Source organism: Streptomyces sp. SID5469, assembly GCF_009862865.1.
Classification (GTDB): domain Bacteria; phylum Actinomycetota; class Actinomycetes; order Streptomycetales; family Streptomycetaceae; genus Streptomyces; species Streptomyces avermitilis.
In genome coordinates, this window is the sequence record NZ_WWIN01000001.1 from 2973657 (window position 1) to 3031327 (window position 57671).

The following is a 57671-nucleotide window of genomic DNA, read 5'->3' on the forward strand; positions in this document are numbered from 1 at the left end:
CGGGCCTGTGCGGCGGCATCCCGCTTCGTGGAGGTCAGGAACGCCTTGAGTTCCTTGGAGACCACATTCGTCACGATGCGACGGGCCGCCGAGGTGCCGAGGACCTCCTTGGTCTGCCCCTCGAACTGCGGTTCGGCGAGACGCACCGTGACCACGACCGTCAGCCCCTCCAGGGCGTCGTCCTTGACGACGTCGTCCTCGGCGACGCGCAGCAGCTTCTTGGCACGCAGGACTTCATTGACCGTCTTGGTGACAGCCTGCTCGAAGCCGGCGACATGGGTGCCGCCCTTCGGGGTGGCGATGATGTTCACGAACGACTTCAGGGTCGTGTCGTAGCCGGTGCCCCAGCGCATCGCGACGTCCACGCCGAGCTCACGGGTGACCTCGGTGGGCGTCATCTGACCGTGGTCGTCGAGGACCGGGACCGTCTCCTTGAAGGTGCCCTGCCCGGAGAAACGGAGGACGTCGCACACTGGCTTGTCAGTGGCCAGGTACTCGCAGAACTCGCTGATGCCGCCGTCGAAGCGGAACGACTCCTCGCCCTTGCTGCCGCCCTCCCCGAGCCCGTACTCGTCCCTGACGACGATGGTCAGACCCGGCACCAGGAACGCCGTCTGGCGGGCACGCTGGTGGAGGTTCTCCAGGGAAAGCTTGGCGTCCTTGAGGAAGATCTGGCGGTCGGCCCAGTAGCGCACGCGCGTACCGGTCCGCGTCCGGGGGATCTTCTTGGCCTTGCGCAGGCCGGCGGTCGCGTCGAACTTCGCATCCGGGCCGACCGTCGCGAAGGCGCCCGGGACACCCCGCCGGAAGCTGATGGCGTGCGTGTGCCCACTGCGGTCGACCTCGACGTCCAGGCGCGCGGAGAGCGCGTTCACCACGGAGGCGCCCACGCCGTGCAGACCTCCGGAGGCCGCGTACGAGCCGCCGCCGAACTTGCCGCCCGCGTGCAGCTTGGTCATCACGACCTCGACGCCGGAGAGGCCGGTCTTGGGTTCCACGTCGACCGGGATGCCGCGGCCGTTGTCCCGCACCTCCACCGAGCCGTCGTCGTGCAGGATCACGTCGATGTGGTCGCAGTAACCCCCGAGAGCCTCGTCGACGGAGTTGTCGATGATCTCCCAGAGGCAGTGCATCAGCCCGCGACTGTCGGTCGACCCGATGTACATACCGGGGCGCTTGCGCACGGCCTCGAGCCCCTCAAGGACGAGCAGGTGCCGCGCGGTGTAGTTGGAACCGTCCCGGTCTGCTCCGGTCAGCAGCGCTGTGGACGGCACGGACGTATCGGCGGTCACGCGGTTCGCTCCTCGCTGAATTTCAGGTGGGGCCCTTTTGGGTAAGGGCCGGGCTTCGGTCGCCGCTCCGAGGGTACCGAGGCCTGGTAGAGCCGTTGTAACGCCACCCTCGTCTGAACTCACACTAGTCCAGCGTCGTACGAGCGTTCGATCCCTCGATGGAGTGAAGTACATATCACGTTCCCTTCCGGGCATGAACCATTTAGGCTCCGGGCACGTCCTCAACAACAACCGGCAACCCAGCCGGGAGGACCAACACCTGACAAACAGCGCGAACCCGTAAGACACACAGACACGCAATACGGCACATTCGCCGCCAACCGGCAGCAATCAGCCGGCCCGGAAAGAAATTTTCAGGGAGAAGCCGCGAGCGGGAACGTTTTCGGCCTGGTTGGATGTTGACCCTGGTACGACAGCTCGTCGAGCTAGAGAAGAGGCGACGTGACTACTGTTCTGACCCCCGCGAGCCCGCTGACGGCCGCTGACCGCTGCGACCGTTGCGGCGCCCAGGCATATCTGCGCGTCGTCCTCCTGAGCGGCGGAGAACTGCTCTTTTGCGCCCACCACGGTCGCAAGTTCGAGCCGGAACTCAAGAAGATCGCCGCTGAGATACAGGACGAGACGGAGCGGCTCACGACCCCTCCGGCAAGCGCCAACGACGAAGAGCGTTGACACTTCGCATCAACGACGAGCGAGTGCCGGCCTCGTAGCCGGTGAGCGGGCGACCACCCCCTGGACACAGGGAGTGGCCGCCCGCACTCGTACACGGAACCGGTTCGCCCGTGGCTGCGCCCGGCGGCCCGGCCCGCGTCCGCACGCCCTGTAGGCACCAGGAGGGCCACCGGCGCCTCGTACCCGCGCAGGCGGCATACGACATGACACCCGCACCCGCAGCCCCCTCAGCGGCTTCCCACAGCGAGTCAGCGACTCCTGCCGAACGCCCTGGCGACGTCTGAGACCCGCGTGTAGACGCCCGGGCTTCCGGGCCTCCCACAGCCACTCCCCCACGACACCAGTCCGATCAGACGCCCCTGGGCGACCAGTGGCCCGCCACTGTCCCCCTGACAGGCGTCACGGCCACCTGCGAGCTCTCCGGCGCACAGCATGGAGCCGGCCAGATACTTTCCGTCCCCATCGCCGGGATACGCCTCCTCACAGGCCTCGTCCGGCAGCACCTGCACGCGCGCGGCGCGCAGGCTGTGGGCATAGTCGCCGCTCCCGGTGGCGTCGCCCCAGCCGTAGACCACGGCGGCCGTCCCAGGCGCGTAGGCCGGGTCGGCCGAGGAGGCCATGGGGATGACGGAGCTCTCCGGAAGCGGCGAGGCCAGGGTGAGTACGGCGAAGTCGCCGGCGTTCGTGGAACTGTCGTAATCCGGGTTGACCCAGGTGGCGCGCACCGGGATCTCCTTGCCCTGGGTCGACAGCAGGTCGGTCCGGTCGGCGATGATCCTCAGATCGCGAATCCGGCTCGGCGGCGCCCCCAGGACGGCCGCGCTCAGACAGTGGGCCGCGGTGAGCACAGTGGACCGGGCGATCACCACGCCCCCGCAGAACTGCCCCGCCCGCGTACCTCCGAACCGGTCACGGCTGGACAGTGCGACCGTCCACGGACTCTGGGCGGTCTCGACCGGATAGCCGCCGATGACAATGCTGTCGGCCGTCGCGGGCGCGGGGGACGCCAGCGGTATCACGGCCGCTGCGGCCCCAAGGGCCAGCGCTCGGGCGAAGGGACGACGCATACGCGCTCCTCACTCAGGGGTGGTCATGGAATACCCAGAGTGATCCAGCTCATCACGTCGCGCATACGCAGCAGCCGACGGCCTCCACATGCTCGGTGGACGGCGCGCACATGCTGAGGGCCCGGCTCCCCACGGAAGCCGGGCCCTCAGGTGCGTACAGCCGAGACCTAGTCGAGGTAGTCGCGCAGCACCTGCGAACGCGACGGGTGACGCAGCTTCGACATCGTCTTGGACTCGATCTGGCGGATGCGCTCACGCGTCACGCCGTACACCTTGCCGATCTCGTCGAGAGTCTTCGGCTGACCGTCGGTGAGACCGAAGCGCATCGAGACGACGCCCGCCTCGCGCTCCGACAGGGTGTCGAGGACAGAGTGCAGCTGCTCCTGGAGGAGCGTGAAGCTGACCGCGTCGGCCGGGACGACGGCCTCGGAGTCCTCGATGAGGTCACCGAACTCGCTGTCACCGTCCTCACCCAGCGGGGTGTGCAGCGAGATGGGCTCACGGCCGTACTTCTGGACCTCGATGACCTTCTCAGGGGTCATGTCGAGCTCCTTGGCCAGCTCCTCCGGGGTGGGCTCACGGCCCAGGTCCTGGAGCATCTGACGCTGCACGCGCGCGAGCTTGTTGATGACCTCGACCATGTGCACCGGGATACGGATGGTGCGGGCCTGGTCGGCCATGGCGCGGGTGATCGCCTGACGGATCCACCAGGTGGCGTACGTGGAGAACTTGTAGCCCTTGGTGTAGTCGAACTTCTCCACCGCGCGGATCAGACCGAGGTTGCCCTCCTGGATGAGGTCCAGGAAGAGCATGCCGCGGCCGGTGTAGCGCTTGGCCAGGGAGACCACCAGACGGAGGTTGGCCTCCAGGAGGTGGTTCTTGGCGCGGCGGCCGTCCTCGGCGATGATCTCCAGCTCGCGCTTGAGCTTGGGGGCAAGCTTGTCGGCGTTGGCCAGCTTGTCCTCGGCGAAGAGGCCCGCCTCGATGCGCTTGGCGAGCTCGACCTCCTGCTCGGCGTTGAGCAGGGGGACCTTGCCGATCTGCTTGAGGTAGTCCTTGACCGGGTCGGCGGTGGCACCGGCCGCGGCGACCTGCTGCGCGGGCGCGTCGTCCTCGTCCTCGTCGGAGAGTACGAAGCCGGCGTTCTCGGTGCCCTCGGGCTCCTCGCCGGCCTTGCCGGGTGCAGCGGTCTCCTCGACCGCCTCGTCGTCGAGCAGCTCGACGTCGTCCTTCTTGCCGGTGGTCTTCTTGGCCGCCGTCTTCTTGGCGACGGTCTTCTTCGCGACCGCCTTCTTGGCGGTCGTCTTCTTGGCAGCTGCCTTCTTGGCGGACGCGTCCTCAGCCGGATCGTCGCCGACGGGCACAGCCGGGGCGGCGGTGGCGGTCGCCTTCTTGGCAGTCACCGTCTTCGCCGCGACGGTCTTGGTGGCGGTGCGCTTGGCCGGACTCTTCGCTGCGACGCTCTTTCGGGTGCGCTTGGGCTCCGCGGCACTGACCATCAGCGTCACACCCTCTTCCTCGAGGATCTGGTTGAGGCTGCGCAGTACGTTCTTCCACTGAGTGGCCGGAATCTGGTCAGCTTCGAAGGCCCGACGCACGTCATCGCCGGCGATCTGCCCCTCAGCCTTTCCCCGCTCGATGAGCGCCATGACAGAGACGGACTCGGCGATCTCCGGCGGGAGCGTACGGGATGTGCTGGCCGACACGAACAACCTCTCGGAACGTTGGAAAACGGCTTCCGGCCCCGTCCGTAACGGACAGGAACCGACGACCGCCGACTTGGGGATGGGCCGACGGCGCGGGTGGGGCCGGGAAGATGCACAGCGCCGTAAACGGCGTCCGTATTCCCTCCTCGGCTGTCACCTCTTAGGTCATCGCGCAGTGCCGAGGAGCGTTACGCCCAATCCGCGTGGCCCGAGTCACACCCCGTAACCACTCAAAAACGACTAGATGCGGTCATAGGTGGTCAACGATGGCCGCTGCGGCCGCACGATCCGAGGGTCGGTGGACTTCCGGGCCGCCGAATCAGCGGTTGGCCGCCGGGTCGCTCGCCGTCGGACCTCAGCGGCTCCCGGGCTCCGTACGCCGCCGAGCCATGCCGATTCCCGGACTCCGCATGCCGTCGAACCGCGCCGGTCCCGGAAGACGTGCCGTCGAACCCCGTCGGTCCCAGGAGGGTCCGACGGAGCCCGGCGACACGTGCACGGGGTCCGGTGACAGACGGTTCGCCGTGCGGGCGCTGTCGGGCCCACCGGCCGGGCGAGAGCGGGCGAGGGCGGTCGGCCCCCGACCGCGCCGCCCACGGCGCACCGTCAGTGCTCGCGCGGCGCGGGCACCACACGCTCCACCTCAGGGTGGACGGTGAGCAATTGGCGCATGGCCGCCTCGGCAGCCGCGCCGTCGCCCGCGCCCAGGGCGTCGACGATCCGGGCGTGGTGCGCCAGCGCGGCCTCGTTGGGGCGGTCGCAGCCGGTGACCGGGCCGCCGGAGACCTGCAGGGCGGCCGACACGATCCCGGAGAGGTGCTCCAGCATGCGGTTGCCGGCGACCTGGATGAGCAGGGAGTGGAATTCCGCGTCGGCGCGCGAGAAGGTCAGGGCGTCACCCTGTGCCATGGCGTGGCCCATGATCTCGACCATGTCGGCGAGCCGCTGCTGGACCTCCTCGCGCCCGTGGCCGGCGGCGAGGCGCGCGGCGAGCGGCTCCATCGTCCATCGCAGCTCGCTCAGCTCGCGGCGCTGGTCGTCGCGCTGCGGCCCGAACGCCCGCCACTCGATGATGTCCGGATCCAGCAGGTTCCAGTCGCTGACGGGGCGTACGCGCGTGCCGACGTTCGGGCGGGCACTCACCAGGCCCTTCGCCTCCAGCACACGGAGCGACTCGCGGACGACGGTGCGGGACACCTCGAAGCGCTGACCGATCTCCTCGGGCACGAGCGGGCGGTCCGCGCCCAGGTCGCCGGAGACGATCATCTGCCCCAGCTGCTGTACGAGTTGGCCGTGCAGTCCGCGTCCGCGGCTGCCCGCGGCACGCCGGCCGACGCGGCCCAGTTCCGGATCGGCGCTCTCCCACGCGGGAATGCCGACGCGGTCGGCGGCAGAGGCCTCGGCGTAGGGGTAGCGGTCGAGTTCGCCCGGTCCGGTCAGGCCGGAGTCGGCGGAGCGGGCGGCGGTCATCATGGTGTGCGCAAGGGTACTCACGGATCCTTTGTCGGCGTCGCTTCCAACGCCCTTGAGGTCTTTGGTGAAAAGCACACGAAAGGGTGATCGCTCACCCCGTCGCAATTGACGCCTTATCGGAAAGAAATGGGCGTTCTCCGGGAAGTTGCGCTCACGACAGGACCGGAAGCCCTCGGACGGTCGTCATCGGACCCTGCTACGCAGGGTCGTGAGCAGATATGCGCAGAGCAGAGCGGTCAGCGACAACATCAGTGCACTGCCCACGGGTTGGGCGACCACCCGGGCCGCGGCGGCCAGATACCGCTCGCCGCCGAACGGCCACTGCACCAGCATCAGCTCTCGCAGCCGCGTGGCGAACCCGGCCGCCGTCCGAACAGACGGGCCTTCGAGCGCCCTTTGTACGAGGGGTACGACGACGACGGGTACCGCCAGCACCGCGGCGAGCCCGGCGGTCGTGGAGCGGAAGATGCCCGCGGCCAGTACACCGGCCCAGGCGCAGCCCACCAGGAGTCCGAGCCAACCGGCGCCCAGGGAAAGCCAGTCGGTGGGAACTTGGGTGAGCTCCCGTCCGTAGACGAGGTAGAGCACTTCGAGATCGCACCCCACGGCAAGGAAGGCCAGCAGCAGCGCGGTCGCCCCGGAGACGAGGAGTTTCGCGGTGAGCAGCCCCAGGCGGCGGGGGACGGTGCCGCGATCCGTGGCCAGGGCGGGGTGGCGGAACTCGTCGCCGAAGGCGACCGCCCCGAGCAACCCCGCGCCGAGCGCCGCGGGGGGCAGGGGGAAGTCCTGCGGCCACGCGGCCAGGAGGCGGTGCTGCGGCGTGTGACCGATTCTGGCGAGGATCACGGCGATCAGGGCGGAGGCGATCAGCACGGCAGCCGCGGTGACGTAGCCGGTGCCGACTCCGGCAGCGCGGCGCAGCTCGTAGCGCAACGGACGCAGCGGACTGGGCGCCTGGCGGACACTGATGGGGGGCGGCAGCGGGGACAGGTCTTCCGACTCCAGCGAACCGGCCGGGCGGGGCGGGGGAGCGGTCGGCTGCGTGTCGGGGGCGGCCCCCATGTCACCGGTTTCGTCGGCCAGTTGGTGTACGAGGATGCCGTGCCGGAAGGCGGTCTCGCCGACATCGGCGCACGTACTGCCGTACACCGACAGCCGATTGCCGTCCTCGCGCACGATCTCCACGGAGCGTTGCCCGGTTCGAGCCTCCTTGGCCAGCAGAGCGCCGAGTCGGGCGGCGTGCGGGCTGCGGACTGCCACGCGGGGCCGCAGCCGGGTGCGGGCGAAGTCTGCGGCCTCCTGGTCGGCGACAAGCCTGCCCGCCTCCAACGTGACGACCTGATCTGCGGTCTGCGCGGCCTCTCTGGGGTCGTCCGTGGTGAACAGGACCGTGCCACCCTGCGTGGCGTGCGCACGCAGGAGACCGTGCAGCCACCGGCCTTCGCGGGCGGACAGGCCGTCGGCGGGGGCGTCGAGGACAAGGGTGTGCGGATCGGCCAGCAGCGCGCAGGCCAGACCGAGGCGGCGGTCCATGCCGCGCGAAAGGGTGCTCAGGCGTTCGTCGCGCAGGCTGACAAGACCGACCACCTCGAGGACTTCATCGGCACGGCGGACAGGGACGCCGGCGGCGGCGCACAACATACGGAGTTGACCGCGCACCGTGCGGGCGGGGTGACCGGGGACATCGCCGAGCAGGACGCCCACTTCGCGCGAGGGATGGGCGATGCGGTGCAGCGGGCGGCCCCTGAAGTAGGTGATGCCACGGCCCTGTTGGAGTTCGAGCATGAGCCTGAGCGCCGTCGTCTTGCCCGCGCCCGGGGTTCCGAGGAGCGCGGTGACACGGCCCGCGTGCGCCTCGAAGGACACATCGTCGACGACGGGCGGAAGGTCCTTGCGGGGGTTGCTGGTCAGTCCGATCGCCTGGATCACCCAAAGCAAGATAGCGCGATATGTCCGGTTTTCCGGGCACCTGAGGGCCTCCTTCGGACACCGGCTTCCCAGCGGCCGGACTCAGCCCTCTCCGTCCGCGCCCTGCTCGGGTTTCAGACCTCCGGGCGCAGCATCGGCGGATTGAGCAGCGTGGCGCCGCCCGCGCGGAAGAGCTGGGCCGGACGACCGCCCTGGCGCGTCGTGGTGCCGCCCGTGGGCACGAGGAAGCCCGGTGTGCCCGTCACCTTGCGATGGAAGTTGCGCGGGTCCAGCGCCACGCCCCACACGGCCTCGTAGACCCGGCGCAGCTCGCCGACGGTGAACTCGGTCGGGCAGAACGCGGTGGCCAGCGACGAGTACTCGATCTTGGACCGGGCACGCTCCACACCGTCCGCCAGGATCTGCGCATGATCGAAGGCGAGCGGTGCCGCCTTCTCCCCGTCCCTGCCGTAACCGCCCTGCTGCAGCAGCTCCTCGACGGGCGCCCAGCGGGCGCTGTTGGCGTCGCCGCCCGCCCTGGGCGCGGGCAGGTCGGGTGCGAGAGCGAGATGGGCGACGCTGACCACCCTCATCCGCGGGTCACGCTTGGGGTCGCCGTACGTCGCCAGCTGTTCGAGATGCGCTCCGTTGTCCTGTGCGGAGGGGTCATGGGCGCGCAGCCCGGTCTCCTCGGCCAGCTCGCGCGCTGCTGCCTGCCCCAGGTCCTCGTCAGGCCGCACGAAGCCGCCAGGGAGCGCCCACCTGCCCTGAAAGGGCTGCTCACCTCGCCGCACCGCCAGCGCACAGAGGGCGTGGCGGCGCACGGTCAGCACGACCAGGTCCACGGTGACAGCAAAGGGCGGAAAGGCTGACGGGTCGTAGGGCATGCCGCGATCATAGTCGTCTGCCTGACGATAAACACTCCCTTCGTCGGCCGCATCGGTGGTTGATCCACTTCCTTCGGGCTGGTCCGGGGGCTCCCGGCCATGGCCCAGCCGCATCGCGCGACGTCACGCTCTCAACTGCAATCCGTCGGCCGCCTCCTCGACCATGGCGAGGCCGAGCCGGCTGACGCGCACGGAGAAGGGCGCGCCGGCGACTCTCAGTCCCGTCAATCCGATCTCGCCCAGTGGGGCACTGCGCAGCGGGCGCAGCGTCACCGTGCCGGCCGGGGCGTCGGGGCGGATCCCCGCCAGAGCGGTGAGGAGCAGCACCCCTGAGGCCGCGGCGGTGGCGGCCGGTCGGCAGGCTGCGGGGTGCGGCAGCGGAGAGCCGGCTTCCGTGCGTTGTTCCCCCGCGTACATCTCGGGCAGCCGATGCCCGAACGCCTCCGCCGCGGCCAGTACGCCCCGCAGCAGCGAACTCGCCTCCTTCTCGTAACCGGCGGCGGCCAGGCCCGTGACGGCGACCGCCGTCTCCTGGACCCGCACGGCTCCTCCTCGATGACCGAACGGGTTGTACGCCGCCTCCCTCGCTCCCAGGCTGCGCAGCCCCCATCCGCAGTCCATGGCCGGACCGCCGAGGAGCCGCGCGAGTTGCTCCGTCCGCACCCTGTCGAGCAGGCCCTGAGCCATGACACCGGAGCCGAGCAGGCCGGTGTCGAGAAGGTGGGCGGCGCCCGCGCCGAGGTGGGGCACCAGGCGTCCGTCCGGGGCCCGGGCGGCCGCCGGTCTGCCTCCCTTCAGGTCCTCGATCCAGAAGTCGTCCCGGAACGCGGTGCGCAGTTCCCCGGCCCACTGGCGCAGCCCGGGGCCGCCTGGGCGGCCGTGGGCATCGAGCAGGTCCGCGCCCAGCAGCGCTGCCCGATGGGCGTACGCCTGTGTCTCGCAGCGCAGCGGCCCGCCGGGCTGGGGGTCGGGGAGGTAGGTACCGTCGCCGACAGCGGTCCGAAGCCACTGGAGACAGCGTTCCGCGGCGGGCAACAACTCCTGCGTCTCCTGCTCCGGCAACCCCCAGCGCCGGGCCTCCGCGAGAAGCACAGGGAAGAGCAGGGTTGCCTCCGTGCCCGTGCAGCCAGGTGGCAGATGTGCGCCCGCGTCCCGCCGTGGTCCCGGGATCATGCCCGAATGTGGGCCTGGTCCCGAGAGCTGGCTGCGGGCGAGGGTCCGCAGCGTGCCCGCGGCAAGCCGGGTGCCGAGGGGCAGTGCCATCCGCGCGGCGACCAGTGCCTCCGCCGGAGCCAGGCCGCAGCGCCACGGCGCCCCGGCTGCGAGATGCGGGTCGGAAGGGTGGCTGGGATCGCGCAGCAGCAGAGCCTGCAGATCCTCGACGCAGGCATGGAGCAGCGATTGGGCCCTGGGGTCGTCGCCCGTAGCCGTGGCCTGGGCGAGTGGGCTCGTCGCGCCGCGTACCACCGCTCTGCCGGCTCCGGCCCCGTCCGGCCGTACCCGCAGTTCCACACTCCATGTGCCGCCGGGTGGCAGCTCCAGCCCCCAGCGCAGCAGTCCGGCGGAGGCGAGGGCGTCGGCCGGCGGCGGATCCGCGGTGACGGCCGAGGTGCCGGTCGGGCCGGTCCAGCGCAGGCCTGAGTCGTGAACGCTCGCGGGGAGCTCGGGACCGGGGCTGCCCGAAGCCACCGTCCCCAGATCCGCGAGGTCCGTCCCGAGTGCCACCTCGACGGACAGGCGCAAGGGGCGTGAGGCAGCGCTGTGCAGCGTGATCCGTTCCGTGCCGTCCGCGTGCCGCGTGCGTTCCACCAGGACGTCCGGGTCCGGTCCTGCGTCGGGGGAGGCTCGGAGGGCGCCCACGAAGCGGACGCGGTCGGCCGCTACCATCCGCGCTTGCACGGCGAGCGGCTCCCGCCCCGCCACCCGCACCTGACAGCGGGAGAGCAGGCGCCGCCCCGAGCGGTAGAACCCGTCCAACCCCTGGCCGGTCAGCTGCCCCTGCTCCGTGGAGATCGCCAGCCCCGGCAGGGCCGCACAGATCAGCGCGGTGTGGGCTGGCGGCAGGTCCGCGGCGTGGCGGAGTGGTGGAAGCGGGGGTCGGGGAGCGAAGGGTCTGCCCGCCAACGGGCCGGGGCCCGAGGGCCGGTTGCCCCGCGCGGGGGTACCCGATGGCCTGGACGTCGCTTCGGGAATGACCGACCGTCGGCCTGCGCCTGCGAAGGAGGTAGGTGTCCTCTCCTGAGCCATGCGGGGCGCTGTCTTCCCGCCGCCCCCGGTCGGTGGCGCCGATGGATCGCCACCCGGCATCAAGGGCTTTGTGGATGCGCGGCGGGGAGGCCGGTCGCCGTCGTGGGCGGCGGACGGAGTGGGCAAGGACATGAGGCGGCTTCTTCTGCGCCTGGCGCGCCTTGGGCGCGACCGGCGCCTGGTGGGGGGCTCCGAAAGGTCGTGGGCGATGCGTCGGCGCGACCCGGCCACGGGTACCGCCACCCAGGTGAACGGAGTGGGCCTGCCTCGGGTCACGCCCGGCGGCCGGGAAGCCGACCGAATGGCTGCGTCGCGGGGCGCAGGTCACAGTGCCGAAGGCGGCTTGACGCCGACTCGCGGACCACGCCGCGCAGCTGGGTGTGCTCATACGTCTCCCTGCGCATCGCTACGTGCGGTGCCACCGGGTGCGTGTGAACGAGTGGTGGCACCCTCTGCCGCACTCCGCGGTCCTTCGGCGGAACGCCGGAGTCCGTCCATCGCGGACCGTGTTCCGTCGGCGGCAGGCCCGGTGCCCTCGGCTGGACGCCTGCCTCTGCGGGCGACCGTCCTGGGAGAACGGCGGCTCGGACGGCTGCCACCGCTCACGGAACGCACCCTGCGACGGCGACGGCCGAGAACACCAGGCGACTCCCCAGTTCCGTCGCCCTGCCCGGCCGGAGCCGCCGGATCGGCGCTGTCGCCCGGCGTGGAGGGGCCGGACCATCGAGCGCCTTGCGAAGCTCCAGGATCTTGTGGCTCCAGACTCCGGGGTGGCTGCGCGGAGCGGAGCGAAGGCGCGGTGGCGGCCAGTGGCGCGGGAGGGACACTCCCGTCCGTCACGGCCCGGCCCTCTCGCTCCGCACGCAGGCAGCGGCGAACGGACTCCGGGTCCAGGCCCTCGTTGCAGGCTTGATGGAGGAGGCGGGCGAAGAGATAGCCAGGGTCGGCGCCCAGGGCCATGGCCAGGGCTTCGCGGGCCTCCAGTTCGTCGCCGGAAGACCAGGCGACCCACCCAGCGAGCGTGAGGGGCGCGGCAGCGTGCTCACCGTACGAACCGACGCAGCGGCGGGCCAGGGCACGCCAGAGGCGCAGGGCCGGTGCCGCTTCGTCGTCTTCCATCCACTCCGCCGCACGGTCGCGGGTCGTCCGGTCCTGCAGACCGAGGATCAGAGTGGCGGCCTCCTCGTGCCCGAGGAGTTCGTCGTCGCGGAGGTCTGCCGGGAGGGTGCCGGACACGGGCGACGTAGCGGTGAACCGTCCCATCACCTGCCGGGCCAGTCCAAGGGTCTCCTCGGCGACGTCCTCCCGGGTCTCGCCGTCGAGGATCCTGGGAACGAGGGCCGTGCTGGCGGCGTCGAGGGCGATCTCCTGCGCCAGGGCTGCCGCGGTCTCCCAGGGAGCGAGCCTGGCCCTGAACTCCCGCAGGCTTCCCCGTACTTGCAGACCTGCGTACGTTGCGGCAGCGGCGAGCACGGAGGTGCCGGGCAGCCCCATCGGCCGGCCCTCGGGCGGACAGCAGTCGGGGCTCGGGCAGCAGTACGACCAGAAGCGGCCGTCGGAGATGCACAGCGCCTCGACCACGGGTACGTCGAGGCTGCCGCAGGCCGTGCGCAGCAGCTGAGCGAGCGGCTGGAGCCGTGCCACGACGTCGCACCCCGTCTCGCCGCTCGCAGGCTCCTGACAGAGGTAGGCCACCATGCTCTCCGGGCGTACGCCTCTGCGCTCACTTCCCGTCACCAGGCCGTGCGCCAGCTGCCCGGCCACGGACGCCCAGTCGTCCGAATGGGCGGGGATGCCGAGCCTCGCCCTCCCACCGAACCTGCCTCGCCCGTCCTGGTCGTGCAGAGCGACCAGCACGATGCTGTCCTCGGGTCGATACCCGAGCAAGTAAGGCAGCGCGTCCGCCAGTTCGGCCGGAGTCCGCAATGTGACCTGGCGCTCACCGCTCGGGTCCGTGTGTTCGGTGTGGCTGATGTACGCGGTGGACTCGTCGTCGTAGGGGGTGCCGCCCATCTCGGCGTCCACAGGGCCTGCGGGTCCAGCGAGATCATCACCCGCGCCAGCCGAGGACCGCTCGACGTCACCGCTCGGGTGGGCCGCGGTCCGAGCCATGTCGCCGCTCTCCTGGGCCGCACCCCGCCACATGTCGCCGCCCACCGGGGCCGCGACCCCACCAATGCCACCGCTCCCCTGGTCCGTGGATCCGTCCGCGTCACCGCTCTCGTGGTCCGCGAATCCGCTCATGTCACCGTTGCCGGACGTGCCGGCCGCTTCGTCGTGGTTCGTCATGCCGTGACCATCTCGCGGATCTTGGAATTCCGCTTGAACCTGTGGATAACCATGGCCATGAGCACGCCAGGAGTTGTCCACAGGCCGGCTGCCTCATTCGCGCAATGTCCGACCGATCGGGTTGCATGGATGCCATGAGCGACGAAGACCAACGACCCGCCCCGTCCGCAGACCCGCGCCCCGCCCCGGACGGAGACCTGCGTACCGCGGCCGATGCCGTGCTCGCCCGCCTCGTGGGCGCGCCGACGGGCGAGGCCCGGCTGCGCGAGGATCAGTGGCGGGCCATCGAGGCACTGGTGGCCCACAAGCGCAGGGCCCTGGTCGTGCAGCGCACGGGCTGGGGCAAGTCCGCGGTGTACTTCGTCGCGACCGCGTTGCTGCGCGAGCAGGGCGCGGGTCCCACGGTCATCGTCTCGCCACTCCTCGCGCTCATGCGCAACCAGGTGGATTCGGCGGCCCGCGCGGGCATCCGCGCGAGGACCATCAACTCGTCCAACACGGAGGAGTGGGACACGATCCAGGCCGAGGTGGCCGCGAGCGAGGTCGATGTGCTCCTGGTGAGCCCGGAGCGGCTCAACAACCCCGACTTCCGCGACCAGGTGCTGCCCAAGCTGGCCGCCGCGACCGGCCTCCTCGTGGTCGACGAGGCGCACTGCATCTCCGACTGGGGCCACGACTTCCGGCCCGACTACCGCCGGCTGCGCACCATGCTCGCCGACCTCCCGTCCGGTGTGCCGGTCCTCGCCACCACCGCGACGGCCAACGCGCGCGTCACGGCCGACGTGGCCGAACAACTCGGCACCGGAGGCGGCACGGACGCGCTCGTGCTGCGCGGACCGCTCGACCGGGAGAGCCTCAGTCTCGGCGTGCTGCGCCTGCCGGACGCCGCCCACCGCATGGGCTGGCTCGCCGAACACCTCAACGACCTGCCGGGCTCCGGCATCATCTACACGCTCACCGTGGCTGCGGCCGAGGAAGTCACGGCCTTCCTGCGTCAGTGCGGGCACACCGTGGCCTCGTACACCGGCAAGACGGAGAACGCGGACCGGCTACAAGCGGAGGAGGACCTGCTCGGCAACCGGGTCAAGGCCCTGGTAGCCACGTCCGCCCTGGGTATGGGCTTCGACAAGCCCGACCTCGGGTTCGTCGTCCACCTCGGCTCGCCCTCGTCCCCCATCGCGTACTACCAGCAGGTGGGGCGCGCGGGCCGCGGTGTGGAGCACGCCGAGGTGCTGCTCCTGCCGGGCAAGGAGGATCAGGCGATCTGGGAGTACTTCGCCTCGGTCGCGTTTCCCCCGGAGGAGCAGGTGCGACGCACACTGGACGTCCTGGCGCGGGCCGACCGACCACTGTCCCTGCCCGCCCTCGAACCGCTGGTCGAACTGCGCCGCTCACGTCTGGAGACGATGCTCAAGGTCCTCGATGTCGACGGGGCCGTACGGCGTGTGCAGGGCGGCTGGGTCTCGACGGGCGTTCCTTGGACGTACGACACCGAGCGCTACGCCTGGGTGGCCAAGCAGCGGTCGGCTGAGCAGCAGGCGATGCGCGACTACGTGACGACGACGGCCTGCCGGATGGAGTTCCTGCGGCGGCAGCTCGACGACGAGGGGGCGGCTCCCTGTGGGCGCTGCGACAACTGCGCCGGAGGCCGATTCCACGACTCCGTGTCGTCCGGGTCGCTCGACGCGGCACGTGGCGAACTCGGGCGTGCGGGCGTCGAGGTCGAGCCCCGGAAGATGTGGCCGACGGGCCTGCCGGCGGTCGGCGTCGACCTGAAGGGGCGTATCCCGGCCGGAGAGCTGGCCGCGCCCGGGCGTGCGCTGGGGCGGCTGTCGGACATCGGCTGGGGCAACCGGCTGCGGCCGATGCTCACGCCCCAAGCCCCGGACGGGCCGGTGCCGGACGATGTCGCCAAGGCCGTGGTCGGTGTGCTGGCCGACTGGGCGAAGGGGCCGGGAGGCTGGGCCTCCGCAGGGCCCGACGCACAGCCGCGTCCGGTGGGCGTCGTCACGATGGCCTCCCGTACGCGTCCGCAGCTGATCCAGTCCCTGGGGGCGCGGATCGCGGAGATCGGACGGCTGCCGCTGCTGGGGTCCATCGAGTACACCGGTGAGTTCGCGCAGGTCCACCGGAGCAACAGCGCGCAGCGGCTGAAGGCGCTCGACGGGGCACTGACCGTGCCGCCCGCCCTGGCCACCGCGCTCAAGGAAGCCGGCGGTCCGGTACTTCTCGTGGACGATGCGACAGAGACGGGCTGGACCCTCGCGGTGGCCGCGCGCATGCTTCGACGAGCCGGTGCGTCGGGGGTGTTGCCGCTGGTCCTGGCCGTACAAGCGTGACCCGCGCGTCGCTGCGGAGCACATTGGGCAGAGATGTAGCGGGGATATAGCCGACGCACCACATGAAAACGGGCTGTGGCCCCAATTGCTCGTTGCCGCAACCAAGTTCGACAGGAAGAATTGAGGTCCGCTCCCCGCACGGCTCGTCCGTGGTCCGGTAGGGCTCTGCTGCGGCGTGCGCTCCCCCAAGTCCGACCCCCGCCCGCAGTATGGGCGCGTAGCCGAAGGGAGGACCGTGACCTTCGGATTCGCACCGTCCTCGGCGGCATCCATGTCGACCTCCGCCGACCTGTCCGCCGCTTCCGCCAACCCTCTGACCCGGATGCTCGAACCCGCGGAGTGGGCCGCCGCGGGGATTCCGCTGCTGCGCAATCCCCGGGAGGTCGTCAGCGGGCTGCACTCCCGGCACCGGCCCGGCCCGGCAACCGCCATCGTGGCCGTCCTCGATCCGGAAGAACGGCTTCAGGCGAGCGCCTCCTTCACCCGGCGGGCGGCCCCGGCCGACGGCTGGATGTTCCGCAACGCGCTGCTCGCGCAGCTGCGCCGGGTCATCCCGCACGACCTGCGACGCCGTACGCCGGTCCGCACGGCCGTGCTGCTCTACTGCCGTGAGGGCGACGCGCGTTGGACGGAGGAGGACGGGGCGTGGATGTGGGGGCTACGCGACGCGTGCACACTCCACGGGCTGCGCTGCGGGGCGTACATCACACTGACGCGTGACGGCTGGCAGGTCCTGGGCGAGGGCCGGGGCGGACGCCGCCCCAACACGGACTCGCCGCCGGAGGCTTTCGAACTGACCAGCGCGCCACCACCACTGCCGCGCACCGGAGGCTCCGCGTCGGAGGTGCTGCGCCGGGCGGCCGCCCGCTGAGCGGCCGGGCCCCGGCGTACCACCAGGGGCGTACGACAGACCCCGCACCGCGAGTTGCGCAAGACAGCCACTCGCACCCAGGCGATGGGCACGGCAGCCTGCCGCACCAAAAGTGCGGCAGGCCTCACACACCACAAGTGAGGCAGCCTTACGCATTACGCGCCACGCATCACGCATCACGCATCACGCATCACGCATCACGCATCACGCATCACGCATCACGCATCACGCATCACGCATCACGCATCACGCATCACGCATCACGCGAAGGGTGCGGCAGCCTCACGCCACCGGCGACGCACGACAGCACGCCCGGAGACACCACTCGCACCGCGAGCCGGTGACACGCCTGCGAAAACGTACTGAGGGCACACCGGGGCAACCGCCGTGCAGGTGCCGCCGCAGCGGCACCCTCACCGCCCCGGCCACAGGTGTCCCGGCCGGGCCCCGTACCGCGGCACGAACCGGACGGACGGAGTCCGAGCGCGTCGAGACCTACGAGGCCTCAGCGCGATCGGACCGCACGGCGGCCGAGCCCGAGTCGCTCAGACCCCGGCGCCCAGCACCGAGTTGATCTGCTGCGGGTCGCCGCAGACGATCAGCAGGGCTCCGGCCCGGCCGAGCGCCAGCGGAAGCGCGGTGGCAGCGACGCCGGCAGGGCCGCCGTTGACCGCGACCACGACCACCGGCCGGGACGCGGCCCGGCCGACCGCGGAGGCGTCGGCGTAGAAGACGTCGTCGCCCGCGTCGTGCTGAGCCCAGTAGGCAGCCTCGCCGAAGGACAGCTCGTGCGCGGCCCACGGGTGCGGTTCGCCGGTGGTGACCACCAGCACCTCCCCCGGGGCACGGCCCGACTCCAGCAGCAGGTCGACGGCCTCCTCGGCAGCGTCCAGCGCGCCCTCGACCGAGGCCGGGATCAACTGGATCTGCGGGGTGGCAGGGGTAACGGCAGCCGCCGGAGCGGCCGGTCCGGGCGTGGCCACGGCCGGATCGCGTGGGGTGCGTTGGGCCGGCATCGGCCGGACGGGACCCGGACGGCCGGGCCGCGACGGAGCCGCGGGACGGGGGCCGGGTACGGGGCGGGGGGTCGGCGCGGTACGGCCACTGGCCGGAGTGGCGCGGGGACCCTGGGCACTCTCGTGAATCTGAGGCTCCTCGGGAATGAGAGGCATGAGCTGCTTTTTATCAAACGCCGGTGCGGATCGCGTCGGCGGGTGGCACATGAGTGCGAGCGGAAACAGTCAGAAATCGAAGCCGAGCTGGCCCTCGATTTCCGGAACGCTTCCGTCCGCCCAGCTGCGGACCTTCTTGAGGTGCCGCCACTGGGGCAGCGCATCAAGATACGCCCACGACAGCCGGTGGTACGGGGTGGGGCCCCGCTCCGCCAGCGCGGCCTTGTGCACCGGTGACGGATACCCGGCGTTGGCCGCAAAACCGAAGTCTGCATGTTCGATGCCCAGTTCGGCCATCATTTTGTCGCGCTGCACCTTGGCGATCACCGAGGCCGCCGCAACGGCCACGCAGGACTGGTCACCCTTGATCACCGTACGAACCTTCCAGGGCGACCCGAGATAGTCGTGCTTCCCGTCGAGAATGACCGCGTCGGGACGGACCGGCAAGGCCTCCAGGGCGCGTACGGCGGCGAGTCGCAGCGCGGCCGTCATCCCCAGGGCGTCGATCTCCTCGGGAGAGGCGTGCCCCAGAGCGTACGAGGTCACCCACTTCCGCAGCTCCTCGGCGAGCACAGTGCGTCGCTTGACGGTCAGCAGCTTGGAGTCGGTGAGGCCTTCGGGAGGCCGGCGCAGTCCGGTGATCGCCGCGCAGACGGTGACGGGCCCGGCCCACGCGCCGCGCCCCACCTCGTCGACACCGGCAATGACCTTCGCTCCGGTCGTTGCGCGGAGGGAGCGCTCGACGGTGTGAGTGGGTGGTTCGTACGGCATGGCGCCCTTAGCGTACGCCGCCGGGAACCCCCTGCGACACCCCGGTTCCCCTGGGCGACCTCAGGGCCTTCACCGACGGCGCCACAGATACCGGTCGAGCACCGCACAAGCACACGATCAGACACCCTCCAGCCGCACACCAGCCGGGCCCGGGACTCCCCATCGGGCGCCCTCCGGACTCGCATCCGCCATCTTCCGGACTCCCCATCGGCCACCTCTCGGCCGCGACATCGGACATCTCGCGGCCGCAGCGTCAGACACCTTCCGACCGCAGCGTCAGGCACCTTGCGGCCGCAGCAGCGGAACCATCAGCTGATCGACCAGCTCCTCGATGTCGCGTTCACTCCATTCGCTCGCGCACATCTTTGTGCGGTACATCATCATCGCCGGAATGGCGTCGAAGACGTACCCGTTCGCCGCATCGGAGCGCACCTCTCCCCGTTCGATTCCCCGGTTGATGATGGCACGCAACAGTTTGACGGTCGGCTCCACCACCCCTTCGAGGATCACCCCTCCGAAGCGATCGGCCTGACTCGAGTCGCATTCGTGAATCACCGAGCGCAGCGCGAGCCCAGGGCGCGAGAACATCGCCTCGCGCGCCTGTCGGCACAGCTGGAGCAGGTCCTCGCGCACGCACCCCAGATCGGGCACCTCGTCGAAGCGTGGCAGTCCTGCCTGGAGCGCGTCGACGACGAGGTCCTCCTTGGAGGGCCAGCGGCGATAGACCGCCGCCTTGCCCGTCTGGGCGCCGGCGGCGACACCCTCCATGGTGAGGCCGTTCCAGCCGACCGTGCTGAGCTGTTCGAGCGCGGCGTCGAGGATCGCGCGTTCGAGCACAGCACCGCGCCGGCGAAGGGAGGCCGTCTGAGCGGGGGCGGCCGTCCAGCGCGAAGTAACCATCTGCGTATCTCCGTCGAGCATGAGGAAGCGGTGATTCCGGGGGTGGGGATGCGCCACGCGGCATCAAGGGGATACACCACGCGGCGGTCGGCAGCTTCAGTGAACGCTTGCGTTCACTGTCGGGGACTCACTACCGTTGACGCGACAGTGAACGCGGGCGTTCACTAACGCACTTGTGGGGGACCCATAGTGACAACCTCTCAGTTAATCCATGATCAGAAGAAGCCGGGAGCAGCCCGCCGGGAGGGGCACCCCGGCATCGCACTCGCCGTCATCGCGGCCTGCCAACTCATGGTGGTACTCGATTCGACGATTGTGAACATCGCCCTTCCGCACATTCAAGACGCGCTCAAGTTCAGCACGACCGACCTGACCTGGGTGGTCAGCGCGTACACCCTCACCTTCGGCGGCCTGCTGCTGCTCGGCGGCCGGGCCGGTGACATCCTCGGGCGGCGCCGGGTCTTCATGACCGGCATCCTGTTGTTCACGCTCGCCTCGTTCCTCGGCGGTCTCGCGCAGGAACCCTGGCAACTGCTGGCCGCACGCGCCCTTCAGGGCGTCGGTGGCGCGATCGCGTCGCCGACCTCGCTGGCCCTCATCACCACCACGTTCCCCGAGGGCCCGGAGCGGAACCGCGCGTTCGGTGTCTTCGCCGCCGTCTCGGCCGGAGGCGGCGCGATCGGCCTGCTCGCCGGCGGAATGCTCACGGAGTGGCTCGACTGGCGCTGGGTGCTCTTCGTCAACGTGCCCATCGGGGTTCTGATCGCCGTGCTCGCGCCGATGTACATCAGCGAGTCCGAACGGCACCCCGGGCGCTTCGACATCGCGGGCGCGCTCACTTCGACGGCCGGCATGGCGTCCCTGGTGTACGGCTTCATCCGTGCGTCGGAGGAGGGCTGGCGGGACAGCCTGACGATCGGGTCCTTCGGTGCCGCCGTGGTGCTGCTGCTGGCCTTCGGCTTCGTCGAGATGCGGGCCAAGGAGCCGATCACCCCGCTGAAGATGTTCGCCGACCGCAACCGTTCGGGCACGTATGTGATCATGCTGAGCCTGGCCGCGGCGATGTTCGGCATGTTCTTCTTCATCGTGCTGTTCGTGCAGAACGTGCTGGACTACTCGCCGATCCAGGCGGGCCTGGCCTTCCTGCCCGTGACGGCGGCGATCGTGACCGGCGCGGGTCTGTCACAGCGGTTCCTGCCGGTGCTCGGCCCCAAGCCGTTCATGGTCACCGGTTCGTCGATCGTCGTGCTCGGGCTCGGCTGGCAGACCTTCATCAACCCCGACAGCTCGTACCTCGGCGGGGTGCTCGGCCCGATGCTGCTGTTCGGCTTCGGCATGGGCCTGAACTTCGTGACGCTCACGCTCACCGCGGTCTCGGGTGTCGCCGTGCACGAGGCGGGGGCGGCCTCCGGTCTGCTCAACGCCACCCAACAGGTGGGCGGTTCGCTCGGCCTCTCCATCCTGACCACGGTCTTCGGCTCGGCCAGTCGTGACGAGGCGGAGAAACAGTTGCCGAAGTTCCTGGCGGACGGCTCGGCCGAGCAGAAGGCGGAGTTCGCCAAGACGCATCAGCTGCCCGCTCCCTGGGGGAACGAAGTGCTGGCGCACGGCATCTCCACGGCGTTCATCCCGGCCGTCGCGATGGCCGTACTGGCCCTGGTCACGGCCGGATTGGTCATCCGGGTCCGCAAGAGCGACCTGGAGGCCCTCGCCGGTACGGCGGGCGCGGCGGGACCCGCCGGAGGCTGACCGGCCGTGGTTCTGTGCCGCTGATCGGCCGATCAGCGGCACAGAACCACGGAGGCCGGGCCACGTGGAGCTGAGCGGGGGCCGTCCGAAGCGATGGGCAAGGGCTGCCTGATCCTCACCGCCGCCGGCCTCGGCGCCCCTCTCGCCGTACTCACCGCTCGGGAGCCGGCAGGTGCCTCGGCAACCGCTCGGAGGCGGTCGGCGCCGATGACCGTGAGAGCGCGCGTCAGCGGTACATCAGGTCCGTATCGAAGCGGTCGCACACGCTCCAGTCCGCGTCCGGCGAGACCGGACGGTCGTCGAGGATCTGCCGGGCGCGCGCCTGCCCCCAGCTCGTCGCGTACCAGGGGCCGTCCTCACCCAGACCCCGTGCGATGGCGCGCAGCGCGCAGGAACGCAGCGGCTCCTTCAGCTCATCGAGGGCCGGTACGGCGTCGGCGGACAGGTCGCGCGCGTAGTCGAGGTCGAACTTGCCGGTCTCCTCGTACCTTTGGACGTTGCGCTCGGCGATCAGACCGTCCGGTGAGACGAACCCGAACACGAGCACCCCCGCGGCCGCACTCGCCGCGACGGCACGCGGCAGCCAGCGGGCTCCCCACACCCCGGCCGCCATGATGAGCACGATGACCAGGCCGAGCCACAGCTCGGCCGAAAGCACCGAGATCCTCAGTCGCGTGAGCCCATACGCCTCCACATACATGTCCATACGCCGCACAGCGGATGCCACGACAACGAGCGCGAGCGCGCACAGAGTTCCCAGCACACCACGTACGAGCGTCCGGTCGCGCGATCCGTCGCGCGGCGCCCAGCGCAGGGCCACGACGATGACGAGCAGCGTCAGCAGCGTGACCAGGAGCAGCTGCCAGAAGCCCTGGCGCGCGTACTCGGCGTACGTCTGGCCCGTCTTCTTCAGTACGGCGTCGTACCCGCCGAAGAGCACGGCGAGTTGTACCGCGTTGAAGACCGCGAAGAGCACGGCGAGCACGATCAGCGGCAGTGCCCACTCGACGCGGCCGCGCTCACGGCCCTCGGGTATCTCGGCCCGGTCCCAGCGTGCGGGAGCGGCGGCTGTGTGCGCTGCCGCGAGCGCCCAGACGACGCCCAGGACGAACAGCAGGACATGCCAGGGGCCGCCGGAGACGGAGGCGTCCGGCACGAGGTCGCCGAGCAGGTCGGCGAAGGCGGCGTCCGCGCCGGCGAACAGAGCCCCGAAGACCACCAGCAGCACCGCGGCCACTACGAGCGCACGCAGTACCGGTCCCACGCGCCCGTGCCCGCCGCCCGCACGCTCGCGCAGTCCGCGCCAGCCCCAGACGGCGCCGGTGAACACGGAGTTGAACACCCCGATCGGCCCGAGCAGCACAGCGGGCCACGTGCGACCCCCGTGCAGCGCGAGCGAGCCGAGCGCGACCGCGGTGACGACGGCCAGGAAGGACGGCCAGTCCGCGTCGCGCAGGGCGGGAACCGCCAGCAGCGCGAGGCCGCCCACTCCCCAGACGAGCGTCCACGCGCGCGTGCGTCGGCCCGCCGCCTGAGCGGCGAAGTGCGCGGCGAGGGCGGCCGGGATCGCGACGAACAGGAGGTTGACCGCCAGTCCGTCGCCGAGGAACAACATGCTCAGGACGCCGGTGGCGAACGCGGCCCAGAGGGTGGCCGTACGCACCGGAGCGGGCGGCCCCGCCTGAACGTCGGCGAGCCAGGGCGCGGGCGATGGCGACGGCGACGGCGGCGCCCAATCGTCGTCCTGGTCCGGTTCGGCGGAATCGTCGTCGGCCGAGGAGCCGCCCTCGTCGCCGGTGCGCTCGACCGTCGCGACACCTCCGGAAACGGAGCCCGAGCTCTTGTCGGCGCCAGCGGCGGCATCTCGGCTCGCACCCGCCCCGGAAGTCGCTTCCGCGCGGTCGCGCTTCTCACGGCCCTCGGAGCGCTCTGAGCGATCGGAGTGCTCAGACTGCTCGGAGCGGCTGGCACGCCCGGCACCGCGGGATGCTTCGGAACCTTCCGGCTGCGCATCCCTTGGCTCGGGCGTGGACGGTCTGTCGGACACGGGACCCCCTCCCAGCCGGCCTCACCGCAGCCCCAAGAAGACCGCGGGCGCGGCAGAGGGCTGGTGACCGGTATCTCGTCGGCACCCGCCCGTCATGATCATCAGGCGGCGTGGCGGAAAGGGTATCCAGACGCACCGCGGCCCAGACCGCGGCGATCACTCTGTGGCAAGGCTGTGACAGTGGCACCCGCCCTGCGCCACGCCCGGCCCCCGGCCCTCAGACCCGGCCCAGTGCCCGAACCCAGGGAACTCGCCCCACCACCACCACCAGCACCAGCACCAGCACCAGCACCAGCACCAGCACCAGCACCAGCACCAGCACCAGGGGATATGGCCCTACGCCACCCCCGGCACCCAGTCCGGCAGCTTCTCCGTACGTTCCACCCACTCCCCCGGCGGCGCCCCCGCCTTCCCCGCGGCGACCACCCCTCCGACGATGGCGCAGGTCGTGTCCACGTCACCGCCCACCCGGGCGGTCGTCCAGAAGGCCTGTTCGTAGTCGCTCAGCGCCCGCGCGGCCGACCAGAGCGCGAACGGCACGGTGTCGTGCGCCGTCGTGCGCCGCCCACAGCCCAGTACGGCCGCGACGGTCGCCGCGTCGCCGTAGTCGAGCATGTCCCGAGCCCGCCGCAGTCCCGCGCCGACGGCGCTCTTCGGCACGAGCGCGATCACTCCGTCGAGCAGCGCCTCGGCGCTGGGCGGACCCGTCGGATCGGCGGCCAGGGCGGCGGCCGCGGCGACGGCCATGGTGCCCACCACGGCTTCACGGTGCTGATGCGTGGGGTAGGCCGAGATCTCCGCCTGGTGGGTGGCCTGCTCCGGGTCGTCCGCGTACCAGGCTCCCAGCGGCGCGATACGGGCCGCCGCGCCACTGCCCCACGATCCGAGCCCCTTGAAGAGGGCGGAGGCGAGCTCCCGCCAGTCGCCACCCTCGCCGACCTGACGCAGCAGCCGGGCGACCGCGGGCCCGTAGCCCCGGTCGGGATCGAGGTGCTCGGCGAAGGAGCGGGCCAGCGCGTCCTGGTCGATGCGGTGGTGCGCGGCCAGAACTGCCACCACGGAGCAGGTCATCTCGGTGTCGTCCGTCCACCGCCAGGGACCCGGCGGCAGCTCGCGGCGCTTGAGCAGGGGGTAGTGCGCGGGCACGAAGAACTGCGAGCCGAGCGCGTCCCCCACCGCAAGTCCGCGCAGGCCTGACAGGGCGCGCTCCAGGCGCCCGTCGTATGAGGAGTCAGCGGTCATCGCCTTGCCACTCTATCCGGTGGCTCCGTACCGTTCCGGATCACGCCAGCGTTCGAACGGCCGGTCAAGTGAGTACTTGCCGTCGTTCCCGAGAACGAGCATCCGCATCTCCGCGTTCCCCGGGTTCGACAGCGATTCGAACTCCGCGACCGACCAATGGAACCAGCGCATGCAGAACAGCCGCATGGCCAGGCCGTGGGTCACGATGAGCACGTTCGGTGGATGGTCGGGCGCCTCGAAGCTCCGGAACAGACTCTCCAGGAAACCGCCGACCCGGTCGTACACGTCGGCGCCGGACTCGCCCTGCGCGAAGCGGTAGAAGAAATGTCCGTACGCGTCCCGGTACGCCTTCTGCAGGCGTACGTCGTCGCGGTCCTGCCAGTTGCCCCAGTCCTGCTCGCGCAGGCGGGGCTCCTCGCGGACGCGGACGAGGTCGGGGTCCAGGTGGAACGCGCGGAGCGTTTCGAGCGTACGCCGGTACGGGGATACGTAAACGCTTACGCCCTCCTGCCCGAAGAGCTCGCGCAGCTGTTTGCCTCTCTCCTCCGCCTGCCGCCATCCCACCTCGGTGAGCGGCAGTGCGTGATCGGGCTCGCGTTCGTAGACGGTGTCATCGGCATTGCCCGCTGACTCGCCGTGCCGGACAAGGACGATGCGCCGTGGTCGTGCCATGCCAAAACCCTAGATCGGGCGGCGCCGGATCGAGCACCCACATGGGCTCCATACGGCGTAGGTCACACGTACATGCCCGTTTGAATGCGATTCATCCCCTTTGAAGAGCGCCGTTCGCACCCCGGACAGGCCATCCGTTCGCGCCCTCCGAAGAGGCCATCGTCCACCCCTTCGAAGAGGGACCGTCCAGATATCAAACTATCCAGGCCGGTTCCAGATCGACGATGTCGCCCGCCAGGGCCGCGACGTCGGCCTCCGTCTGGGCCCTGAGCGCGAGTCGCTCCACCCGCTCGGCGCGGTACTTCCCGTGCTCGGCGGCCGACTGCCACATCGACAGGATCAGGAACTCGTGCCCCGGCGCCTCCCCGAACAGCCCGCGGGTCATCCCGGGCGAGCCCGCCATCGCGGGGTTCCAGACCTTCTCCTGCATGAGTGCGAAGTGCTCGGCCCGCTCCTCGTGGACCCGGCAATGCGCGACACGCACCAGGTCGGCGTCGGTGAAGCGGGGCTCGAAACCGGTCTTCACATCGAAACGGTGATCGAAGAGTTTGACTTGTGAATCCTTGAAGGTGCCCGACTGCGTGGCGGCGAGACGATCATGGGAGCGCGCCATGAAGGAGTCGTAGAAGGCACGGCTTTCCCAGAAGGCGAAGATGTGCGCGACACCGGGCCGTCCTCGGCTCCAGCCTCCGCCCTGCCCCCGGAAACCCGGCTCTCCGAGCAGCCCCGCCCACCTTCGCTGCCCCCGCTCGAAACCGCGGCGGTCCACCACGGTGCAGCGAATCCACTTGACCAGCACCGCGCCATCGTAAGGCCACGGAGCGTGGCACAGGTCACGCTCCGGCGGAGTGCACCCGAGCGAGCGCCCCCGCGCGCGTGGCACGATGGACAACTGACCTGGGCTGCACAGCAGTTCGGGCCGAGGGAGTACAGGGCGACGGGGAGGGGATCTCTGGTGAACGGTCTCAACAAAGGCATCCGCAAGGTCGAGCTCGCGGTGAAATGGGACCCCAGTCCGCCCGGCGATCCGGCCACCGATCTCGACATCGTCGCCGCGACCTTCCTGGCCGGCGACGCGTATGGGAAACCGGCCTACGTAGTGCACTTCGACAGCCGCTCCCCCGACGGCACGATCTACCTCAACCGGGACAGCAAGGACGGCAAGGGCTTCGGCTGGGACGAGGTCATGACGCTGGAGCTGAACCGGCTCGACAGCCGCTACGCGCGCGTGGTGGTCGGCGTCGTGATCCAGCAGCGCGACGCGCACCGGACGTTCGTCGGCGTCCTGAACCCCGGCCTGCGTATGCGCGAGGGCTACACCGTGCTGGCCGAGGACGACTTCGGCGGCGTCCTGGGGTCGACGGCGGCGACCGTCGGTGAGTTCGTACGCGACGACTCCGGTGAATGGACCTTCCACCCGGGCATCCACGGCTACGACTCGGACCCGGCGACCTTCGCGCGCGTCATGGGCGGCCGTCAGGACTCCTGACCGCGGCCCCGCGAGCGATCCGGCCCGCGAAGCACCCGCCAACGCCGAAGGGCGGCACGGCCCAAGGCCGTGCCGCCCTTCGGGGCTTCAGGTCAGCTGCAACCGCTGGTCGAGCCGCAACCCTCGCAGATGTAGCAGGAGCCGGCCCGCTGCATCTTGGTACCGCAGGAGAAGCACAGCGGGGCGTCCGCCTGGATGCCCAGCTGCATCTCCACCAGCTCGGCGCTGGTGTGGGCCTGCTTCGGGGCGGGCACCGCCGCCGCGACCTCGGCCTTGGGGGTGGCGACGGCCTTCAGCTCCTGCGCACGGGGCGCGGACTGGGCCAGGCCCTCGACGTCCATGTCGACATCGTCGGACGGCTCGTAGGAACCCGTCTCCAGGTGACGCTGGCGCTCCTCGGCGGAGTGGATGCCGAGCGCGGACCGCGTCTCGAAGGGCAGGAAGTCGAGCGCCAGACGACGGAAGATGTAGTCGACGATCGACTGCGCCATCCGGACGTCCGGGTCGTCCGTCATACCGGCCGGCTCGAAGCGCATGTTCGTGAACTTCGAGACGTACGTCTCCAGCGGCACGCCGTACTGCAGACCCACCGAGACGGCGATCGAGAAGGCGTCCATCATGCCCGCGAGGGTGGAGCCCTGCTTCGACATCTTCAGGAAGACCTCGCCGAGACCGTCGTCCGGGTAGGAGTTGGCGGTCATGTAGCCCTCGGCGCCACCGACCGTGAAGGACGTCGTGATCCCGGGACGGCCCTTGGGCAGGCGCTTGCGGACCGGGCGGTACTCGACGACCTTCTCGACGGCCTCACGGATCGTCGCCTCGGTCTTCGCGGTCACCTCGGCCTTCTCGGTCTCCTTCTTCTTCGCGGAGAGCGGTTGGCCGACCTTGCAGTTGTCGCGGTAGATCGCGAGCGCCTTGACGCCCATCTTCCAGGCCTCGAAGTAGACCTCTTCGACGTCCTCGACGGTCGCCGTCTCCGGCAGGTTGACCGTCTTGGAGAGCGCGCCGGAGATCCAGGGCTGAATCGCGGCCATCATGCGGACGTGGCCCATCGCGGAGATGGAGCGCTCGCCCATGGCGCAGTCGAAGACCTCGTAGTGCTCGTGCTTGAGACCCGGGGCGTCGATCACATTGCCGTTCTCGGCGATGTGGGCGACGATCGCCTCGATCTGCTCCTCCTGGTAGCCCAGGCGGCGCAGGGCCTGCGGGACGGTGCCGTTGACGATCTGCATCGAACCGCCGCCGACCAGCTTCTTGAACTTGACCAGCGCGAGGTCGGGCTCAAGACCGGTGGTGTCGCAGGACATCGCGAGACCGATGGTTCCGGTGGGCGCGATGACCGAGGCCTGCGCGTTGCGGAAGCCGTTCTTCTCGCCGAGGTGCAGCACGTCCTGCCAGGCCTCCGTGGCGGCGGCCCAGATCGGCGTGTCCAGGTCGTCCACGCGGACGGCCACGCCGTTGGCGTCGGAGTGCTGCTTCATGACGCGCTGGTGCGGCTGCGCGTTACGGGCGTATCCGTCGTACGGGCCGACGACCGCGGCGAGCTCGGCGGAGCGCTTGTACGAGGTGCCGGTCATCAGCGAGGTGATGGCACCGGCGAGGGCGCGGCCGCCGTCGGAGTCGTACGCGTGGCCGGTCGCCATCAGCAGGGCGCCCAGGTTGGCGTAACCGATGCCCAGCTGACGGAAGGCGCGGGTGTTCTCGCCGATCTTCTGGGTCGGGAAGTCCGCGAAGCAGATGGAGATGTCCATCGCGGTGATGACCAGCTCGACGACCTTGGCGAAGCGCTCGACCTCGAAGGACTGGCGGCCCTTGCCGTCGTCCTTCAGGAACTTCATCAGGTTCAGCGAGGCGAGGTTGCAGGACGTGTTGTCCAGGTGCATGTACTCGCTGCACGGGTTCGAGCCGTTGATACGGCCGGACTCCGGGCACGTGTGCCAGTGGTTGATCGTGTCGTCGTACTGGATGCCCGGGTCGGCGCAGGCCCAGGCGGCCTCGGCCATCTTGCGGAAGAGCGACTTGGCGTCGACCTCCTCGATGACCTCGCCGGTCATGCGGGACGTCAGACCGAACTTGCCGCCCTCCTCGACCGCCTTCATGAACGTGTCGTTCACGCGGACCGAGTTGTTGGCGTTCTGGTACTGGACGGACGTGATGTCGTCGCCGCCCAGGTCCATGTCGAAGCCCGCGTCACGCAGGGCGCGGATCTTCTCCTCCTCCTTGACCTTGGTCTCGATGAAGTCCTCGATGTCGGGGTGGTCGACGTCGAGGATGACCATCTTGGCCGCGCGGCGCGTGGCGCCGCCCGACTTGATCGTTCCTGCGGAGGCGTCGGCACCGCGCATGAAGGAGACGGGACCCGAGGCGTTGCCACCCGAGGAGAGGAGCTCCTTGGAGGAGCGGATACGGGAGAGGTTCAGGCCGGCGCCGGAGCCGCCCTTGAAGATCATGCCCTCTTCCTTGTACCAGTCGAGGATCGACTCCATGGAGTCGTCGACCGCCAGGATGAAGCAGGCGGAGACCTGCTGGGGCTGCGGAGTCCCGACGTTGAACCAGACGGGGCTGTTGAAGCTGAAGATCTGGTGCAGGAGGGCGTACGCCAGCTCGTGCTCGAAGATCTCGGCGTCGGCGGGCGAGGCGAAGTACTTGTAGTCCTCGCCGGCCTTCCGGTACGTCTTCACGATGCGGTCGATGAGCTGCCTGAGGCTCACTTCGCGCTGCGGGGTGCCGACGGCACCGCGGAAGTACTTGCTGGTGACGATGTTGACCGCGTTCACCGACCAGAAGTCGGGGAACTCGACGCCACGCTGCTCGAAGTTGACCGAGCCGTCGCGCCAGTTGGTCATGACGACGTCACGGCGCGCCCACTCGACCTCGTCGTACGGGTGCACGCCCGGAGTCGTGTGGATGCGCTCGATGCGCAGCCCCTTGGCCTTGGTGCCCTTGGCGCGGGAACCTCGTGCCGGACCGCTCGCCGTCTCTGTCATGCCGCCTCCCTGTACCGGGCTAAAACGCCCTGAAGTGCCTCGTTCTTCCCGTGGCACGGTGTGTGTCTGCTTGTCGCGCACGCCGTTCGCGGCTGCGCGCAACGGGTCTGTGGTCGCCTCCGATCAGACCGGCCCGGCCGGCCTGCCCGTCAGTCGGCGACGGTGGCGGGAACGGGGACTTCGACAGTCCCTCCGGACCCGCGGTCGGTTCCCTGGCGCTCGGCGCCAGCGTCTTCGTGGTCCTCGTCGTCCACGGCGGGGCGCTCCCGCTGCTCTTCCCTGAGTTCCGCGATCGCGGCCTCGAAGTCCTCCAGCGAGTCGAACGCCCGGTAGACGGACGCGAACCGCAGATAGGCGACGAGGTCGAGCTCCCGCAAGGGGCCGAGTATGGCCAGCCCCACGTCATGGGTGGTCAGCTCGGCGCTTCCGGTGGCGCGCACCGCCTCCTCGACCCGCTGGCCGAGCTGGGCGAGTGCGTCCTCGGTGACAGGCCGCCCCTGACATGCCTTGCGCACGCCGTTGATGACCTTGGTGCGGCTGAAGGGCTCGGTGACTCCGGACCGCTTCACCACCATCAGCGAGCACGTCTCCACGGTCGTGAAACGACGGGAGCAGTCGGGGCACTGGCGGCGCCTGCGGATCGACGTGCCGTCATCGGTCGTACGACTGTCGACGACGCGGCTGTCCGGGTGCCTGCAGAAGGGGCAGTGCATGGCTCCAACCCTCCTTCACAGCACGACTCATAGACCTCGTGAGGCCTCACGGGCCCCTCGAAGCAGCCCCAAGCATAGGCGATGGCCGGACCTTCGGAAGACCGGGGGACCACAACTTGTGGGCTGCCGCCGCAATGCAACCACTAGATGTGGGGCCTGACTCGTAAATCCACCCACGACGCGCGTGTCGTGCGCGTATGGGCATGTGCCGCACGGCCATACCGCTCCAGCAGGCACGGAGATACGGTGGGCGGTGTGGGGAAAGGGGGTCGGTTCCCCCTTGACAGGGTGCGCGATGGCAGACTGGGCGCCGACCCGCGTCGGCCCACAAGGCCCTCACTTCGGCGCTGAAGAGTACAGCAATAGGCACTTTTGTCCGCCGGATGCGACATCAGCCATACACGCAGACGCTTGATCACGTCAGGCAATCCGCGTTTTTTCACTCGAACGTGTGTTTGGCGCAACCTTTCGAAAGCAACTACCGTTGTCCAGCAGGGAGACCATCGAGAGGGGCCGACGTGACCACCACCGCAGACAGTGCCACCATCACTGCCCAGGACCGCTCCCAGGGCCGACTCGAGCCGGTGCATGCGATGAACGAAGCCACAAGCCACGAGGGACCCAAGCGCTCCCTGCCAGGCCGACCTCCAGGCATTCGCGCCGACAGCTCGGGACTGACCGACCGGCAGCGCCGGGTGATCGAGGTCATCAGGGACTCGGTGCAGCGGCGCGGCTACCCGCCGTCGATGCGGGAGATCGGCCAGGCGGTCGGGCTCTCCAGCACCTCTTCGGTCGCACACCAGCTCATGGCACTGGAACGCAAGGGCTTCCTGCGCCGCGACCCGCACCGCCCGCGCGCATACGAGGTGCGTGGATCGGACCAGTCGTCCTCCGTGCAGCCCACGGACACGGCGGGCAAGCCGGCCGCGTCGTACGTGCCCCTCGTCGGCCGCATCGCCGCCGGTGGGCCCATCCTCGCCGAGGAGTCGGTCGAGGATGTCTTCCCGCTCCCGAGGCAGCTGGTCGGCGACGGTGAGCTGTTCGTCCTGAAGGTCGTCGGCGACTCCATGATCGAGGCCGCCATCTGCGACGGGGACTGGGTGACGGTCCGCCGCCAGCCCGTCGCCGAGAACGGCGACATCGTGGCCGCGATGCTGGACGGCGAGGCCACGGTGAAGCGCTTCAAGCGCGAGGACGGCCATGTGTGGCTGCTCCCGCACAACTCCGCGTACCAGCCGATCCCCGGTGACGAGGCGACGATCCTCGGCAAGGTGGTGGCGGTGCTGCGGCGGGTGTGACCCCCGCAGTCGGCGGCACACCACGCCCCTGACCGGGCCCCGGGACCACCTGCGCCGGTTCCGGGGCCCTGTGCCGTCCGGACCCCGGTCCAGGAGTCCGCGGCGCCGCGATCAGCCTGTCCCGCGGCCGAGGCCGTTGGGGGCAGGCTGATCGTCTTCCGGCTAGGCGCCTTCCGACTCCTTGGCCGCCTCTTCCGTTACTTCCGCCACTTCTGTCACTTCCGTCACTTCCGTCTTCTTCGCCGCCTCGTCGATCGCGGTCAGTGATCTGCGGACCTGGTTACGGTCGGTGGTGTACCAGAAGTCGGGCAGTGACGCCTTCAGATAGCTCCCGTAGCGAGCCGTCGCGAGCCGCTGGTCCAGTACGGCGACGACGCCGCGGTCCCCCGAGGCCCGCACCAGGCGGCCCGCGCCCTGGGCCATGAGCAGGGCCGCGTGTGTGGCGGCGACGGCCATGAAGCCGTTGCCCCCGGCGTCCTCCACGGCCTTCTGGCGGGCGCTCATCAGCGGGTCGTCGGGGCGCGGGAAGGGGATCTTGTCCATGACGACCAGCTGGCAGCTGGGCCCCGGGACGTCGACTCCCTGCCAGAGCGAGAGCGTGCCGAAGAGGCACGTCTCGGGGTCGGCCGCGAAGTTCTTGATCAGCTCGCCGAGCGTCTCCTCACCCTGGAGAAGGATCGGGAACTCGGGGATCCGGGAGCGCAGCTCCTCCGCGGCGAGCTGGGCCGCCCGCATCGAGGAGAACAGACCCAGCGTGCGGCCACCGGCTGCCTGGATCAGCTCCGTGAGCTCGTCCAGCATGTCCGCCCGGTCGCCGTCGCGCGCGGGGCGCGACAGATGCTTGGCGACGTACAGGATCCCCTGCTTCGGGTAGTCGAAGGGGGAGCCGACGTCGACGCCCTTCCACTGCGGAAGGTCGTCGCCCTGCGTGCCCTCGGGGGCGAGTCCCAGAGATGCCCCCACCCCGTTGAAGTCGCCGCCCAGCTTCAGCGTCGCGGACGTCAGGACGACCGAACGGTCCGCGAAAAGCTTCTCCCTCAGGAGCCCGGACACCGACATGGGGGCGACCCGCAGGGACGCGCCGAAGCGGTCGTGGCGCTCGTACCAGACGACGTCCCACTCGGAGCCGTTGGTGATCCGCTCCGCGACGTCGTGCACGCTCTCCACCGAAGCCAGCGCCTGCTTGCGCACCGCGTCCTCGTCCTGCACGGACTTGTCGCGGGTGGCGCCGATCGCCGAGATCACCGTACGGGCGGCGTCGCGCAGTGCCATCAGGGCGTACCCGAGGTCCTCGGGGATCTCCTCCAGGCGTCCGGGCAGGGCCAGCTCCATCAGCCGCTCGAAGCCCTCGGCGGCGGTCTGGAGCTGGTCGGCGGCCTTCTCGTTGACGAGCTTGGCGGCGCGCCGCACCGCGCGGTTGACCTGGCCGGGTGTGAGCTCGCCGGTCGCGACACCGGTCACGCGGGAGACCAGCTCGTGGGCCTCGTCGACGATCAGCACCTCGTGCTGCGGGAGGACCGGCGCGCCCTCGATGGCGTCGATCGCGAGCAGCGCGTGGTTGGTGACCACGACCTCGGCGAGCTTGGCGCGCTCGCGGGACATCTCGGCGAAGCACTCGGCGCCGTACGCGCACTTCGTCGCGCCCAGACACTCCCGGGAGGACACGGACACCTGGGCCCAGGCGCGGTCGGACACCCCTGGCGTCAGGTCGTCGCGGTCGCCGGTCTCGGTCTCGTCCGACCAGTCGCGCAGCCGCAGCAGGTCCTGCCCCAGCTTGCTGGTGGGCGCGGCCGCCTCGAACTGGTCGAAGAGACCCTCCTCCTCGTCCTGCGGCACGCCCTCGTGGAGTCGGTGCAGACACAGGTAGTTCGACCGGCCCTTGAGCATGGCGAACTCCGGGCGGCGGCGCAGCAGCGGATGCAGCGCGTCGACGGTGCGGGGCAGGTCCCGCTCCACGAGCTGCCGCTGGAGCGCCAGGGTGGCGGTCGCCACGATGACGCGCTCCCCGTGCGCGAGCGCCGGCACCAGGTAGCCGAGCGACTTTCCGGTGCCGGTGCCGGCCTGGACCAGCAGATGGGAGCTGTCGTCGATCGCCTCCGCGACAGCTTCGGCCATGGTCACCTGGCCAGGGCGCTCCGTGCCGCCTACGGCAGTGACGGCAGCATGCAGGAGTTCGGGGAGTGAGGGCTTTGTCATAGCGCGACCACCCTACGGGGCGGCACTGACAACCGGGTGCCCAAGGCCGGAGCGCGGGACGCGATCAAGGGCCGTGAAGGGGGTGGGAGGCGGTACTGCGCACGGCCGCGTACGGGCCTCGGAGCGGTCGCGCCGGCGATCAAGGAAGCGATCACGGCGGCGGGCGGATTCGGCACGGGGCTCCTCGGCTCGGAACCGGAACAGGGCGCGCGGTGTACTGAGACGGATCGCGCTACAGGAGATCGCGCAGGGGCCGGTCCCGGACCATGAGGGCCGCTCGTTTGTCGGGCAGGTCGACCTCGGCGGAGAACCGGAAGCCCGCGCCCAGGAAGGCGGACACGGAGGAGGTGTTGCGCAGATCGGGTTCAGCGACCACACGTGCGCAGGAAGGACGCCGGTCGAGTACGAGGTCGGCGACGGCTCGCAGCAGTGTGGACCCGAGGCCGCGCCCGCGGTCGGCGACACCGCCGATGAGGAGGTGAATTCCGGTGTCGTGGGGGCGGGCCGGATAGTGACGGGCCAAGGAGTCGAGGTCCGCGCGGTAGATCTCCCAGTAGCTCATCGGTGTGCCCTCCAGTACGCCGAGGCAGGGGACGCTGCGCCCGTCACCGCCCAACTGGGCGCGCAGATGCTGCTCGGTCACCGACTCGTCGCCCGCCAGCTTCCAGAAGGCGGCGACAGCGGGGTCGTTCATCCAGCGCCCGAGGAGCGGAAGGTCGCGTTCCGGGCGGACGGGGGCGAGCTGGAAGGTGCCCGCGGGGGTGACGGTGGGGCCCCAGTCCTCGACGCGGCCGAGCAGGTCGTCAGCGGCCCGGGTGACGGAGACGGCTTGCCTGCCGGCGAGGGCCTTGGTGTCGCCGAGGGAAGGCGGGGCGGGTGCGGGTGCGGTGGCGAACGTGACCGACGGGGCAGACGTGACCGACGGGGCGGAGGGGACCCTAGAGGCGGAGGGGACCGTAGAGGCGGCAGCGAACGGGGCCGCCGGATCAACGGCGTCGGAGCAACCGTCCGAATCCGCCGAAGCAGCCGTGGCGCCGGCGCGGGCCGGGACGGAGGGAGCGGCCGTCGCCGTGCCCTGCGCCTCGGGCCCCGCGTCCTTACGCCCCGCTGGCTCTTCCGCGCCTCCTACCGCATCTTCCTCGCCGCCCGCTGTCCCTTCCTCGCCTCGTACTGCACCATCCCCGCCGCCCGCAGCCTCTTCGCCGCCCGCCGCCTCTTCCGCGGCGAAGAGCGCGACGAGTTCGTCGGGCAGCCGCAGTTCCAGCGTGTCCTCGCTGTCGGCGGCTGAGCGGGCTGAGACGGCGATACGGGCGGGGTCCGCAGAGGTAGCGGGCTCGGCGTCGGTGCTCGCATCGGTGGGAGGCACGGCGACGCTCCTCTCAGAAGACGGGGTGGGTCATGTTCCTCAGGAATGAAGGGGATTGGCGATGGTGACGTAGACGGACTGGGTGTCGACCGGGCCGACGAGCTCGTCGAGGCCGTGCAACCGGGTCAGCAGGTTGGCCTTGCAGCGCAGCACGGGTGAGTCGAGCAGGCGGGTCGGCAGCGGTGTGCGCAGCCGGGCGGGGCCGGTGGCGACATCGGCGAGGAAGCGTCGGAAGGCCGCCAGCAGCAGTTGCTCTTCGGCAAGGTGCTGGGAGCCGAACGCCCCGATGAGCCCGAGCACGTTGTTGATGCCGAGGTAGTACGCGAAGCGTTCGTCGGTGACCTCGTCGGAGACGAAGGTGTCACTGTGCTCGCCGATGCCGGGCAGCCGGGCCTCGAGTTCCGCGCGCCGGGACGTACGGAAGTAGTACCCCTGGTTGTCCCGGTAGCGGCCGCCCGTGGGCCAGCCTTCGGGGTCCAGCAGGAGCAGGGTGTTCTGCTGGTGGGCCTCCAGTGCGATGCCCGCCTCGCTGTCGAGCCACAGCACGGGCCGTACGACCTGCTCCAGATACCGCAGGAACCACTCGGTGGCCACGGCACCGCGGGGACGGCCCGTGCGGCCGGCGAGCCGGATGATGATCTCGGCGAGCCGCGAGCGCATGACGGGACGGGGCTGTTCGGTGGGCTGGGGCCAGGGGCGTGGCGAGACGAGCCCGGCGACGCAGGAGACGTCGTCGGTCGGGGCGAACGGGTTGTGGCGGATCATCACGTCGAGCCCGGGGACCGCGTTCCCGTGCTGGTCGTCGACGGCGAGCCAGGCCGGGTCGCGGACGATGTCGAAGCCGGGGTGCGCTGCCTGCCACTGCTCGCCGAGGCCGCTGCGCAGCAGACGGTGGACCTCGACGCCCCGGTGCAGTTCCTTGCGGAGGTTCTCCCGGCGGGAGTTGGTGATGCGCAGGCCCAGCGACAGCTTCAGCATGGCCGGGGCGCCGGTGCGGTGGACGGTGCGGACGGATGAGGTGGGGTGCCACGCGGGGCCATGGGGGCCGAGATCCCGGATCAGTCCGGCGTCGAGCAGCGCGGCGGCCTCGGGACGGTGCCGGATCTCGCGGATCTGCCAGGGGTGCAGCGGCAGCGCGGCGAACCCGTCGGGCATCGGCAGTCCGTCGCCGGCGAGCCGTGCGGTCAGCTGCTCGGCGGGCACGGGACGACCGCGCTCGGTCCACGCCGAGTTCGTGGCGAGTACCGGGGGCGCGACGGCCAGCCAGTGCAGGGCGAAGGATCCGCGCAGCTCGGGTGAGTAGAGGCGGGCTTCGGCCTCGGAGAGGCCCTCGCGGCTCTTCGGCGTGGGGTGCAGCGGGTGTCCGAGCAGCAGCGCCTGTTCGGCGGCGAGGAAGAGGTCGGGCTCGTCGGCGGGGCGGGCGCGGCGGTCGTCGATGAAGACGGCGGTGCGACGGACGGAGTCGGCGACACGGCCCACCAGGTCGGCGCTGTGGTCGACGGCGCAGTGGTCGACGGCGCTGTGCGCGGGGCGGGGGGCGCGGCGGCTTCCGGCCGCTTCCCTGGCCAGCAGCGCCACCACCGTCACCGCGTCGGCCGGCGGGGCCGTCTGCGGCGCGTCCGCGAGGTACGGGAGGCCGAAGCGGTGCCAGCCCGTCGGGGACCAGTGGTGAACGGGGACGAGGAGGGCGGTGCCCGTGGCGAGCAGGGGGATGCGCAGGGTGCCGTCGTCGGGGGCGACGAGGCCGTTCTCCCGTACCCAGCAGCGCAGCAGGTTCTCGACGGCGGCGGCCTGGGCGGCGGTCTGGGCTTCGGGATGATCCAGCGGGTCGGCGGTGGTGCCGCGCAGCCGCTCACTCTCCCGAGCCCGTCCAACCGGCGGGGGGACCGATTCGGACGCCTGCACAACTGGGGTGCGGACCTCCGGTACGAATACGACCTGGGTCGCTGGTGCGAGCGGGGCCTGGGTCTCAGGTGCCGGCGCGGCCTGAGCCTCCGATGCGAACACGGCCTGGGGGCCCTGAACGGTCGGGAGCTGGGTGTCGTGGCCTGCTCGCTCGTGAGTGCGGGAGCCGCCGTCGGATGTGGGGGTGGCGTTCAACAGAGTTCCTCGTGGGGCGTTATGGGGCGTTGTGGGGCGTTCGGGCTCGCACGGGGCGAGCCGGGGACACGGGTGATGGGGGGGGCGCTGCGGGCCGTCCGGGTCGATGCGGCTGGGGCGGGGGAGCCATCCACCGATCCCGCCTCACGCTCCGGCCGTACGCGACTACCCGGCCCGCTCCGAGCGCTGGAAGCCTCGGCTCCGTTCTGCCCGCCCGCGCGCCACCGCTTCCACCGCGTCCGCGAGTCGGTCCAGCACCGCGGTCGCCTGTTCGTCGCTGATGGTCAGCGGGGGAAGCAGCCGGACCACGCTCGCGTGCCGGCCGCCCAGTTCGACGATCAGGCCACGCCGCAGACACTCCCGCTGGACCGCGGCCGCCAGTTCGGGCGCGGCGGGACGCGGGCCCGCGCCGGCCGTGTCCAGGGACGCGAAGTCCCCGGAACCCGGACTCACCGCCTCGCGATCCTCCTCGGCCCGCACCAGCTCGACGCCGATCATCAATCCCCGACCGCGCACTTCCCCGACACACGGGAACTCCGTCGCGAGTGAGCGGAGTTGGTCGAGCATGCGCGCCCCCAGGGTCTGCGCGCGTTCGGCGAGGCGGTGCTCGCGGACGTACGCGAGCGTGGCCGTGCCCGCGGCCATGGCGAGCTGGTTGCCGCGGAACGTGCCCGCGTGGGCGCCCGGTTGCCAGACGTCGAGGTCGTCCCGGTACACGACGACAGCGAGGGGCAGACTGCCGCCGATTGCCTTCGACAGGACCATCACGTCCGGTACGACACCGCTGTGTTCGACCGCCCAGAACCTTCCGGTACGGCCCACTCCCGTCTGCACCTCGTCCGCGATCAGCGGAATGGACCGGTCCGCGGTGATCGCGCGCATCCGGCGCAGCCAGGCATCCGGCGCGGGAATCACCCCGCCCTCGCCCTGCACGGGTTCGAGGATCATCCCGGCGGGCAGCGGCACGCCCGACTTGACGTCGTCGAGCAGCGACTCGGTCCAACGGGCGCCGAGTTCGGCGCCACGTTCGCCGCCGATGCCGAAGGGACAGCGGTAGTCCTGTGGATAGGGCAGGCGCGCCACCCGTCCGTCGGTCGCGCCCCCGGATGCCTCGAGCGCCCCCGCGGTCATCCCGTGGTACGCGCCGGTGAAGGCGAGCAGTCCGCTGCGCCCGGTGGCCGTACGCACCAGCTTGAACGCGGCTTCGACGGCGTCCGTCCCGGCCGGCCCGCAGAACTGGACGCGCGCCCGGTCGGCGAGCCCGGCCGGCAGCGTGCGGAACAGCTCGGTGGTGAACGCGTCCTTGACCGGGGTGGCCAGGTCCAGGACGTGCAGCGGAGCCCCGGAGTCGAGGACCTTCCGGATCGCCTCCAGGACCACCGGGTGGTTGTGTCCCAGAGCCAGTGTCCCCGCGCCCGAGAGACAGTCGAGGTAGCGGCGCCCGTCGGCCCCCTCGATGGTCAGCCCGCGCGCCCGGACCGGCACGATCGGCAGGGCGCGCGCATAGGTGCGTGCCGCGGATTCGCGCGCCGACTGACGCCGCAGAATCCCCTCGTGCGCCGCGTGCGCTCCCTCGGCTTCACGTTTCAGGGACGCCACCGCAGACTTGGTCACAGCCACGACGACAGTTCCTCCCGCTGTTCAGAGGCGAGTTGAGGGAGGGCACTGAACGGACGCGCTGAACACAGGCGGCAGGCCCCCCGTACGTACCAACGAGACGGCTCGCTCGGGGAAGCGGGTGAGCCGAAGATCCTTGCCGATGGCTGCAGACCTTGCCGATGGCTGGCGACCTTGCCGAGACCCAAGACCTCGCCGATGGCTGGAGGCCCCGCCGATGCCCGATGGTCCTCGCCCGTGACCGGAGACCCCATCATGATCGAAGGCCCTTGCCCGTGACCGCCGTTCTCCGGGTGATCATCTCCGTGACGGAACCGTTGCCGCCCCGTCGGATGTCCCCCACAGCGACCGCATAGTGTGTGGTGCCGTCCGGCGGAGACGGATGATCATCGGGCTATCGGTTCTCGCGACAGCGATAGCGGTCGCGTACCGAGGGGGCCGAATCCGCGCATCCGCACCAAACCGCGGTACGCGACCGCGTATCGCGGTCGCACCCGCAGTACAGATGTCTCTTCACCAGGGGGAGTTCACACCATGCGACCGATTCGCCCGCTCTTCGCCGCTCGCCGAGGGAGGAGCGCACGCCGCAGGACCTCTCCCGTGCTGGGCGCCGTCGGCCTCGCCACGGCACTCGCGCTGACCGCCACCGCCTGCGACTCGGGCGACGACACCAAGGCGAGCAGCGAGTCGTCCCCGTCCGCGTCCTCCGCCGGCGACGACAAGATCAAGATCCCGGACGACATCAGGGACAAGCTCAAAGAGCGCGGGATCGACATAGACAAGTGGAAGAACGGCGCCTGGAAGAACTGGAACAGGGACGACTGGCTGCGCGAGGCCAACGAGTACATCAACCCGATCATCAAGGGCCTGTGGGACCCGGACCGGATGCGTGACGCCGACGACCCGGACAAGAACAAGGGCGTCGACGACAACGACCTCACCGGCGACCAGGGCGTCACGGACCCGACTCCGGCGCCGGTGAACGCGAAGGCGGTGCAGGCGGCGTACCACGACAACGCCCCCACCGCGGGCAAGGTCTTCTTCGACGCGCCCGAGGGCACGATGGTCTGTTCGGCGACCGTGGTCGAGGACCCGGCGCACCCGGGCAAGTCCAACCTCGTGTGGACCGCGGGCCACTGCGTGCACGCCGGCAAGAAGGGCGGCTGGTACCGCAACATCGCGTTCGCGCCCGCGTACAACAACGCCGGCCAGACGACCGCCGAGCTGCAGAACGCCACGAAGCAGGAGATAGCTCCGTACGGCGTCTGGTGGGGCGACTGGGCGCAGACCTCGCAGCAGTGGATCGAGAAGGGCGGCGAGACGGGCGGCGACGGCGCGTCGTACGACTACGCCGTCATCCATGTGACGCCGGAGAAGGGCGGCGACGGCAAGTCCCTGGAGGAGACGGTCGGTTCGGCCCTTCCGGTGGACTTCAACGCCCCCGCCGTGCCGAAGGTGAGCAGCATCACGGCGACCGGCTACCCGGCCGCGGCGCCGTACGACGGGCAGACGCTGTACCAGTGCCAGGACAAGCCGGGCCGGCTGTCCATCGCCAAGTCGGACCCGACGATGTACCGCATCGGCTGCACGATGACCGGCGGTTCGTCCGGCGGCGGCTGGGTGGCGACGGGTTCGGACGGCAAGCCCGCGCTCGTGTCCAACACCTCGATCGGCCCGGTGACTTCGGGCTGGCTGGCCGGCCCACGGCTCGGCCCGGTGGCCAAGGGCGTGTACGACTCGGTCAGCAAGAAGTTCGCGGGTCAGTAGCGCGAGGGTCTGACAGGAGTCGGACGGACGGACGGCGGCGGGGTGGTGGGTGAAAACCTTCACCACCCCGCCGCTGTTCGCCCCCATTCGCCCGGGCATAGTGGAGTGTCGCGGCCGGGCGGGTTCCACGGAGAGCCACGCCGCCGCCTGACAAGCACATGACAGCACTGCGTTTTCAACGGGGGTTACACAAGCATGCGTTCCGTACGTCCGCCCTTCGCGCGCCGGCGCGGGAGGAACACCGTCCTCGCCGCGACCGTCGCGGCCCTGGCGCTCACCGCCACCGCCTGCAACGGCAGCGACGACAAGGCGAGCGACAAGCCCGAGACCACCACCTCGCAGGCGGCCGGCCAGGACAAGGCCCGGATGCCCGGCGACATCGCCGCCCGGCTCAAGGAGCACGGCGTCGATGTCGACAAGTGGAAGAACGGCGGCTGGAAGAACTGGGACAAGGACAAGTGGCTCAGTGAGGCCAAGGACTTCGTCAATCCGGTGATCAAGGGGCTGTGGAAGCCCGAGCGGATGAAGTCCGCCAAGGACCCGGACAAGACGATCTCGGCGAAGGACGCGTCCGCCGACCAGGGCGTCAGCGACCCGGATCCGGCGCCCGTCGACGCCACGGCCGAGAAGACCCCGTACCACGAGCACGCGGCCCCGGTGGGCAAGGTCTTCTTCGACTCCCCCGAGGGCTCGATGGTCTGTTCGGGCACCGTCATCAAGGACGTCAACCACCCGGGCAAGTCCAACCTCATATGGACCGCGGGCCACTGCGTGCACGCGGGCGGCAGCGGCGGCTGGTACCGCAACATCGCGTTCGTGCCGGCCTACAACGACCTCGGCAAGTCCGCGGCGGCACTGAGCGACGCCACGTCGTCCGAGGTCGCTCCGTACGGCCAGTGGTGGGCGGACTGGGCCTCGACCTCGCACCAGTGGATCTCCGGCGGCGACGAGACGGGCGGCGCGGGCGCGCCCTACGACTACGCGGTACTGCACGTGAAGCCCGAGTCCGGCTCCAAGTCCCTGGAGGAGACGGTCGGTGCCGCCCTCGACGTGGACTTCTCCGCGCCCTCCGCGCAGGACGTCAGCGCGATGGGCGCGTGGGGCTACCCGGCCGCGCCGCCGTACGACGGCCAGCAGATGTTCAAGTGCCTCGACGAGCCCGGCCGGCTCTCGCTCTCCCCGAGTCTGCCGACGATGTACCGCATCGGCTGCACGATGACCGGCGGTTCGTCCGGCGGCGGCTGGTTCCGGGTCGTCGACGGCGAGACCAAGCTCGTCTCGAACACCTCGATCGGCCCGTCCGACAACACCTGGCTGGCGGGTCCGCAGCTGGGCAAGGGCGCCAAGGCGCTGTACGACACCATGAGCGAGCAGTACGGCGGTCGGTGACCGCTCCCGTACAAGCGGTAGGCCCGCCCCCTGTGCGAGGGGGCGGGCCTACCGGCTGTGACAGGTCAGGCGAGCGGTGCCGGAACGTACGGCGCGAGATCCGCCGCCAGCTCCTCGTGCACCCGCGCCTTGAGCAGCGTGCCCTCCGGGGTGTGCTCCTCGGAGATCACCTCGCCCTCGGTGTGGGCGCGCGCCACCAGCTTGCCGTGCGTGTACGGCACGAGCGCCTCGATCTCGACCGACGGCCGCGGCAGCTCGTTGTCGATGAGCGCGAGCAGCTCGGCGATGCCCTGGCCGGTGCGGGCCGAGACGGCGATGGAGCGCTTCTCGTTCCTCATCAGCCGCTGGAGCACCAGCGGATCGGCCGCGTCCGCCTTGTTGATCACGACGATCTCGGGTACGCCGGTGGCGCCGACGTCCCTGATCACCTCGCGCACGGCGGCCAGCTGCTCCTCCGGGACCGGGTGCGAACCGTCCACCACGTGCAGGATCAGGTCGGAGTCACCGACCTCCTCCATGGTGGAGCGGAAGGCCTCGACCAGGTGGTGCGGCAGGTGCCGTACAAAACCGACCGTGTCGGCCAGCGTGTACAGCCGGCCGCTCGGGGTCTCGGCCCGGCGCACGGTCGGGTCGAGGGTCGCGAACAGCGCGTTCTCGACGAGCACGCCCGCGCCCGTGAGGCGGTTGAGCAGCGAGGACTTGCCGGCGTTGGTGTAACCGGCGATCGCGACTGAAGGAACCTTGTTCCGACGGCGCTCCTGGCGCTTGATCTCGCGGCCCGTCTTCATGTCCGCGATCTCCCGGCGCATCTTCGCCATCTTCTCGCGGATCCGCCGACGGTCCGTCTCGATCTTGGTCTCACCGGGGCCACGGGTGGCGAGGCCGCCGCCCTTGCCGCCGCCCATCTGACGGGACAGCGACTGACCCCAGCCGCGGAGCCTCGGCAGCATGTACTGCATCTGCGCGAGCGCGACCTGCGCCTTGCCCTCTCGGGACTTGGCGTGCTGGGCGAAGATGTCGAGGATCAGGGCCGTACGGTCGATGACCTTGACCTTGACGACGTCTTCGAGGTGGATGAGCTGGCCGGGGCTGAGCTCACCGTCACAGATGACGGTGTCGGCGCCGGTCTCCAGGACGATGTCCCGCAGTTCGTTGGCCTTGCCGGAGCCGATGTACGTGGCCGCGTCCGGCTTGTCGCGGCGCTGGACGACGCCGTCGAGCACGAGCGCACCCGCGGTTTCCGCGAGGGCGGCCAGCTCGGCGAGCGAGTTCTCCGAGTCCTGAATGGTCCCCGAGGTCCAGACACCGACGAGCACGACGCGCTCCAGGCGGAGCTGTCGGTACTCGACCTCGGTGACGTCCTCGAGCTCGGTGGAGAGGCCGGCCACACGGCGCAGGGCCGCGCGCTCGGAGCGGTCGAACTGATCGCCGTCCCGGTCTCCGTCGATCTCCTGGCTCCAGGCGACGTCCTCTTCCATCAGGGCATCGGCCCGAAGACCCTCGGGGTAAGTGTGCGCGAAGCTCTGCGCGTCCTGGGAAGGGGAAGAAGAGGAGGTCATTGGATCCTTACGTAGCTGGGGACACCGATACGGCGGCGGACATGAACCGTCACCACTCACAACGCGTGAGTGCCCCGGGAGATTCCCGGGAACCGTCCCGCCGGGGCTCTGCGCGCCCCCCAGGGGCCCGGCCGCGCCGCCGACCTGAAGATGGTCGCACGGAACGGCCCGTCTCGTCACCGGGTTTATTTCGTGGCCTGCCCGGACTTCCAGTCCGGGTGCCCGGGCATCGGCGGCGTCTTCTCCCCGTACAGCCACGCCTTGAAGAACCTGCTCAGGTCGCGCCCCGAGAGGGCGGACGCCAGCTGTTCGAAGTCGGCGGTCGACGCCGTGCCGTCCTGGTGGAGGGCCACCCAGGCCCGCTCCAGTCGTTCGAAGACCGGTCGGCCGATCTCCTGGCGCAGCGCGTACAGCGCGAGTGCGGCGCCGTCGTAGACGTTGGGGCGGAAGATGCTGATCTTCTGGCCGGGCTCGGGGCCCTTGGGCGCTGCGGGCGGCCCGCCGGTGGCCCGCCAGGAGTCGGATGCCTCGTAGGCCTCCTTCATGCGCGGCTCCATGGGCCGGTGCGCCGTCTCCTCCGCGTACAGGGCCTCGTACCAGGTGGCGTGTCCCTCGTTGAGCCACAGGTCGGACCAGGTGCGGGGGCTGACGCTGTCGCCGAACCACTGGTGCGACAGCTCGTGCACCATGATCGACTCCACGTACCACTTCGGGTTCGTGGACCGGGTGAACAGCTCTCTCTCGAAGAGCGAGAGTGTCTGTGTCTCGAGTTCGAAGCCGGTCTGCGCCTGGGCCACGAGCAGCCCGTACGTCTCGAACGGGTACGGGCCGACCCTGCGCTCCATCCAGGCGATCTGGCCGGGCGTCTTCGCCAGCCACGGTTCCAGCCGCTTGCGGTCCTTCGTGGGTACGACGTCACGGACGGGCAGACCGCGCGGACCGGTCCGGTGGAGCACCGAGGAGCGGCCGATGGACACCTGGGCGAGTTCGGTGGCCATGGGGTGCTCGGTGCGGTACGTCCAGGTGGTCGCCCTGCCCTCCCGGTCGGCCCCGGCCGGCCGGCCGTTCGCCACGGCCGTGTACCCGTCGGGTGCCGTCACGTGGATGGTGAAGATCGCCTTGTCGGAGGGGTGGTCGTTGCAGGGGAAGACGAGGTGGGCCGCGTCGGCCTGGTTGGCCATCACGAGGCCGTCCTCCGTCCGGACCCAGCCGCTGTCCTGGCCCTTGGCGGACACGGGATCACTGGTGTGCCGCACGGTGATCCGCATCGGGGTCCCCCGGGAGACCGGCGCCTCGGGGGTGACCACCAGGTCCTCGCCCGCACCGGTGAACGACGCGGGCTCGCCGTTGACGTCGACCGACCGCACGATGCCGTGCGCGAAGTCCAGGTTGATGCGGTCCAGCCGGCCCTTCGCCTGTGCGTTGATGGTGGTGACGGCGGTGAGCGGCTTGTTGTTGGCGCCGGGATAGGTGAAGGCGAGGTCGTACGAGGCGACGTCGTATCCGGGGTTTCCGAGGTGCGGGAAGAGCCGGTCGCCGATCCCCAGGGGGACCGCCGGCGCGGGGGCGCTCGCGGCGATGAGGCAGACGGAGACGGCGGAGGCGAGCATCGCCGACGTGACGCGACGGGTTCTGGGGCGGGGGGTGTGCGGCATGGACCACGGCTACCAGCGCGCGGGGGCCCGGCGGTGACGACTCGCACCGGTCCCACTCGAACGGGTTCGTGGCGGCCCCGGGTGAGCCGGGTGCCGCCGCCGGGTTCCGCGGGGGCTCTGGGGTTCGTAGGGGCTCCGGGTTCCGCGGGGGCTCCGTGACAGCGCCGGACTGCCATCGGGCGGCTCCGGCGCGCGGCCGCCCGGCCCGGAGCTACTGCGCGGCCGCCGCCTGGTGCTGCGCCCGGCTCACGTCGAACACCCCGGGCACGTTCCGCATCGCGCGCATGAGGGCCGGGAGGTGTGCCGCGTCAGGGAGTTGGAGCGTGTACGTGTGCCGTACGCGCTGGCGGCTCGGGGGCTCCACGGTCGCGGAGACGATCGCGACGCCCTCCACGGCGATGGCCTCGGTGAGGTCGGCGAGAAGGTGGGGGCGCCCGAACGACTCGGCGACGAGCGTGACCCGGCATTCGGAGGTGTCCCCCCAGCGCACACCGACCTCCGCGCGCCCCACGCTCTTCATGCGTGCCACTCCGGCGCACTCGACTCGGTGGACGGTCACCACTCCCCCGCGCACGGCGAATCCGGTGATCTCGTCGGGCGGTACGGGCGTACAGCAGCCGGCCAGGCGGACCGAGGCTCCCGGCTGGTCGACGACGGCGTTCGCGGCGGGGCGGGCGGCGGGTCCTTCGGGGGCGAAGCGGGCGGCGCCCTCCGCGGCGGGGTCGGCGGCGAAGCGTTCGGCGAAGCCGTCCGTGGCGGGGCCGTCGGCGGGCTCCTCGCTCGGCGACGGCGACGGGTGCGCGGCCAGCCACCGCTGGATGGCGATCCGCGCGGCAGGCGTGTGCGCATGCTCCAGCCACTCCCTGGAGGGCTCGGACGCGGGGTCCTGGCCCATCAGGAGCTGCACGGTGTCGCCGTCCTTCAGGACCGTACTCAGCGTCGCCAGACGGCCGTTGACACGCGCGCCGATGCAGGCGTGGGCGTCCTCGCCGTACTGCGCGTACGCGGCGTCCACACAACTCGCGCCCTCGGGGAGACCCAACGCGCCCCCGTCGGGGCGGAACACGGTGATCTCCTTGTCCTGGGCGAGGTCTTCGCGCAGCGTCGACCAGAACGTGTCGGTGTCCGGGGCGGCCTCCTGCCAGTCCAGGAGCCGGGAGAGCCAGCCGGGGCGGGTCGGGTCGGCGCGCTCGCCCTCGGCGGGGTCGTCGGCCCCGGGGGTGTACGGATTGCCGAGCGCGATGACACCGGCCTCGGCGACCTTGTGCATCTGGTGGGTGCGGATGAGGACTTCGGCGACCTCGCCGTCCTCGCGCGCCACGGCGGTGTGCAGCGACTGGTACAGGTTGAACTTGGGGACGGCGATGAAGTCCTTGAACTCGGAGACCACCGGCGTCAGACATGTGTGGAGTTCACCGAGGACGCCATAGCAGTCGGCGTCCTCGTTCACCAGCACCAGGAGGCGGCCGAAGTCGGAGCCGCGCATCCGGCCGCGCTTGCGGGAGACGCGGTGCACGGAGACGAAGTGCCGGGGCCGGATGAGGACTTCGGCCTGCAGTCCGGCCTCGCGCAGGACGGTGCGCACGTTTTCGACGATCTCCGTGAGCGGGTCGCCGCCGTTCGCCGCGTTGCCGACGATGAGTTCTCTGGTGCGCTCGTACTCCTCGGGATGCAGGATCGCGAAGACGAGGTCCTCGAGTTCGGTCTTCAGCGCCTGGACGCCGAGCCGTTCGGCGAGCGGGATGAGCACGTCCCGGGTGACCTTGGCGATGCGTTCCTGCTTCTCCTTGCGCATCACGCCCAGGGTGCGCATGTTGTGCAGCCGGTCGGCGAGTTTGATCGACATCACGCGTACGTCGTTGCCGGTGGCCACGAGCATCTTGCGGAACGTCTCCGGCTCGGCCGCGGCGCCGTAGTCGACCTTTTCCAGCTTGGTGACGCCGTCGACCAGGTAACAGACCTCCTCGCCGAACTCGGCTCGCACCTGATCGAGCGTCACCTCCGTGTCCTCGACGGTGTCGTGGAGCAGAGACGCCGTCAAGGTCGTGGTCTCCGCGCCGAGTTCGGCGAGGATCAGGGTCACGGCGAGGGGGTGCGTGATGTACGGCTCGCCGCTCTTGCGCATCTGGCCGCGGTGCGAGGACTCGGCGAGTACGTACGCGCGGCGCAGGGGTTCGAGGTCGGCGTCGGGGTGGTGGGCGCGGTGGGCCTCGGCCACATGACCGATCGCGTCCGGCAGCCGGTCGCGGGCCGCGGGGCCGAGCAGCGCGGCCCGGCCCAGACGGCGCAGGTCGATCCTGGGGCGGCCCTTCCTGCGGTACGCCCCGGGCGTGACGGGGCCGGGCGTGGCAGGGTTCGTGGCCTCCGCGCTCATGGGCACCTCCGGCTGCTTGGACCGGTGGACGGGGTGCCCCATGGCGTACGCGGCACTGGGGATGGCGACATTCCCCCGTCCGGGCCGGTGCTTGATGCTACCGAGCCCACCACGCGCGTCCGACCGCCTCTCGCCGAGCGTGAAACGGATCACCCATTCGAGCGAAGGTTCAGAGGTTTACGATTTCGAGCCACGCCGAATGCGGCCGACCGTGGATTCGAACCGGCTCGGGCTGCGGAGGCTGCGCTTGACGGCTTCCACAGCTGCCGAAGGCCGCAATGTCTTACGGCCCGGCGCCTCAGAGGGCCGCGTTTTCCAGCCACTCCGCGTCGATCTCGCCCTCGGCGACAATCACCGCGGGGCCGGTCATCTCGATCTCGCCGTCCGGGCGCTCGGTGATCACCAGCGTTCCGCCCGGGAGATCGACGGTGTACGTCGCCGGGGTACCCGTCACCGCGGGGTCCGCGCCGTCGCGGCGGGCGGCGGCGACGGCCACGGCGCACGCGCCCGTGCCGCACGAACGGGTCTCGCCCGAGCCCCGCTCGTGGACGCGCATCGCGACGTGGCCGGGGGCGCGGTCGATCACGAACTCGACGTTCACCCCGTCCGGGTAGGCGGTCGGCGGACTGAAGGGCGGCGGGGCGAGCAGGTCGCCCGCGTGCGCGAGGTCGTCGACGAAGGCGACCGCGTGCGGGTTGCCCATGTTCACATTGCGCGCGGGCCAGCTGCGCTCACCGACGCTCACCGTGACGTCCCCTTCGGGGAGGAACGCCTTGCCCATGCCGACGGTGACGTCGCCGTCCTTGGCGATGTGCACGGTCTTCACGCCGCCGCGCGTGGCCACCGCGAGGTCGCCTTCGGTCACATGTCCGGCCCGCTGGAGGTAGCGCGCGAACACCCGCACTCCGTTGCCGCACATCTCGGCGACCGAGCCGTCGCCGTTGCGGTAGTCCATGAACCACTCCGCCTCGGCGGCCATCTCCCTGGCCTCCGGATGGGCGGCGGAGCGCACGACGTGCAGCACGCCGTCGCCGCCGATGCCCGCGCGGCGGTCGCACAGGGCGGCGACGGCGGCCGGGGGCAGGTCGATGGCGTTCTCGGGGTCCGGGACGATCACGAAGTCGTTCTCAGTGCCGTGACCCTTGAGGAAGGCGATCCGCGTGCTCATCCCTCGATCGTAAAGGGTCGGTACGACATTCCGGCGAGCGGTCGGACAGACGGTCCGATCGGCGGCCGTGGGGTGTCGGTGGTGTCGGCCCGGCAGGCGGATCGGCACAGCCATGGGCAGGCGGCCCCGCAGGCGTATCGGAGTAGCCATGGGCCGTCGATCCCGTAGACGCATCGGGCAGCCGTGGGCATCAGGTCGCCCCGTCGGCGATCGGAGCAGCCGGGCCGTCGGTCTCGCGGGCGGATCCGATCACGCGGCAGGCGGGTCCGGCAGACGAACCGGGTTGCCCCTGAGCAGTCGCTCCGGTAGGTGGATCGGGCCGCTCAGCGCAGCCGCGCCACGCGCCACACGGCGAGCACGACGACCGCGGCGACGACGACGGCGTACGCGATCACGACCCGCCAGTCCACGCGGCGGCCGGAGCCGCGCTGCGGCAGGCCCGGCCAGGTGTAGCCCACCCGGCGGGCGGCCATCATGCCCCAGCCGGCGGCGCAGGAGCAGATCAGTAGTCCGAGCATGGCGACCACGGCACCGCCGTCGCCGAACTCGAAGGCCAGCGGGAAGGCGAACATCAGCGAGCCGACCGCGGCCAGCGCCACGATGGGCGCGAGCTGCCAGATCCGCAGCCGGCGCTGGGGACGCAGCTCGACCTCGACCTCGGGTCCCGGGGACATCTCTTCCGGTTCCGGTCCGTCGGCGGTCACGCCTCCCGGCGGCTGCTCATCGGGCCCGTCCGGGCTCAGCAAAACTCCGTCGGGCTCCAGTCGGTACCCGTCGGCGCCCAGCTCGTCCCCGCGTTCCGGGGTGTCCTGCTCCGCGCCTTGTGCGGTATCGCGAGGGCCGGCCTCCATCGCCACGCGCCCTCCCAACTCGGACTCCACTTGGTCGATCGAAGCTCGATGATGGCACGCCGCCGGAGGCGCGGATGACGGCCGGAGCGTCCCGATGCCATGACGTGATCAGGCTGTAACCGGTCGTTCGACCAACATCAGTGCGAGCTGCGGAAGTTCTGTGAGATCCGCCGCAGCCCCACTGAGCCAATGCACCCGGGGGTCGCGCCTGAACCATGAATCCTGACGGCGCGCGAAGCGCTTGGTGGCACGTACGGTCTCGGCGCGCGCTTCGTCCTCGGTGCACTCCCCGGCGAGCGCCGCGAGTACCTGCTGGTAGCCGAGCGCACGCGATGCCGTACGCCCCTCACGCAACCCCTGCGCCTCCAGCGCGCGCACCTCGTCGACGAGGCCCGCCTCCCACATCCGGTCGACCCGGCGTGCGATGCGCTCGTCGAGTTCGGGGCGCGCCACGTCGACCCCGATCTGGACGGTGTCGTAGACGGAGTCATGGCCCGGCAGGTTGGCTGTGAAGGGCCGGCCGGTGATCTCGATCACCTCGAGGGCCCGGACGATGCGGCGGCCGTTGCTGGAGAGGATCGCGTGGCCGGCCTCGGGGTCGGCGGCGGCCAGGCGGGCGTGCAGCGCCCCGGGGCCGCGCAGCGCGAGCTCCTCCTCGAGCCGGGCCCGCACCTCGGGGTCGGTGCCGGGGAACTCCAGGTTGTCGACGGCCCCGCGCACGTACAGCCCGGAGCCGCCCACCAGGATCGGCCAGCGACCCTCGGCGAGCAGGGCGTCGATGCGGGCGCGGGCCAGGCGCTGGTACTCGGCGACGCTGGCGGCGACGGTGACGTCCCAGATGTCCAGGAGATGGTGCGGGATGCCGCCGCGCTCCTCGGGCGTCAGCTTGGCGGTGCCGATGTCCATCCCTCGGTAGAGCTGCATGGAGTCGGCGTTGACGACCTCGCCGTCGAGACGCTGGGCGAGGAAAACGCCCAGATCGGACTTTCCTGCCGCGGTCGGTCCGACGACGGCGATGACGCGGGGGGCGGGGGGTGCGCTACTCACTGCCCCAGTCTCGCAAACCCGAAGACCACTCCTCGAACGAGCTACGTGACGGCACGGGTGCGGGGTCGTTGCCTGTTGCGAGGTTCCGGCCGCCGGTCTCGGGAGCCGGTGACCCGGGCGATGCAAACGGACGCACCGGGCTACGCGGGATTTCGCCCGTACGAGTAACGTATGGAGTGGATATGGGCGTTTTTGCACGACTTCTCCGGAGGTCGAAGGCTACGAAGGAGGCGTCGACCGCCGAGGCGGAGGCCGTGAAGGTGACGGCCGTGAAGGTGACAGCTGAGCCTGTGGCGAAGGTGACGGAGGAGGCGAAGGGTTCCGAGGCCGATGCCAAGGCAGACAACAAGGCCGGTGCCAAGGTTGCGGAAAAGGTTGAGGTCGTAGCCGAGTCCGAGGTCGAGGGCGAGGCGACGAAGGCCGAACCCGAGCCCGAGGCCTCGACGGAGGACACCGCTCAGTCCGTCGGCGAGAGCGTCGAGATCCCCAAGCAGCAGTCCGCCGAGGAAGCCGCCGACAGCGACACCGGCGAGGACGCCCGCACATAGATGCCCCGCGAGGGAAGGTGAACCATGAGTCTCCTGGAGAATTTGAAGGCCAAGCTCGCCCCGGCCAAGGACAAGGTGTCGGACCTCGCGCAGCAGCACGGGGACAAGGTGGAACGTGGTCTCGACAAGGCCGCGAAGATGGTCGACGAGAAGACCAAGGGCAAATACAGCGACAAGATCCATACGGGGACGGGCAAGGCGAAGGGTGCCATGGACCGACTCGCGCACAAGGACGGCGGATCGCCGGGCGGTGGCGCGACTCCACCGCATGATGCGCCTGGGCCCCCCACGGCTTTCTGAACTGAACAGCACATCGGCGGACGGCCGCGGAGCGCTCGGCTCCCGGCCGTCCGCCGTGTGCGCGCCCGCGCGGCCCGGGCCGGCCGCGTCACGCAGGCGACCACACCAGGCCTAGCAGGCACTTCGACCAGGCCGAGCAGGCGACTACGACCAGGCCGCCACCAGGTACCCCACCCCGTACGGCGCGTCGTCATAGAGCAGCGATCCGCCGAGACCCGCGCCCTCGGCCGCGCCCGCGAGGACCTGCCAGGGGGCCCGGCCGGAGGCCTTCAGCTCGTACGCCAGCTCCGCGTCCAGCCCCTTGAGGGCGGTCACGTCCGCAGCCCCCAGTGCCCGCGCGACCTCCGCGTCGAAGCCCGCCGCGCGCTCGTCGAGATAACCCGGCGCCTTGAGCGTCCGGCACGCGCTGGCATCGCCCATCACCAGCAACGCCGTCCGCTCGACCCGCGCGACCAGGCCCTCCCCGGCCTCGATGCACCGCTCGGCCGCGAGGGTCTCCCCCACACCGAGGCCTTCCACGGCGGCGTCGGACCAGCCGGTCCGCTCCAGCAGCCACGCCGCGACGGCCAGCGAGGGCGGAAGCTCACCGTGCGAGGCCGCCGGTGCCGCCCGGTCCCCGCCCAGTCGTACGTCGAGGTCCACGCCGAACCCACGGAACGAACCCCGCGTGCCCTCCGGGTGCGGTCCTCGCCCGCTCTGCTCGGCGGGCCCGAGGACCACCAGCCGGTCGGGACGCGCCGCGGCGAGTACGCCCAGCGCGTCCGTGCAGGCGGCACGCGCGGCGTCCAGCTCGGGCGCGGCGCCCGTGGCGACCTCGGGCACGAGGAGGGGCGGACAGGGGCAGACGGCGGCGGCTACAAGCATGATCGGCAGCGTACGCGGTCGCCGTCTGATCGTCGCCGGGCCCGCGGCGGGCCGTCCGGCCCGCCCGGGTCAGTCGCAGCCGCAGCCGCTGCCCGTGGCGACCGGCAGCGGCTCCGGTGCGCCGATCTTCGGCAGCCCCAGCATCACGCCCGCCGGCTTCGCCGCCTCGGCTGTCTTCTCGATGTGTCGCTTCTCCCAGGCGTCCCCCGCGCGCGTGCGGCGCACGTTCAGCACGGGACCCTCGGCGAGCAGGTGGTGCGGAGCGGCGTAGGTGACCTCGACGGTGACGACGTCGCCGGGGCGCACTTCCTCGTCGGGCTTGGTGAAGTGCACGAGGCGGTTGTCGGGGGCGCGGCCGGACAGGCGGTGCGTGGCGCCGTCCTTGCGGCCCTCGCCCTCGGCGACCATCAGCTCCAGGGTGCGGCCGACCTGCTTCTTGTTCTCGTCCCAGGAGATCTCCTCCTGGAGGGCGACGAGACGCTCGTAGCGCGCCTGGACGACCTCCTTGGGGATCTGGTTCTCCATGGTGGCGGCCGGGGTGCCGGGGCGCTTGGAGTACTGGAAGGTGAAGGCCTGTGTGAAGCGCGCCTCGCGCACGGCGTGCATCGTCTGCTCGAAGTCCTCCTCGGTCTCGCCGGGGAAGCCCACGATGATGTCGGTGGTGATGGCCGCGTGCGGGATGGCGGCGCGCACCTTCTCGATGATCCCGAGGTAGCGGTCCTGACGGTACGAGCGGCGCATCGCCTTCAGGACGGTGTCCGAGCCGGACTGCATCGGCATGTGGAGCTGCGGCATCACGTTCGGCGTCTCGGCCATGGCGGCGATGACGTCGTCGGTGAAGTCGCGGGGGTGCGGGGACGTGAAGCGGACCCGCTCCAGCCCGTCGATCTGACCGCATGCCCGCAGCAGCTTGCTGAACGCCTCGCGGTCGCCGATGTCGGAGCCGTACGCGTTCACGTTCTGCCCGAGCAGCGTGATCTCGGAGACGCCCTCGCCGACCAGCGCCTCGATCTCGGCCAGGATGTCACCGGTCCTGCGGTCCTTCTCCTTGCCGCGGAGCGCCGGGACGATGCAGAAGGTGCAGGTGTTGTTGCAGCCGACGGAGATCGACACCCAGGCCGCGTACGCGCTCTCGCGGCGGGTCGGCAGCGTCGAGGGGAACGCCTCCAGCGACTCGGCGATCTCGACCTGGGCCTCTTCCTGTACGCGGGCGCGCTCCAGGAGGACGGGCAGCTTGCCGATGTTGTGCGTACCGAAGACGACGTCCACCCAGGGCGCCTTCGTCACGATGGTGTCGCGGTCCTTCTGCGCGAGACAGCCGCCGACGGCGATCTGCATGCCGGGGCGCTTCGTCTTCATCGGGGCGAGCCGGCCCAGGTTGCCGTACAGGCGGTTGTCGGCGTTCTCGCGGACGGCGCACGTGTTGAAGACGACGACGTCCGCGTCCCCGTCCGAGCCGTCGGGAGCGCGCACGTAACCGGCGTCTTCGAGGAGCCCGGAGAGCCGCTCGGAATCGTGGACGTTCATCTGGCACCCGTAGGTGCGTACTTCGTATGTCTTGACGCCCACTGGCTGGCTCCGGTCGATGCTGCTCATGCCATAAGGGTAGGTGGTGTCCGCACCGCGTCCCGCCCCGGAGCCGCGAGAACAGCCCGCAGCACGTGGTCGAGCAGTTGCCGCCCTGCTCCTCGTGATCCCCCAAGGCCCCGCTACACCGCCGCGGGTCCCCACCCTTGACGGCGGAGGATCGCCCCGACGTCCGGCGCGCGGTAGTGGTCGCCCTTGAGGACCTTGCCGTCGGCCCGGCGGACGGCGCGGCCGTCGGGGCCCAGCTTGGTCATGTTGGCGCGGTGCACCTCGGCGATCACCTCGTCGAGGTCGATCCCGTGGACGAGGGCCGTGCCGTACGCCACGTAGACGACGTCGGCCAGTTCGTGCGCGAGCCGGTCGAGCGGGCCGGTGACGGACACCTCGGCGACCTCCGCCGCCTCCTCGGCGAGCAGCTCACCACGGTGCGCGGCCAGCTCCGGGGAGACCTCGGTCGGCACGGTGCGGGCATCCAGGCCGAAAGCGAGGTGGAACGCGCGGACCAGGGAGGCGGGAGAAGCGGGAGCGGCAGGAGCGGCAGGAGCGGCAGGAGCGGCAGGAGCGGCAGGAGAAGCGTGCGAGAGGGGCGCGGAGTCCATTCGGCGACCCTATCGATCGCATCGATCACCCACGGCCGCTTCGGCCGTGCTCTCGCCCTCCTTCGAGCCCGGCCCTGGCCAGCGGAGCGTGCGGGCTGGCAGGATCGCGCGCATGTTCCAGGCACTCCCCCGTCTTCGCAGGCGCCATGCGCTGCTCGGCTCGACGGCCGCTTTCGTGGTGTTCGGGCTGCTGCTGTGGTGGCTGCTGCCGCTGGGCGAGGAGTCACCGGGCGGCACGGTCACGTTCAGTACGGGCACGCCCACCGGCGTCTATCAGAAGTACGGCAAGCTTCTGAAACAGGCGATCGCCAAGGACATGCCGAAGCTGGATGTCACGCTGCTGGACAGCGACGGGTCGCAGGAGAACGTGCGGAAGGTGGCGACCGGGAATGCCGACTTCACCATCGCGGCGGCCGACGCGGTGGCGACGTACGAGCTGGCGCGCAAGCCGGGAGCCGACCGGCTGCGTGGCTGTGCGCGGCTGTACGACGACTATGTGCACCTGGTGGTGCCGCGTTCGTCGTCCGTGCAGTCCGTGGCGGACCTGAAGGGCAGGAAGGTGGCCGTAGGGCCGAGCGGCTCCGGGGTGCGGCTGATCGCGGAGCATGTACTGAAGGCGGCCGGTCTCGACGCGGAGAAGGACATCACACCGTCGTCCGAGGGCATCGCGGCCATGCCGGGGCTGCTCGAACAACACAAGATCGACGCGTTCTTCTGGTCGGGCGGGCTGACCACCAGTGCGATCACCGAGCTCTCGAAGGGCTTCGACATCCGGCTCGTGCCGATCGGCAGCACCCTGGTCAAGAGGCTCCATGAGCAGGGCGACTCGTCCAGCTACTACCGGGCGGCCGTGATGCCCGCCGATGCCTATCCCCTGGCCCAGCAGGGCTCGTCCGTGCAGACGATCGCGGTCGCCAACCTCCTGATGACCCGGGAGGACATGGACGCGACCCTGACCGAGCAGCTGACCCGTACGGTGATAGACAGCCGTGACCGCATCGGCTCCCAGGTGCACGCGGCCCAGCTGGTGGACCTGCGGACGGCGATCTACACGGATCCCCTGGCGCTGCACGAGGGCGCGAGCCGCTACTACCGCTCGGTGAAGCCGTAGCGAACCGGCTCTCCGGGCCCCGTCAGGCCGTCGGCACCGTCCTCGGCACCGTCACCGTCACCTTCAGTCCGTGCGGCTCGTGGTGCGCGTACGAGATCGTCCCGCCGCCCGCCGCGAGCAGTGCCCGCGAGATGGACAGGCCGAGGCCCGAGCCCTTGATGTTCTGGTGGCCCGCGCTGCGCCAGAAGCGGTCGCCGACGCGCGCGAGTTCCTCGTCGCCGAGGCCCGGGCCGCCGTCCGTGACGACGACCGACGACACCGCGCCGTTGGACGTCACCTCGACCTCCACGCTCTCTCCCTCGGGCGTGAACTTCAGCGCGTTGTCGATGACCGCGTCGAGGGCGCTGGAGAGAGTGATGGGGTCGGCCCAGGCCGTGGTGGCCGGGCAGGTCCCGGCCAGTCGTACGCCGTTGGCGGCGGCGACCGGCCCCCAGGCGGCGACGCGCTCGGCCGTCAGCTCGCCGATGTCGGTGAGCCGCAGGTCCGCCTCGGCGTGCTCGGCGAGCGCCAGGTCGAGCAGGTCGTCGAGGACCTGGGCGAGGCGCTTGCCCTCGGTCTGCACCGAGGCGATCTCCTCGTTGCCCTCGGGCAGTTCGAGGGCGAGCAGTTCGATGCGCAGCAGCAGCGCCGACAGCGGGTTGCGCAGTTGGTGGGAGGCGTCGGCGACGAAGGCGCGCTGCTGCTCCAGGACGTCCTCGACGTTGTCCGCCATCTCGTTGAACGACCGGGCCAGGCGCCGCAGTTCCGGCGGTCCGCCGGCGGCCGCCACCCGGGACTTGAGGCGTCCGGTGGCGATGTCGTGGGTGGTGGCGTCGAGGACGCGTACGGGGCGCAGCACCCAGCCCGTCAGGCGCAGTGCGGCGCCGACGGCCAGCAGCATCGCGGCGATCTCGCCCGCCCCGATGAGCAGCCAGCCGTGCTGGGTCTTGGAACGCATCTGCCCGGTGGGCGAGTCGGTGACGACGACGGCGATGACGTCGCCGTCCCTGATGACCGGGGAGGCGACGACGAGCCGCTTGTGCTCCCAGGGCCAGACCTGCTCGGGGTCGTGGCTGCGGCGGCCCAGCCGGGCCTCGTCGAACGCGTCGCGCCCCTCGCCCCGTTCGGGCAGGTACCAGTTCTGGGGCGCGTGGGCCATGGGCGCGTCGTCCAGGTAGAAGACGCCGGCCTGGATGCCGTACACGTCGTGGTACATGGCGAGTTCCTTGCTCAGCGTCTCGCCGCGTTCGTCCGTGACGGCCACCCGGGAGCCGGTGGGCCGGTCGGTGACGAACTGCGCGAGGGCCGCGAACCGCGCCGTGTCGTCTATGCGGTCGACGACGACCCGCTGCTGCTGCGCCGCCGCGATGCTCACGGCCAGCGGGAAGCCGAGCGCGAGCAGCACGGCCGCCATCAGGACGATGAGCAGCGGGAGGAGACGTGTGCGCACCCGGCCCCGCTACGCGGCCGGGGCGACGAGCCGGTACCCGACGCCGCGCACGGTCTCGATCAGCGCGGGCATGCGCAGCTTGGAGCGCAGGGAGGCGACGTGCACCTCGAGGGTGCGCCCGGTCCCCTCCCAGCTGGTGCGCCACACCTCGCTGATGATCTGCTCGCGGCGGAACACCACGCCGGGGCGCTGGGCCAGCAGCGCGAGCAGGTCGAACTCCTTGCGGGTCAGTTGGACCACCGAACCGTCCACGCTGACCTGGCGGGTGGGCAGCTCGATGTGCACGGAGCCGAGGCGCAGCGCGGTCTCGGCGGCCGCCCCGCCCTCCTCGTGGGCGTTGCGCCGGCTGACGG

Annotated in this window: 42 protein-coding genes and 1 pseudogene (2 of these 43 cut by a window edge); 11 read left to right on the forward strand and 32 right to left on the reverse strand. The window is 70.7% G+C overall.

Annotated elements, in window-relative coordinates; genetic code table 11:
* Positions 1-1292, reverse strand: partial view of a DNA topoisomerase IV subunit B gene (locus tag GTY58_RS12790; RefSeq protein WP_010983879.1) — the 5' portion only. 832 nt of this gene lie to the left of the window's left edge; only the first 1292 of its 2124 coding nucleotides appear in the window; its start codon is at positions 1290-1292; its stop codon lies beyond the left edge, outside the window.
* Positions 1293-1733: 441 nt separating this feature from the next.
* Here GTY58_RS12790 and GTY58_RS12795 point away from each other — a divergent pair, with 441 nt between their 5' ends.
* The gene (locus tag GTY58_RS12795; RefSeq protein WP_037650104.1) at positions 1734-1964 is read left to right on the forward strand and encodes a hypothetical protein; all 231 of its coding nucleotides are present in this window, start codon (positions 1734-1736) and stop codon (positions 1962-1964) included.
* A 248-nt stretch (positions 1965-2212) separates the two neighbouring features.
* Here GTY58_RS12795 and GTY58_RS12800 read toward each other — a convergent pair whose 3' ends face one another.
* From GTY58_RS12800 to GTY58_RS12830, 7 genes are all read right to left on the reverse strand, one after another.
* The gene (locus GTY58_RS12800; protein ID WP_010983880.1) at positions 2213-3031 is read right to left on the reverse strand and encodes a serine protease; all 819 of its coding nucleotides are present in this window, start codon (positions 3029-3031) and stop codon (positions 2213-2215) included.
* 167 nt (positions 3032-3198) lie between these two features.
* Positions 3199-4737: an RNA polymerase sigma factor gene (locus tag GTY58_RS12805; RefSeq protein ID WP_010983881.1), complete on the reverse strand. Its 1539-nt coding sequence runs from the start codon at positions 4735-4737 to the stop codon at positions 3199-3201.
* A gap of 606 nt (positions 4738-5343) precedes the next feature.
* Complete coding sequence (locus GTY58_RS12810; protein ID WP_107083176.1) at positions 5344-6231, reverse strand: FCD domain-containing protein; 888 nt, start codon at positions 6229-6231, stop codon at positions 5344-5346.
* Between the two features lie 162 nt (positions 6232-6393).
* Positions 6394-8139: an ATP-binding cassette domain-containing protein gene (locus GTY58_RS12815; RefSeq protein WP_010983883.1), complete on the reverse strand. Its 1746-nt coding sequence runs from the start codon at positions 8137-8139 to the stop codon at positions 6394-6396.
* Positions 8140-8252: 113 nt separating this feature from the next.
* On the reverse strand, positions 8253-9005 hold the full coding sequence (locus GTY58_RS12820) for an NUDIX hydrolase (RefSeq protein ID WP_010983884.1): 753 nt from the start codon (positions 9003-9005) through the stop codon (positions 8253-8255).
* Positions 9006-9128: 123 nt separating this feature from the next.
* A complete protein-coding gene (locus GTY58_RS12825) occupies positions 9129-11384 on the reverse strand; it encodes a glycogen debranching N-terminal domain-containing protein (RefSeq protein ID WP_237528776.1) in 2256 nt (751 codons plus the stop codon).
* Between the two features lie 252 nt (positions 11385-11636).
* The gene (locus GTY58_RS12830; protein WP_237528778.1) at positions 11637-13541 is read right to left on the reverse strand and encodes a DUF4192 domain-containing protein; all 1905 of its coding nucleotides are present in this window, start codon (positions 13539-13541) and stop codon (positions 11637-11639) included.
* Between the two features lie 134 nt (positions 13542-13675).
* Between GTY58_RS12830 and GTY58_RS12835 the strand changes: the two genes are divergently transcribed.
* Both GTY58_RS12835 and GTY58_RS12840 read left to right on the forward strand, forming a co-directional pair.
* On the forward strand, positions 13676-15880 hold the full coding sequence (locus GTY58_RS12835; RefSeq protein ID WP_010983887.1) for a RecQ family ATP-dependent DNA helicase: 2205 nt from the start codon (positions 13676-13678) through the stop codon (positions 15878-15880).
* Between the two features lie 235 nt (positions 15881-16115).
* Positions 16116-16751, forward strand: coding sequence for a hypothetical protein (locus tag GTY58_RS12840; protein ID WP_010983888.1), 636 nt, complete (start codon positions 16116-16118; stop codon positions 16749-16751).
* Between the two features lie 545 nt (positions 16752-17296).
* Here the strand turns inward: GTY58_RS12840 and GTY58_RS12845 are convergent.
* The 3 genes from GTY58_RS12845 to GTY58_RS12855 all read right to left on the reverse strand — a co-directional run bounded on the left by GTY58_RS12845 (position 17297) and on the right by GTY58_RS12855 (position 19594).
* Complete coding sequence (locus GTY58_RS12845) at positions 17297-17923, reverse strand: hypothetical protein (protein ID WP_010983889.1); 627 nt, start codon at positions 17921-17923, stop codon at positions 17297-17299.
* A 69-nt stretch (positions 17924-17992) separates the two neighbouring features.
* On the reverse strand, positions 17993-18694 hold the full coding sequence (locus tag GTY58_RS12850) for a ribonuclease HII (protein WP_010983890.1): 702 nt from the start codon (positions 18692-18694) through the stop codon (positions 17993-17995).
* Between the two features lie 276 nt (positions 18695-18970).
* On the reverse strand, positions 18971-19594 hold the full coding sequence (locus GTY58_RS12855) for a TetR/AcrR family transcriptional regulator (protein WP_010983891.1): 624 nt from the start codon (positions 19592-19594) through the stop codon (positions 18971-18973).
* 189 nt (positions 19595-19783) lie between these two features.
* Between GTY58_RS12855 and GTY58_RS12860 the strand changes: the two genes are divergently transcribed.
* Positions 19784-21343: an MFS transporter gene (locus GTY58_RS12860; RefSeq protein ID WP_010983892.1), complete on the forward strand. Its 1560-nt coding sequence runs from the start codon at positions 19784-19786 to the stop codon at positions 21341-21343.
* 226 nt (positions 21344-21569) lie between these two features.
* Here GTY58_RS12860 and GTY58_RS12865 read toward each other — a convergent pair whose 3' ends face one another.
* The 4 genes from GTY58_RS12865 to GTY58_RS12880 form a co-directional block, all read right to left on the reverse strand.
* Entirely contained in the window at positions 21570-23006 is a 1437-nt protein-coding gene (locus GTY58_RS12865) for a DUF4173 domain-containing protein (protein WP_042492990.1), read from the reverse strand.
* Positions 23007-23726: 720 nt separating this feature from the next.
* On the reverse strand, positions 23727-24632 hold the full coding sequence (locus GTY58_RS12870; protein ID WP_010983894.1) for an ADP-ribosylglycohydrolase family protein: 906 nt from the start codon (positions 24630-24632) through the stop codon (positions 23727-23729).
* 12 nt (positions 24633-24644) lie between these two features.
* On the reverse strand, positions 24645-25304 hold the full coding sequence (locus GTY58_RS12875; RefSeq protein WP_010983895.1) for a histidine phosphatase family protein: 660 nt from the start codon (positions 25302-25304) through the stop codon (positions 24645-24647).
* Between the two features lie 193 nt (positions 25305-25497).
* Positions 25498-26103 carry a YdbC family protein gene (locus GTY58_RS12880; protein ID WP_010983896.1) on the reverse strand — a complete coding sequence of 202 codons (606 nt, stop codon included), beginning with the start codon at positions 26101-26103 and terminating at the stop codon, positions 25498-25500.
* A gap of 156 nt (positions 26104-26259) precedes the next feature.
* On the opposite strand from GTY58_RS12880, the gene GTY58_RS12885 reads away from it, so the two are divergent.
* Complete coding sequence (locus GTY58_RS12885) at positions 26260-26793, forward strand: TerD family protein (RefSeq protein ID WP_010983897.1); 534 nt, start codon at positions 26260-26262, stop codon at positions 26791-26793.
* A 92-nt stretch (positions 26794-26885) separates the two neighbouring features.
* Here GTY58_RS12885 and GTY58_RS12890 read toward each other — a convergent pair whose 3' ends face one another.
* Together GTY58_RS12890 and nrdR are read right to left on the reverse strand one after the other, a co-directional pair.
* The gene (locus tag GTY58_RS12890) at positions 26886-29780 is read right to left on the reverse strand and encodes a vitamin B12-dependent ribonucleotide reductase (protein ID WP_010983898.1); all 2895 of its coding nucleotides are present in this window, start codon (positions 29778-29780) and stop codon (positions 26886-26888) included.
* Positions 29781-29929: 149 nt separating this feature from the next.
* On the reverse strand, positions 29930-30493 hold the full coding sequence (nrdR, locus tag GTY58_RS12895; RefSeq protein ID WP_010983899.1) for a transcriptional regulator NrdR: 564 nt from the start codon (positions 30491-30493) through the stop codon (positions 29930-29932).
* Between the two features lie 518 nt (positions 30494-31011).
* On the opposite strand from nrdR, the gene lexA reads away from it, so the two are divergent.
* Positions 31012-31791: a transcriptional repressor LexA gene (gene lexA, locus GTY58_RS12900; RefSeq protein ID WP_010983900.1), complete on the forward strand. Its 780-nt coding sequence runs from the start codon at positions 31012-31014 to the stop codon at positions 31789-31791.
* Between the two features lie 162 nt (positions 31792-31953).
* Here the strand turns inward: lexA and GTY58_RS12905 are convergent, their stop codons facing one another.
* The 4 genes and pseudogenes from GTY58_RS12905 to GTY58_RS12925 all read right to left on the reverse strand — a co-directional run bounded on the left by GTY58_RS12905 (position 31954) and on the right by GTY58_RS12925 (position 39073).
* Positions 31954-33987 (reverse strand): ATP-dependent DNA helicase, encoded by a 2034-nt coding sequence (locus GTY58_RS12905; protein WP_010983901.1) that lies wholly within the window; start codon positions 33985-33987, stop codon positions 31954-31956.
* Between the two features lie 232 nt (positions 33988-34219).
* A pseudogene (locus GTY58_RS41610) lies at positions 34220-34792 on the reverse strand (GNAT family N-acetyltransferase); the annotation flags it as partial.
* Between the two features lie 600 nt (positions 34793-35392).
* Positions 35393-37201 (reverse strand): IucA/IucC family protein, encoded by a 1809-nt coding sequence (locus GTY58_RS12920; protein ID WP_202497909.1) that lies wholly within the window; start codon positions 37199-37201, stop codon positions 35393-35395.
* 417 nt (positions 37202-37618) lie between these two features.
* A complete protein-coding gene (locus tag GTY58_RS12925) occupies positions 37619-39073 on the reverse strand; it encodes a diaminobutyrate--2-oxoglutarate transaminase family protein (RefSeq protein ID WP_010983904.1) in 1455 nt (484 codons plus the stop codon).
* Between the two features lie 531 nt (positions 39074-39604).
* Here GTY58_RS12925 and GTY58_RS12930 point away from each other — a divergent pair.
* Positions 39605-40837, forward strand: a complete 1233-nt coding sequence (locus tag GTY58_RS12930; protein ID WP_010983905.1) for a hypothetical protein — start codon at positions 39605-39607, stop codon at positions 40835-40837.
* 195 nt (positions 40838-41032) lie between these two features.
* The gene (locus tag GTY58_RS12935) at positions 41033-42226 is read left to right on the forward strand and encodes a hypothetical protein (protein WP_010983906.1); all 1194 of its coding nucleotides are present in this window, start codon (positions 41033-41035) and stop codon (positions 42224-42226) included.
* A 65-nt stretch (positions 42227-42291) separates the two neighbouring features.
* Here the strand turns inward: GTY58_RS12935 and hflX are convergent, their stop codons facing one another.
* The 6 genes from hflX to miaA form a co-directional block, all read right to left on the reverse strand.
* Complete coding sequence (gene hflX / locus GTY58_RS12940; RefSeq protein WP_010983907.1) at positions 42292-43785, reverse strand: GTPase HflX; 1494 nt, start codon at positions 43783-43785, stop codon at positions 42292-42294.
* Between the two features lie 185 nt (positions 43786-43970).
* Positions 43971-45440 carry a M1 family metallopeptidase gene (locus tag GTY58_RS12945; protein WP_010983908.1) on the reverse strand — a complete coding sequence of 490 codons (1470 nt, stop codon included), beginning with the start codon at positions 45438-45440 and terminating at the stop codon, positions 43971-43973.
* A 211-nt stretch (positions 45441-45651) separates the two neighbouring features.
* Complete coding sequence (locus tag GTY58_RS12950) at positions 45652-47814, reverse strand: HD domain-containing protein (protein WP_010983909.1); 2163 nt, start codon at positions 47812-47814, stop codon at positions 45652-45654.
* Between the two features lie 298 nt (positions 47815-48112).
* Positions 48113-48982 carry a diaminopimelate epimerase gene (gene dapF / locus GTY58_RS12955; protein WP_010983910.1) on the reverse strand — a complete coding sequence of 290 codons (870 nt, stop codon included), beginning with the start codon at positions 48980-48982 and terminating at the stop codon, positions 48113-48115.
* A 323-nt stretch (positions 48983-49305) separates the two neighbouring features.
* The gene (locus tag GTY58_RS12960; protein WP_037650098.1) at positions 49306-49833 is read right to left on the reverse strand and encodes a hypothetical protein; all 528 of its coding nucleotides are present in this window, start codon (positions 49831-49833) and stop codon (positions 49306-49308) included.
* A 108-nt stretch (positions 49834-49941) separates the two neighbouring features.
* Positions 49942-50880 carry a tRNA (adenosine(37)-N6)-dimethylallyltransferase MiaA gene (gene miaA / locus GTY58_RS12965; RefSeq protein ID WP_010983912.1) on the reverse strand — a complete coding sequence of 313 codons (939 nt, stop codon included), beginning with the start codon at positions 50878-50880 and terminating at the stop codon, positions 49942-49944.
* A gap of 269 nt (positions 50881-51149) precedes the next feature.
* On the opposite strand from miaA, the gene GTY58_RS12970 reads away from it, so the two are divergent.
* Positions 51150-51428 carry a hypothetical protein gene (locus GTY58_RS12970; RefSeq protein ID WP_306292873.1) on the forward strand — a complete coding sequence of 93 codons (279 nt, stop codon included), beginning with the start codon at positions 51150-51152 and terminating at the stop codon, positions 51426-51428.
* 24 nt (positions 51429-51452) lie between these two features.
* Positions 51453-51728, forward strand: a complete 276-nt coding sequence (locus GTY58_RS12975) for an antitoxin (protein ID WP_010983914.1) — start codon at positions 51453-51455, stop codon at positions 51726-51728.
* A 144-nt stretch (positions 51729-51872) separates the two neighbouring features.
* On the opposite strand, the gene GTY58_RS12980 is transcribed toward GTY58_RS12975, so the two are convergent.
* From GTY58_RS12980 to GTY58_RS12990, 3 genes are all read right to left on the reverse strand, one after another.
* Complete coding sequence (locus tag GTY58_RS12980) at positions 51873-52592, reverse strand: class III extradiol dioxygenase subunit B-like domain-containing protein (protein WP_010983915.1); 720 nt, start codon at positions 52590-52592, stop codon at positions 51873-51875.
* A 69-nt stretch (positions 52593-52661) separates the two neighbouring features.
* Positions 52662-54188: a tRNA (N6-isopentenyl adenosine(37)-C2)-methylthiotransferase MiaB gene (miaB, locus tag GTY58_RS12985; RefSeq protein WP_010983916.1), complete on the reverse strand. Its 1527-nt coding sequence runs from the start codon at positions 54186-54188 to the stop codon at positions 52662-52664.
* A gap of 113 nt (positions 54189-54301) precedes the next feature.
* Positions 54302-54778 carry a MazG nucleotide pyrophosphohydrolase domain-containing protein gene (locus GTY58_RS12990; RefSeq protein WP_010983917.1) on the reverse strand — a complete coding sequence of 159 codons (477 nt, stop codon included), beginning with the start codon at positions 54776-54778 and terminating at the stop codon, positions 54302-54304.
* 112 nt (positions 54779-54890) lie between these two features.
* On the opposite strand from GTY58_RS12990, the gene GTY58_RS12995 reads away from it, so the two are divergent.
* Positions 54891-55889, forward strand: a complete 999-nt coding sequence (locus GTY58_RS12995) for a TAXI family TRAP transporter solute-binding subunit (RefSeq protein ID WP_010983918.1) — start codon at positions 54891-54893, stop codon at positions 55887-55889.
* Between the two features lie 22 nt (positions 55890-55911).
* On the opposite strand, the gene GTY58_RS13000 is transcribed toward GTY58_RS12995, so the two are convergent.
* Together GTY58_RS13000 and GTY58_RS13005 are read right to left on the reverse strand one after the other, a co-directional pair.
* Positions 55912-57318 (reverse strand): HAMP domain-containing sensor histidine kinase, encoded by a 1407-nt coding sequence (locus GTY58_RS13000; protein ID WP_010983919.1) that lies wholly within the window; start codon positions 57316-57318, stop codon positions 55912-55914.
* A gap of 9 nt (positions 57319-57327) precedes the next feature.
* Positions 57328-57671: the 3' portion of a response regulator transcription factor gene (locus GTY58_RS13005; RefSeq protein ID WP_010983920.1), read on the reverse strand. 343 nt of this gene lie beyond the right edge of the window; the window shows 344 of its 687 coding nt (coding positions 344-687); its start codon lies off the right edge, out of view; its stop codon occupies positions 57328-57330.

What these genes read in the sequence shown, in the direction of transcription:
- GTY58_RS12870 (WP_010983894.1), bottom strand. Translation starts at nt 24,632, where the DNA reads ATGACCGCTGACTCCTCATACGACGGGCGCCTGGAGCGCGCCCTGTCA.
- GTY58_RS12830 (WP_237528778.1), bottom strand. Translation starts at nt 13,541, where the DNA reads ATGACGAACCACGACGAAGCGGCCGGCACGTCCGGCAACGGTGACATG.
- GTY58_RS12835 (WP_010983887.1), top strand. Translation starts at nt 13,676, where the DNA reads ATGAGCGACGAAGACCAACGACCCGCCCCGTCCGCAGACCCGCGCCCC.
- GTY58_RS12935 (WP_010983906.1), top strand. Translation starts at nt 41,033, where the DNA reads ATGCGTTCCGTACGTCCGCCCTTCGCGCGCCGGCGCGGGAGGAACACC.
- nrdR (WP_010983899.1), bottom strand. Translation starts at nt 30,493, where the DNA reads ATGCACTGCCCCTTCTGCAGGCACCCGGACAGCCGCGTCGTCGACAGT.
- GTY58_RS12990 (WP_010983917.1), bottom strand. Translation starts at nt 54,778, where the DNA reads ATGGACTCCGCGCCCCTCTCGCACGCTTCTCCTGCCGCTCCTGCCGCT.
- dapF (WP_010983910.1), bottom strand. Translation starts at nt 48,982, where the DNA reads ATGAGCACGCGGATCGCCTTCCTCAAGGGTCACGGCACTGAGAACGAC.
- GTY58_RS12950 (WP_010983909.1), bottom strand. Translation starts at nt 47,814, where the DNA reads ATGAGCGCGGAGGCCACGAACCCTGCCACGCCCGGCCCCGTCACGCCC.
- GTY58_RS12995 (WP_010983918.1), top strand. Translation starts at nt 54,891, where the DNA reads ATGTTCCAGGCACTCCCCCGTCTTCGCAGGCGCCATGCGCTGCTCGGC.
- GTY58_RS12890 (WP_010983898.1), bottom strand. Translation starts at nt 29,780, where the DNA reads ATGACAGAGACGGCGAGCGGTCCGGCACGAGGTTCCCGCGCCAAGGGC.
- GTY58_RS12905 (WP_010983901.1), bottom strand. Translation starts at nt 33,987, where the DNA reads ATGACAAAGCCCTCACTCCCCGAACTCCTGCATGCTGCCGTCACTGCC.
- GTY58_RS12930 (WP_010983905.1), top strand. Translation starts at nt 39,605, where the DNA reads ATGCGACCGATTCGCCCGCTCTTCGCCGCTCGCCGAGGGAGGAGCGCA.
- GTY58_RS12960 (WP_037650098.1), bottom strand. Translation starts at nt 49,833, where the DNA reads ATGGAGGCCGGCCCTCGCGATACCGCACAAGGCGCGGAGCAGGACACC.
- GTY58_RS12875 (WP_010983895.1), bottom strand. Translation starts at nt 25,304, where the DNA reads ATGGCACGACCACGGCGCATCGTCCTTGTCCGGCACGGCGAGTCAGCG.
- GTY58_RS12825 (WP_237528776.1), bottom strand. Translation starts at nt 11,384, where the DNA reads ATGTCCTTGCCCACTCCGTCCGCCGCCCACGACGGCGACCGGCCTCCC.
- GTY58_RS12850 (WP_010983890.1), bottom strand. Translation starts at nt 18,694, where the DNA reads ATGCCGTACGAACCACCCACTCACACCGTCGAGCGCTCCCTCCGCGCA.
- miaB (WP_010983916.1), bottom strand. Translation starts at nt 54,188, where the DNA reads ATGAGCAGCATCGACCGGAGCCAGCCAGTGGGCGTCAAGACATACGAA.
- GTY58_RS12845 (WP_010983889.1), bottom strand. Translation starts at nt 17,923, where the DNA reads ATGCCTCTCATTCCCGAGGAGCCTCAGATTCACGAGAGTGCCCAGGGT.
- GTY58_RS12820 (WP_010983884.1), bottom strand. Translation starts at nt 9,005, where the DNA reads ATGCCCTACGACCCGTCAGCCTTTCCGCCCTTTGCTGTCACCGTGGAC.
- GTY58_RS12980 (WP_010983915.1), bottom strand. Translation starts at nt 52,592, where the DNA reads ATGCTTGTAGCCGCCGCCGTCTGCCCCTGTCCGCCCCTCCTCGTGCCC.
- GTY58_RS12945 (WP_010983908.1), bottom strand. Translation starts at nt 45,440, where the DNA reads ATGCCGCACACCCCCCGCCCCAGAACCCGTCGCGTCACGTCGGCGATG.
- hflX (WP_010983907.1), bottom strand. Translation starts at nt 43,785, where the DNA reads ATGACCTCCTCTTCTTCCCCTTCCCAGGACGCGCAGAGCTTCGCGCAC.
- GTY58_RS12975 (WP_010983914.1), top strand. Translation starts at nt 51,453, where the DNA reads ATGAGTCTCCTGGAGAATTTGAAGGCCAAGCTCGCCCCGGCCAAGGAC.
- GTY58_RS12800 (WP_010983880.1), bottom strand. Translation starts at nt 3,031, where the DNA reads ATGCGTCGTCCCTTCGCCCGAGCGCTGGCCCTTGGGGCCGCAGCGGCC.
- GTY58_RS12855 (WP_010983891.1), bottom strand. Translation starts at nt 19,594, where the DNA reads ATGGTTACTTCGCGCTGGACGGCCGCCCCCGCTCAGACGGCCTCCCTT.